General features: G+C 55.7%; 51 protein-coding genes and 1 tRNA gene (1 of these 52 only partly in view). 24 read left to right on the top strand and 28 right to left on the bottom strand.

Going from position 1 to position 49,762, the window contains the following annotated elements:
• Window positions 1-379 precede the first annotated feature (379 nt).
• Window positions 380-994 carry a protein-methionine-sulfoxide reductase heme-binding subunit MsrQ gene (gene msrQ / locus ACR3EP_RS16130; protein WP_170552596.1) on the bottom strand — a complete coding sequence of 205 codons (615 nt, stop codon included), beginning with the start codon at window positions 992-994 and terminating at the stop codon, window positions 380-382.
• Window positions 995-998: 4 nt separating this feature from the next.
• Complete coding sequence (msrP, locus tag ACR3EP_RS16125; RefSeq protein ID WP_480638660.1) at window positions 999-1,901, bottom strand: protein-methionine-sulfoxide reductase catalytic subunit MsrP; 903 nt, start codon at window positions 1,899-1,901, stop codon at window positions 999-1,001.
• A gap of 306 nt (window positions 1,902-2,207) precedes the next feature.
• Here msrP and ACR3EP_RS16120 point away from each other — a divergent pair, with 306 nt between their 5' ends.
• Window positions 2,208-3,113, top strand: a complete 906-nt coding sequence (locus ACR3EP_RS16120) for an alpha/beta hydrolase (protein WP_480638659.1) — start codon at window positions 2,208-2,210, stop codon at window positions 3,111-3,113.
• Between the two features lie 52 nt (window positions 3,114-3,165).
• On the opposite strand, the gene clpB is transcribed toward ACR3EP_RS16120, so the two are convergent.
• Together clpB and ACR3EP_RS16110 are read right to left on the bottom strand one after the other, a co-directional pair.
• Entirely contained in the window at window positions 3,166-5,784 is a 2,619-nt protein-coding gene (gene clpB, locus ACR3EP_RS16115; RefSeq protein WP_170399974.1) for an ATP-dependent chaperone ClpB, read from the bottom strand.
• A 129-nt stretch (window positions 5,785-5,913) separates the two neighbouring features.
• Entirely contained in the window at window positions 5,914-6,234 is a 321-nt protein-coding gene (locus ACR3EP_RS16110) for a hypothetical protein (RefSeq protein WP_170352007.1), read from the bottom strand.
• Window positions 6,235-6,384: 150 nt separating this feature from the next.
• Between ACR3EP_RS16110 and pyrF the strand changes: the two genes are divergently transcribed.
• Together pyrF and ACR3EP_RS16100 are read left to right on the top strand one after the other, a co-directional pair.
• Window positions 6,385-7,089: an orotidine-5'-phosphate decarboxylase gene (pyrF, locus tag ACR3EP_RS16105; protein WP_170361982.1), complete on the top strand. Its 705-nt coding sequence runs from the start codon at window positions 6,385-6,387 to the stop codon at window positions 7,087-7,089.
• A gap of 358 nt (window positions 7,090-7,447) precedes the next feature.
• Window positions 7,448-8,701 carry a DNA polymerase IV gene (locus ACR3EP_RS16100; protein ID WP_480638658.1) on the top strand — a complete coding sequence of 418 codons (1,254 nt, stop codon included), beginning with the start codon at window positions 7,448-7,450 and terminating at the stop codon, window positions 8,699-8,701.
• 2 nt (window positions 8,702-8,703) lie between these two features.
• Here the strand turns inward: ACR3EP_RS16100 and ACR3EP_RS16095 are convergent, their stop codons facing one another.
• Window positions 8,704-9,564, bottom strand: a complete 861-nt coding sequence (locus tag ACR3EP_RS16095) for an N-formylglutamate amidohydrolase (RefSeq protein ID WP_480638657.1) — start codon at window positions 9,562-9,564, stop codon at window positions 8,704-8,706.
• A gap of 148 nt (window positions 9,565-9,712) precedes the next feature.
• On the opposite strand from ACR3EP_RS16095, the gene ACR3EP_RS16090 reads away from it, so the two are divergent.
• From ACR3EP_RS16090 to ACR3EP_RS16055, 8 genes are all read left to right on the top strand, one after another.
• A tRNA-Val gene (locus ACR3EP_RS16090) sits at window positions 9,713-9,787 on the top strand.
• 91 nt (window positions 9,788-9,878) lie between these two features.
• Window positions 9,879-10,004 carry a type B 50S ribosomal protein L36 gene (gene ykgO, locus ACR3EP_RS16085; RefSeq protein ID WP_008755722.1) on the top strand — a complete coding sequence of 42 codons (126 nt, stop codon included), beginning with the start codon at window positions 9,879-9,881 and terminating at the stop codon, window positions 10,002-10,004.
• 183 nt (window positions 10,005-10,187) lie between these two features.
• Window positions 10,188-10,565 (top strand): hypothetical protein, encoded by a 378-nt coding sequence (locus ACR3EP_RS16080; RefSeq protein WP_170352011.1) that lies wholly within the window; start codon window positions 10,188-10,190, stop codon window positions 10,563-10,565.
• On the top strand, window positions 10,555-11,070 hold the full coding sequence (locus ACR3EP_RS16075; protein WP_226689756.1) for a hypothetical protein: 516 nt from the start codon (window positions 10,555-10,557) through the stop codon (window positions 11,068-11,070). The genes ACR3EP_RS16080 and ACR3EP_RS16075 overlap by 11 nt, the downstream gene beginning before the upstream one ends.
• A gap of 29 nt (window positions 11,071-11,099) precedes the next feature.
• Entirely contained in the window at window positions 11,100-11,663 is a 564-nt protein-coding gene (locus ACR3EP_RS16070) for a hypothetical protein (RefSeq protein WP_170352013.1), read from the top strand.
• 141 nt (window positions 11,664-11,804) lie between these two features.
• Window positions 11,805-12,821 (top strand): Fe(3+) ABC transporter substrate-binding protein, encoded by a 1,017-nt coding sequence (locus tag ACR3EP_RS16065; RefSeq protein ID WP_170414881.1) that lies wholly within the window; start codon window positions 11,805-11,807, stop codon window positions 12,819-12,821.
• A gap of 119 nt (window positions 12,822-12,940) precedes the next feature.
• The gene (locus tag ACR3EP_RS16060) at window positions 12,941-13,495 is read left to right on the top strand and encodes a helix-turn-helix domain-containing protein (protein WP_480638656.1); all 555 of its coding nucleotides are present in this window, start codon (window positions 12,941-12,943) and stop codon (window positions 13,493-13,495) included.
• Window positions 13,492-14,010 carry a GNAT family N-acetyltransferase gene (locus ACR3EP_RS16055; RefSeq protein WP_170552584.1) on the top strand — a complete coding sequence of 173 codons (519 nt, stop codon included), beginning with the start codon at window positions 13,492-13,494 and terminating at the stop codon, window positions 14,008-14,010. The genes ACR3EP_RS16060 and ACR3EP_RS16055 overlap by 4 nt, the downstream gene beginning before the upstream one ends.
• 14 nt (window positions 14,011-14,024) lie before the next feature.
• Here the strand turns inward: ACR3EP_RS16055 and ACR3EP_RS16050 are convergent, their stop codons facing one another.
• From ACR3EP_RS16050 to ACR3EP_RS16030, 5 genes are all read right to left on the bottom strand, one after another.
• Window positions 14,025-15,269: a molybdopterin molybdotransferase MoeA gene (locus tag ACR3EP_RS16050; RefSeq protein ID WP_480638655.1), complete on the bottom strand. Its 1,245-nt coding sequence runs from the start codon at window positions 15,267-15,269 to the stop codon at window positions 14,025-14,027.
• Window positions 15,270-15,540: 271 nt separating this feature from the next.
• Complete coding sequence (gene nadC, locus ACR3EP_RS16045; RefSeq protein WP_480638654.1) at window positions 15,541-16,389, bottom strand: carboxylating nicotinate-nucleotide diphosphorylase; 849 nt, start codon at window positions 16,387-16,389, stop codon at window positions 15,541-15,543.
• Window positions 16,386-17,951, bottom strand: coding sequence for an L-aspartate oxidase (locus tag ACR3EP_RS16040; RefSeq protein ID WP_480638653.1), 1,566 nt, complete (start codon window positions 17,949-17,951; stop codon window positions 16,386-16,388). Before ACR3EP_RS16040 ends, nadC begins: the two co-directional genes overlap by 4 nt.
• Window positions 17,952-17,959: 8 nt before the next feature.
• Window positions 17,960-19,012: a quinolinate synthase NadA gene (gene nadA, locus ACR3EP_RS16035; protein WP_480638652.1), complete on the bottom strand. Its 1,053-nt coding sequence runs from the start codon at window positions 19,010-19,012 to the stop codon at window positions 17,960-17,962.
• A 155-nt stretch (window positions 19,013-19,167) separates the two neighbouring features.
• A complete protein-coding gene (locus ACR3EP_RS16030) occupies window positions 19,168-20,076 on the bottom strand; it encodes a LysR family transcriptional regulator (protein WP_480638651.1) in 909 nt (302 codons plus the stop codon).
• A gap of 100 nt (window positions 20,077-20,176) precedes the next feature.
• Between ACR3EP_RS16030 and ACR3EP_RS16025 the strand changes: the two genes are divergently transcribed.
• The 5 genes from ACR3EP_RS16025 (at window position 20,177) to ACR3EP_RS16005 (ending at window position 25,536) form a co-directional block, all read left to right on the top strand.
• Entirely contained in the window at window positions 20,177-21,385 is a 1,209-nt protein-coding gene (locus tag ACR3EP_RS16025; protein WP_480638650.1) for an oxidoreductase, read from the top strand.
• A 216-nt stretch (window positions 21,386-21,601) separates the two neighbouring features.
• On the top strand, window positions 21,602-21,991 hold the full coding sequence (gene speD, locus ACR3EP_RS16020; protein WP_480638649.1) for an adenosylmethionine decarboxylase: 390 nt from the start codon (window positions 21,602-21,604) through the stop codon (window positions 21,989-21,991).
• A 106-nt stretch (window positions 21,992-22,097) separates the two neighbouring features.
• Window positions 22,098-23,291 (top strand): GNAT family N-acetyltransferase, encoded by a 1,194-nt coding sequence (locus tag ACR3EP_RS16015; RefSeq protein ID WP_480638648.1) that lies wholly within the window; start codon window positions 22,098-22,100, stop codon window positions 23,289-23,291.
• Window positions 23,292-23,320: 29 nt separating this feature from the next.
• Window positions 23,321-23,908: a hypothetical protein gene (locus ACR3EP_RS16010; protein WP_170399946.1), complete on the top strand. Its 588-nt coding sequence runs from the start codon at window positions 23,321-23,323 to the stop codon at window positions 23,906-23,908.
• Window positions 23,909-23,985: 77 nt separating this feature from the next.
• The gene (locus tag ACR3EP_RS16005; protein WP_425082487.1) at window positions 23,986-25,536 is read left to right on the top strand and encodes a polyamine aminopropyltransferase; all 1,551 of its coding nucleotides are present in this window, start codon (window positions 23,986-23,988) and stop codon (window positions 25,534-25,536) included.
• Window positions 25,537-25,785: 249 nt separating this feature from the next.
• On the opposite strand, the gene otnC is transcribed toward ACR3EP_RS16005, so the two are convergent.
• From otnC to ACR3EP_RS15970, 7 genes are read right to left on the bottom strand one after another with little or no spacing between them, the layout of a single operon-like run.
• Window positions 25,786-26,427 (bottom strand): 3-oxo-tetronate 4-phosphate decarboxylase, encoded by a 642-nt coding sequence (otnC, locus tag ACR3EP_RS16000; RefSeq protein ID WP_480638647.1) that lies wholly within the window; start codon window positions 26,425-26,427, stop codon window positions 25,786-25,788.
• Entirely contained in the window at window positions 26,424-27,701 is a 1,278-nt protein-coding gene (gene otnK / locus ACR3EP_RS15995; RefSeq protein ID WP_480638646.1) for a 3-oxo-tetronate kinase, read from the bottom strand. The genes otnC and otnK overlap by 4 nt, the downstream gene beginning before the upstream one ends.
• On the bottom strand, window positions 27,698-28,495 hold the full coding sequence (locus ACR3EP_RS15990) for an N-acyl homoserine lactonase family protein (protein ID WP_480638645.1): 798 nt from the start codon (window positions 28,493-28,495) through the stop codon (window positions 27,698-27,700). Before ACR3EP_RS15990 ends, otnK begins: the two co-directional genes overlap by 4 nt.
• Window positions 28,492-28,779 (bottom strand): putative quinol monooxygenase, encoded by a 288-nt coding sequence (locus ACR3EP_RS15985; protein ID WP_480638644.1) that lies wholly within the window; start codon window positions 28,777-28,779, stop codon window positions 28,492-28,494. The genes ACR3EP_RS15990 and ACR3EP_RS15985 overlap by 4 nt, the downstream gene beginning before the upstream one ends.
• On the bottom strand, window positions 28,779-30,290 hold the full coding sequence (locus ACR3EP_RS15980; protein WP_480638643.1) for a tripartite tricarboxylate transporter permease: 1,512 nt from the start codon (window positions 30,288-30,290) through the stop codon (window positions 28,779-28,781). The genes ACR3EP_RS15985 and ACR3EP_RS15980 overlap by 1 nt, the downstream gene beginning before the upstream one ends.
• 4 nt (window positions 30,291-30,294) lie before the next feature.
• Entirely contained in the window at window positions 30,295-31,044 is a 750-nt protein-coding gene (locus tag ACR3EP_RS15975; protein ID WP_480638642.1) for a hypothetical protein, read from the bottom strand.
• A gap of 57 nt (window positions 31,045-31,101) precedes the next feature.
• Window positions 31,102-32,109, bottom strand: coding sequence for a Bug family tripartite tricarboxylate transporter substrate binding protein (locus tag ACR3EP_RS15970; RefSeq protein WP_480638641.1), 1,008 nt, complete (start codon window positions 32,107-32,109; stop codon window positions 31,102-31,104).
• A 135-nt stretch (window positions 32,110-32,244) separates the two neighbouring features.
• Here ACR3EP_RS15970 and ACR3EP_RS15965 point away from each other — a divergent pair, with 135 nt between their 5' ends.
• From ACR3EP_RS15965 to ACR3EP_RS15940, 6 genes are all read left to right on the top strand, one after another.
• Window positions 32,245-33,333 (top strand): isocitrate/isopropylmalate dehydrogenase family protein, encoded by a 1,089-nt coding sequence (locus ACR3EP_RS15965; RefSeq protein ID WP_480638640.1) that lies wholly within the window; start codon window positions 32,245-32,247, stop codon window positions 33,331-33,333.
• The gene (locus ACR3EP_RS15960; RefSeq protein ID WP_480638639.1) at window positions 33,330-34,361 is read left to right on the top strand and encodes a Gfo/Idh/MocA family protein; all 1,032 of its coding nucleotides are present in this window, start codon (window positions 33,330-33,332) and stop codon (window positions 34,359-34,361) included. Before ACR3EP_RS15965 ends, ACR3EP_RS15960 begins: the two co-directional genes overlap by 4 nt.
• Window positions 34,358-35,035 carry a GntR family transcriptional regulator gene (locus tag ACR3EP_RS15955; protein WP_480638638.1) on the top strand — a complete coding sequence of 226 codons (678 nt, stop codon included), beginning with the start codon at window positions 34,358-34,360 and terminating at the stop codon, window positions 35,033-35,035. The genes ACR3EP_RS15960 and ACR3EP_RS15955 overlap by 4 nt, the downstream gene beginning before the upstream one ends.
• A 215-nt stretch (window positions 35,036-35,250) precedes the next feature.
• The gene (locus tag ACR3EP_RS15950) at window positions 35,251-36,351 is read left to right on the top strand and encodes an Acg family FMN-binding oxidoreductase (RefSeq protein ID WP_480638637.1); all 1,101 of its coding nucleotides are present in this window, start codon (window positions 35,251-35,253) and stop codon (window positions 36,349-36,351) included.
• Window positions 36,341-36,790 carry a MarR family winged helix-turn-helix transcriptional regulator gene (locus ACR3EP_RS15945; protein WP_480638636.1) on the top strand — a complete coding sequence of 150 codons (450 nt, stop codon included), beginning with the start codon at window positions 36,341-36,343 and terminating at the stop codon, window positions 36,788-36,790. Before ACR3EP_RS15950 ends, ACR3EP_RS15945 begins: the two co-directional genes overlap by 11 nt.
• A gap of 338 nt (window positions 36,791-37,128) precedes the next feature.
• A complete protein-coding gene (locus ACR3EP_RS15940; RefSeq protein WP_480638635.1) occupies window positions 37,129-38,661 on the top strand; it encodes a phospholipase D family protein in 1,533 nt (510 codons plus the stop codon).
• A gap of 103 nt (window positions 38,662-38,764) precedes the next feature.
• Here the strand turns inward: ACR3EP_RS15940 and ACR3EP_RS15935 are convergent, their stop codons facing one another.
• The 7 genes from ACR3EP_RS15935 to ACR3EP_RS15905 all read right to left on the bottom strand — a co-directional run bounded on the left by ACR3EP_RS15935 (window position 38,765) and on the right by ACR3EP_RS15905 (window position 42,674).
• A complete protein-coding gene (locus ACR3EP_RS15935) occupies window positions 38,765-39,265 on the bottom strand; it encodes a CIA30 family protein (protein WP_480638634.1) in 501 nt (166 codons plus the stop codon).
• Window positions 39,266-39,330: 65 nt separating this feature from the next.
• A complete protein-coding gene (locus ACR3EP_RS15930) occupies window positions 39,331-39,783 on the bottom strand; it encodes a TspO/MBR family protein (RefSeq protein WP_480638633.1) in 453 nt (150 codons plus the stop codon).
• Between the two features lie 13 nt (window positions 39,784-39,796).
• Window positions 39,797-40,300: an aggregation factor core gene (locus tag ACR3EP_RS15925; RefSeq protein ID WP_480638632.1), complete on the bottom strand. Its 504-nt coding sequence runs from the start codon at window positions 40,298-40,300 to the stop codon at window positions 39,797-39,799.
• A 134-nt stretch (window positions 40,301-40,434) separates the two neighbouring features.
• Window positions 40,435-40,818 (bottom strand): nuclear transport factor 2 family protein, encoded by a 384-nt coding sequence (locus tag ACR3EP_RS15920; protein WP_170352040.1) that lies wholly within the window; start codon window positions 40,816-40,818, stop codon window positions 40,435-40,437.
• 145 nt (window positions 40,819-40,963) lie between these two features.
• Complete coding sequence (locus ACR3EP_RS15915; RefSeq protein WP_170352041.1) at window positions 40,964-41,344, bottom strand: VOC family protein; 381 nt, start codon at window positions 41,342-41,344, stop codon at window positions 40,964-40,966.
• Window positions 41,341-42,357 carry a zinc-binding alcohol dehydrogenase family protein gene (locus ACR3EP_RS15910; RefSeq protein ID WP_480638631.1) on the bottom strand — a complete coding sequence of 339 codons (1,017 nt, stop codon included), beginning with the start codon at window positions 42,355-42,357 and terminating at the stop codon, window positions 41,341-41,343. Before ACR3EP_RS15910 ends, ACR3EP_RS15915 begins: the two co-directional genes overlap by 4 nt.
• Window positions 42,358-42,383: 26 nt before the next feature.
• Window positions 42,384-42,674, bottom strand: a complete 291-nt coding sequence (locus ACR3EP_RS15905) for a putative quinol monooxygenase (protein ID WP_170352043.1) — start codon at window positions 42,672-42,674, stop codon at window positions 42,384-42,386.
• 104 nt (window positions 42,675-42,778) lie between these two features.
• Here ACR3EP_RS15905 and ACR3EP_RS15900 point away from each other — a divergent pair, with 104 nt between their 5' ends.
• Window positions 42,779-43,666 (top strand): LysR family transcriptional regulator, encoded by an 888-nt coding sequence (locus ACR3EP_RS15900; RefSeq protein WP_480638630.1) that lies wholly within the window; start codon window positions 42,779-42,781, stop codon window positions 43,664-43,666.
• A 32-nt stretch (window positions 43,667-43,698) separates the two neighbouring features.
• On the opposite strand, the gene ACR3EP_RS15895 is transcribed toward ACR3EP_RS15900, so the two are convergent.
• The 4 genes from ACR3EP_RS15895 to ACR3EP_RS15880 form a co-directional block, all read right to left on the bottom strand.
• On the bottom strand, window positions 43,699-44,604 hold the full coding sequence (locus tag ACR3EP_RS15895) for a haloalkane dehalogenase (protein ID WP_480638629.1): 906 nt from the start codon (window positions 44,602-44,604) through the stop codon (window positions 43,699-43,701).
• A gap of 254 nt (window positions 44,605-44,858) precedes the next feature.
• Window positions 44,859-46,748 (bottom strand): SLC13 family permease, encoded by a 1,890-nt coding sequence (locus tag ACR3EP_RS15890; RefSeq protein ID WP_480638628.1) that lies wholly within the window; start codon window positions 46,746-46,748, stop codon window positions 44,859-44,861.
• Between the two features lie 340 nt (window positions 46,749-47,088).
• Window positions 47,089-48,195, bottom strand: coding sequence for an alkene reductase (locus ACR3EP_RS15885; RefSeq protein ID WP_480638627.1), 1,107 nt, complete (start codon window positions 48,193-48,195; stop codon window positions 47,089-47,091).
• Between the two features lie 122 nt (window positions 48,196-48,317).
• Entirely contained in the window at window positions 48,318-48,914 is a 597-nt protein-coding gene (locus ACR3EP_RS15880) for a TetR/AcrR family transcriptional regulator (protein ID WP_170352048.1), read from the bottom strand.
• Between the two features lie 569 nt (window positions 48,915-49,483).
• Between ACR3EP_RS15880 and ACR3EP_RS15875 the strand changes: the two genes are divergently transcribed.
• Window positions 49,484-49,762, top strand: partial view of a hypothetical protein gene (locus ACR3EP_RS15875; protein ID WP_170414957.1) — the 5' portion only. It continues 141 nt past the right edge of the window; the window shows 279 of its 420 coding nt (coding positions 1-279); its start codon is at window positions 49,484-49,486; its stop codon lies beyond the right edge, outside the window.

The raw sequence follows: 49,762 nt of genomic DNA, 5'->3' as shown, positions 1-49,762 counted from the left end.
TCCATCAATGTCAAAGAACAGAACACCAAGAGCCAAAAACCAGACCGTTGCGCCAATAACCTCAGCGCGCCCGCCTAAATCCTTCCTCAAGATGCCCCCGGTCTCTCCCGAGCGTCTCAACCGTCTTTCCAGTCCGTCAGGCCGTCTCTCCGACCCGTCAGCACCGCCTCAGCAGCGCCGGTGAAGGGGGTTCTAAGGTTTACCCAAACAACCCGCAAGTGGAAAATTCAACAAACTCGCAAAAAACCGCAGATTTAAATTTTACCCATATAAATCATAAGTTTAAATAACGTCACACTCCACTAACCCCGCAACACGCAGCGCATCCCACCTCGAATCTCAGCTTTTGAACAGGGTTACCCATAGACTCAGCGCCGAGTCAGATGGAATCGGCCTGACGCGACCGAGTCAGCACACCGGATATAGGCAAACGCAGTAGCAACAGGCCGACGATTGCAGACAAATAGACCAGCGGTTCAATCTGGAAGCCCTTGGCCAACATGACGTAGTGCAGCCCACCGAGAACCGCCGCGGGAAACACCAGGCGCTGCAAGCTGCGCCATCGCGGACCCAATTTCCGCACCGACAGATTGTTCGACGTCACCGCCAACGGCAGCATCAAGACAAAAGCGGCCATGCCGACCGTTATATAAGGGCGCTTAACGATATCCGCCCAAATCTGGCTGGGCACCTGCACATCCAACACAAGCCACACCAACAGATGCAGCGTGACATACGCAAAGGTCAGAACCCCAAGGGCGCGGCGGAACTTCAGCAGGTTCAGGCCGATGAATCGCCGCAGTGGAGAAATCGCCAGCACACCAATCAGAAGCTGTAACGCCAACTCTCCGTAACGATGCTCCAACGCCTCGATCGGGTTTACGCCCAATCCGCCTGTCAGCCCCTGGTAAAACAACCAGGGCGCTGGAAGCGCCCCAATCAGGTAGACCGCCCAAGCGGGAATACGGCGTAATATATGATTCACCTGCTGCATAGACTTAATAGTATTGCGAAAGATCCATGCCTTCGTACAGCCCGGCGACCTCGTTCTCATAGCCGTTGAACATCAGGGTTGGGATACGCTTGGCAAAGAGACCGCCGCCGATTTCACGTTCCGAGGCTTGCGACCAGCGCGGATGGTTCACGTTCGGGTTCACGTTACTATAGAAGCCATACTCACGTGGCGCCGACATGTTCCAGCTGGTGGGTGGCTCTTCTTCTTTCAGAGTGATCCGCACGATCGACTTGATCGACTTGAAGCCGTATTTCCACGGCACCACCAAACGCAGCGGCGCACCATTCTGGTTTGGGATCGGCCGATCATAAATACCCGTCGCCATGATGGTCAGCGGATGCATCGCCTCATCCAAGCGCAGACCCTCGCGGTAAGGCCACTCCAGAATCGGGTAGCGCACGCCCGGCATCTCATCGGGGATCAAGGCGGTTTCAAAGGCCACGTATTTGGCCCCTTCCTGAACACCTGCCATGTTCAGAAGATCAGCCAGTTCGAACCCGTTCCATGGGATCACCATCGACCAGGCCTCGACACACCGGAAACGATAGATGCGTTCTTCGACCGTCATCTCGGACATGATATCCTTAAAGTCATAGTCGCCCGGATTGTCGACCAGACCGTCGATCTTAACACTCCATGGTTCGGTGGTCAGCGCACCGGCATATTTGGCAGGATCATCCTTGCCGGTCCCGAATTCATAAAAGTTGTTATAAGACGTGATCTCTTCCCAGGTGTTCGGCTCCAGCGCTTCTTGCGCCGCCGCGCCGCGCGCCATCCCCGCCAGTCCGACACCTGCCAGCCCGGCCATAACCTGACGCCGGTTCAAAAACGCCGCCCTTGGGGTGACGTCCGCATGTGTCAATGTATTGGTCCAGCGATGCGCCATGTATGTCTCCGTTGTCAAAACACCTCGGGTATGAGGTAGATCGCTGATAGCACAGTGCCAAGGTAATGAGCGTCACGATTGAGCGACGAGATTGTAACGTAGTCGCCTGTAGGCGTGGACTTCAGAACGTTCCCAACCAAGCTAAGCTTTGCAATTCAGGCCCGGAACGTGCAGGCTTTGCAATGGATCGACAGACGTAGTGCGGTGTTTTTGAGGAAACCGTCAAAGCATACCTGCATCCATTAGATCCCTTGCACCTGCTGACATTGCGATATCAATGGTATGAACCACAGAAAAAACAAACCTATGCCCGCCCCCGCCGCAATCAGTGCCAAGGCTGCATCTTATGCCGAACAAGCCGCAATTCGGGATCTAACGCAGCCTCTTCCCGAAATGCGGGCAATGTTGCGAGAGGATTACACAGACAGTTGTACCGCAGCCGTAGAAATGTCCGGCGTTGCACTGTCCGATGAAACAATTGGCGGTGTGCGTTGCATGGTTATCACTCCTGCCGAACCGCGCCCTGGCCGCAGGTTGGTCTATCTGTTCGGCGGCGGCTTTACCCTTGGCAGCCCGTTTGAGGATTTGCCAATCTCAGCCTGGCTGGCCGCCAAGACCGGCGCGGTTGTGATTGCACCGGACTATCCCCTGGCCCCCGAAGCGCCATACCCGGCGGCCCTTGATGCCTGCACCGCAGTCATCTCGTCTGTACTGGCCGAAACGCCTGGGGCTTGCCTGTGCGGTGAATCTGCCGGGGGAAATCTTGCATTGGCAGCAGTCCATAGATCGCGCGCAAATGGCGCTCCGTTGCCAAAGGCACTGGCCCTGCTTTCACCTTTTGTCGACCTGCAGAACAACGGGGACAGCGGACTGGCAGATCGCGACCCGTTTCTAAATCAGTCTGAAATCGACTTTTTCCGTGACTGTTATGTTGGCAAAGACGTCGACCTGACAACCCCCGACGTATCTCCGATTTACGGCCTCTTCGACGCAGACTTTCCACCCGTCTTTCTGACTTCGGGAACCCGCGATCATTTGTTGAGCGGTTGCGTGCGTCTGGATCGCCTGCTGCGACAGGCCGGCGCCGACTGCACCCTGCGTGTATGGGAGGGCATGTGGCACGTGTTCGAGTTTTACCCGGAGATACCCGAAGCCGATGCCTCGCTGACGGAAATCGCTGTTTTTCTGAATGGGCATTTTGCCAAGGTGTAAAAAAAAAAAAGACCCGCCAGTTTGGCGGGTCTTTCTGGTTTCCAATCTCAGATCAATGCACCACGGCATCGTCCGGGCGGGGTCGATCTGACGTGCCCAGCCTGTCACCGATGATCAGACCTTCGGCTCCGGTGGTCACCGGGACAGTCTCGCCGTCCTTGATCTCACCGGCCAGCAGGGCTTCGGCCAATGGGTTCTGAAGCGCGCGCTGAATCACGCGTTTCAGCGGACGCGCACCAAAGACCGGATCATAGCCTTCGTTCGCCAGCCATTCCTTGGCACCATCGTCCAGTGCCAGCTCGATCTTGCGGGCGGCCAGACGTTTCTGCAGGCGTGCCATCTGAATATCAACGATGCCATCCATATCGGCCCGCTTGAGCCGGTCAAAGATGATCGTTTCGTCCAGACGATTCAGGAATTCCGGCCGGAAATGCGCCCGGACCGCATCCATCACGTCGCGTTTGGCCTGCGCACTGTCCGCACCTTCGGGCAACTGGCTGAGCGCCTGAGAGCCGAGGTTCGACGTCAGAATGATCAGCGTCTGCTTGAAGTCCACGGTGCGGCCCTGACCATCGGTCAACACACCATCGTCCAGAACCTGCAGCAGTACATTGAACACATCCGGATGCGCCTTTTCGACCTCGTCAAACAGCACGACCTGATAGGGCCGACGCCGCACGGCTTCGGTCAGCACACCGCCTTCATCATAACCGACATAGCCCGGAGGGGCACCGATCAGACGGGCAACCGCGTGTTTCTCCATGAACTCGGACATGTCGATGCGCACCATCGCGTTGTCGTCATCGAACAGGAAGTTCGCCACGGCCTTGGTCAATTCGGTCTTACCCACGCCAGTCGGTCCGAGGAACAGGAACGAACCCAGCGGGCGACCCTCATCATTCAGGCCAGCACGTGCACGGCGCACGGCGTTGGCCACGGCAGTCACCGCCGCATCCTGACCGATCACGCGGGAATGCAGATCGTCTTCCATCCGCAGCAGCTTCTCGCGCTCACCTTCCAGCATTTTCGAAGTCGGGATACCCGTCCAGCGTTCGACCACCGAAGCGATCTGTTCCGGACGCACCGTTTCCTCGGCCATCATGGCGTTGCTTTCGGCGTTTTCGGCCTCGGTCAGCTTTTTCTCAAGCTCGGGGATGACGCCGTAGGACAGTTCACCCGCCTTGGCGAGGTTGCCTTCGCGCTTAGCGATCTCCAGATCGGCCCGCGCCTTGTCGAGCTGCTCCTTCAGATCACGCGCACCTGCCAGCTTATCGCGTTCGGCCTGCCACTGGGCGGTCATCTCGGCGGATTTCTCCTGCAGGTCGGCCAGATCCTTTTGCAAGGTTTCCAGACGATCCTTGGAGGCTGCGTCATCCTCAAGCTTCAGCGCTTCTTCCTCGATCTGCATCTGCAGGATCTGACGATCAAGTTGATCGAGTTCTTCTGGCTTGGAGTCTACCTCCATCCGCAGACGCGACGCCGCCTCATCGACCAAATCGATAGCTTTGTCAGGCAGGAACCGGTCGGTGATATAGCGATGCGACAGGGTCGCCGCCGATACCAGCGCCGAGTCCGAGATGCGCACACCGTGGTGCAGCTCATACTTCTCTTTAATACCGCGCAGGATGCTGATCGTGTCCTCGACCGTCGGCTCCTGCACCATCACTGGCTGGAACCGTCGCGCAAGGGCCGCGTCTTTTTCGACGTATTTGCGGTACTCGTCCAGCGTGGTTGCACCGATACAATGCAGCTCACCCCGTGCAAGCGCGGGCTTGATCAGGTTGGCGGCATCCATCGCGCCGTCGGATTTACCTGCACCGACCAATGTGTGCATCTCGTCGATGAACAGGATAATCTCACCGGCGGCCTCGGTGACCTCGGTCAGAACAGCCTTGAGGCGTTCTTCGAATTCACCGCGGTACTTCGCACCGGCGATCAGCGCGCCCATGTCCAGCGCCAGCAGTTTCTTGTCCTTCAGCGATTCCGGCACATCACCATTGATGATGCGCAGGGCCATACCTTCGGCAATCGCGGTCTTACCGACGCCGGGTTCCCCGATCAGAACCGGATTGTTCTTGGTACGACGCGACAGAACCTGCATCGAGCGACGGATTTCCTCATCCCGTCCGATGATCGGGTCGATCTTGCCCTCGGCCGCAGCCTCGGTCAGGTCGCGCGCATATTTTTTTAGCGCGTCATAACCTTCCTCCGCCGACGCGCTGTCAGCGGTGCGACCCTTGCGGATATCATTGATCGCCTCGTTCAGTTTCTGCGCGGACACAGCGCCGGCATCCAAAGCGTCCTTGGCTTTGGATTTCACCATGCACAGTGCCATCAACACGCGTTCGACCGGCACAAAGCTGTCGCCCGCTTTGGTGGCAATCTTGGCGGCCTCGTCCAACACCTTGGCGGTCTGGCCGTCCATGTAAATCTGGCTTGCGTCGCCGCTGACCTTCGGGATTTTGGCCATCGCAGCATCCAGCGCCTCGACCACGCGGTTCGGCGCGCCACCTGCACGTGTGATCAGGTTGCTGGCCAGCCCCTGATCGTCATCCATCAATGCTTTCAAAATATGTGTGGGCTCCAACCTCTGGTGCCCCTCGCGCAGCGCAATCGTCTGCGCCGCCTGCACGAACCCCCGTGCCCGCTCGGTGAACTTGTTCAAGTCCATAGCATTCTCCTTTATCTCAAGCGCCCTGAATGTGATGCGCCCGCTTGGCGGCACGCGTCGGTCTGGGCCTCACATTCAATCTGGGAAATATCTTTGACGGTTCAAGAGGCTAAGCCGCAGATTCCGCACTTAACGGCGCGGTACGGAATAGACTGTATACCCTCCGGTTTTTGCGACTTGCCGTGCATTATACATGTCGACCAATGATTGCGCCGCATCGCTGCCTGAGGGGCAGGACACAAGATCAGCCGCGTCATCCAGAAAATCGACGGTAAAGGCCGTTTCGCCGGTTAACTGGCAATCATCGTCGGTCGAACGATAGCCGCGCACAAGGCGCAGGTCCTGATTGGTCGGGGATCTGATGACCGTATCTGCGGCCTCTGGCTGCAATGGCATTTGCTGACAGCCAACCAAAGACAAAACAAACCCCACACCCGCAAACTGTTTCATGAGTCCCCCATCTTAAATGTTCTTTGTAGTGGGAGGACCATAGCACACTCAGTCATGAGGAATGCGATTTCGATCAAACATCGGTCCTGCATGGACACAATGCGCGGAACCCGTTAGGACGCAGACGTTTGCCAAAAAGGAGCTTGCCCCATGTCCGATGACCGCCTGATCGTTGCCCTTGATGTTCCAAACGCCTTGCAAGGTCTGGCCATGGCCGAGCGGCTGGGCGATGCCGTATCTTTCTACAAGATCGGGCTGGGTATGCTGACCGGGGGCGGGCTGGCCCTGGCTAATGAGCTGAAACAGGATCACGGCAAGCGCATTTTTCTGGACATGAAGCTGTTCGACATCGGCAACACAGTGGAAAACGCTGTGCGCGGGTTAGCACAGTTCGATCTGGATTTCCTGACCGTGCATGGTGATCCCCATGTGGTACGCGCCGCGAAAGAGGGTGCCTCGGGCAAGGACCTCAAAATCCTCGCCGTGACCATCCTGACCTCGCTGAACCGCGACGATCTGGATGCCAGCCTGCTGAAAGAGGGCAACGTGCAGGAACTGGTGGTCGAACGTGCGGCACGCGCGCTAGAGGCCGGGGCCGATGGCGTCATCGCCAGCCCACAAGAGGCCGCGCTGATCCGCGCCCTGCCCCAGGCCGAAGGTCGTCTGATCGTTACTCCAGGTGTCCGACCAGCAGGCGCAGCATTGGGCGATCAGAAACGTGTGGCCACCCCGGCCAGTGCAATCAGCGACGGTGCCGATCACATCGTTGTTGGCCGCCCGATCTATCAGGCACAGGACCCAAAAGCCGCAGCCCAGGCGGTTCTTGCTGAGTTAAATTCCTTGACACATCACTGACAAGTGCCACCAAATCAGCGAATTTCCGCGCAGAAACGGCTTACAACCGGTTGACCTGACGTCACTTTCCGGCCCAACCGTGCCAAATCGCCGCTGTGCCCCAAAACACACATGAAAAATACGAGTTTCTCATGTGTGACCTCGGTCCTATCGAAATTGGCGGTTTTGCGCGATTCTAGGGGTGTGATACTCCCCGCGGACCCTCTCTTCCTGAGGTCCGTCACCTCCCCCCGCCACTTCGCGGGGGGTCTTCTTTCGGACATGACCCTGCTTTCAGTAATCGCTGGCATTTCGTGCCACAGCTGGGGCTGGTATAAGGAAACCACTAATTGAATCGCATGAAAGGCGGGAAGATTTCATGCCCGGTCTCTGCCGAGATTGCCTGACCACATTGACCGACGAACAGCGCTGCACTGCCTGCGGCAGCCCGCGGATCAAGGCGCATCCCGAGCTGTTTGATCTGTCCATCGCACATATGGATTGCGATGCCTTCTATGCTTCGGTCGAAAAGCGGGACAATCCCGAGTTGGCCGACAAGCCGGTAATCATCGGCGGCGGCAAACGCGGTGTGGTGTCGACCGCTTGTTATGTGGCGCGCATTCGCGGGGTGCGGTCGGCCATGCCGATGTTCAAAGCCTTGCAACTGTGCCCCGAGGCGGTGGTGATCAAGCCGCGCATGTCGGTCTATGCCGAAGTGTCGCGCGAGATTCGCAAGATGATGGACGAACTGACCCCGGTGGTCGAACCGCTGTCGCTGGACGAGGCGTTCATGGACCTGTCCGGCACGCAGCGCCTGCATGGCGCGCCGCCTGCCGTTATGCTGGCGCGGCTGGTTGGGCGGATGAAGGATGAGTTGGGCGTGACCGGCTCTATCGGGCTGTCGCACAACAAGTTTCTGGCCAAGGTCGCCTCGGACCTCGACAAGCCGCGCGGATTTTCGGTGATCGGAAAGGCGGAAACGGCAGAGTTCCTGTACGACAAACCCGTGCGGTTGATCTGGGGCATCGGCCCTGCCGCGCAGGAATCGCTGGATCGCGCGGGTATCCGCAGTTTTTCCGACCTGCTGCGGTGGGACCAAGAGGCGCTGACCGCACGTTTCGGATCAATGGGTTACCGGCTGTGGCATCTGGCGCGCGGGCGGGACAAGCGACGCGTCTCGGCCCATGAGCCGATGAAATCCATCAGCAACGAAACAACCTTTTTCGAAGACACCGCCAGCCTGGACATTCTGGACGGGCACATCTGGCGTCTGTCCGAAAAGGTGGCGGACAGGGCCAAGGCCAAAGGGTTGGCCGGGCGGGTTGTCACCCTGAAACTCAAACGCGCCAATCACAAGATCATCACGCGGCGATTGTCCCTGCGCGATGCCACCCAGATTGCCGACCGCCTTTATCGCACGGCCCGTGGCCTGTTCGATCAGGTTGGTGATCAGGGGCCATTTCGCTTGCTGGGCGTTGGCCTGTCTGATTTGTGCCCCGAGGCGCAGGCAGATATCTCGGGCGATTTGCTGGATCCCGGAGCAACTCAGCGATCACAGGCCGAACGCGCCACCGACGAGATTCGGCGCCGTTTTGGCAATGATGCAATTGTGAAAGGCCGCGCGCTGCGCTGAGCTTACTCGGCCGCCAGGCGAACCGGATCATCGCCAATGCTGGCGATTTCCTGAATGATGTCGCGCAGAATTTCTTGAAAAAGGGCGAAATTCTCATTCGGCACGATGTTGGCCTCGTCCATATAAAGCGCCCGGTCAACTTCAATCTGCACCGCATGTTGCTGACGGGCGGGGCGGCCATAGGTCTGGGTCACATACGCCCCGGCAAAGGGCGCGTTGCGTGCCACGTTCAGCCCGGCGGACACAAAGGCCGCTTCGATCCGATCCACAACCTCGATCGAGGCTGACGCGCCAAACCTGTCCCCCAGCACCACATCTGGTCGCTTGGATTTTGCGTTGCTGGCCATGGCGACCGCCTCATGCGGCATCGAGTGGCAATCGATCAATATCGCCTGGCCGAAGACGTCGAGCGATTCGGCCAACAAGGATTTGAGACGTGCATGATAGGGCCGCCAGCAGGTGTCGATGCGTAGGCGCGCCTCATCCATCGTCAGCTTGCCGTGATAAATCGCGCGCCCATTGGCCACCACGCGGGGAATCACCCCCAACCCGGATGCCACCCGGGGGTTATGCCCGGAACGTCGCGCCCCTTGGACCAGTGCCGGATCCAGTTCCTCGGCACTGCGGTTCAGATCCAGATACGCCCGTGGCAACACTGCCGAGATCAACGGCGCGCCAAAGTCAGCAGCCGCGGAAAACAGCTGATCTACAAAGGCATCTTCCGAGGATCGAATCACATTTTCACTTAGAACCGTGCGGTTCAACAGCGTTTGAGGGTAACTCCGACCACTATGAGGAGAAGAAAACACCACGCATGACGTGCGTCTGGCGGGCATGTCCAATACATAGGGGGCGTTCGGCATGGTGACTCCTTGTTCGCATTGAACATAGACCGGAAAATAGTTCTACCAAACCCCTTGAACCCCTTTGCGACTCCTTTTATAGACCCCGCTACCGGCGCGGGGTTCCGCGCCCCATTTCGTTATGGGGTAGGACAACGCAACGGGACGTGGGCGGTTAGCTCAGCGGTAGAGCACTTCGTTGACATCGAAGGGGTCACAAGTTCGATCCTTGTACCGCCCACCATGATTTCACTGTTCCGGGCTTCCGGGGCACCCGACTAACCCAGGCGCTGGCCACGTCCTTGATGAAGGCGCCGCAGATTGGAGACAGACCAATGAAGGTCAAGAACTCGCTCCGCTCGCTCAAGAACCGGCACCGTGATTGCCGTATTGTGCGTCGCAAAGGCCGCGTCTACGTGATCAACAAGACGCAGCGCAAGTTCAAAGCTCGTCAGGGCTAATAACTGCACATAACCACTTAAAGAAACCGCGCCTTCGAGCGCGGTTTTTTGTTTTCCAACTATGCGTTTCTTGCCTGCGCTCAGCCCCGTACAGGGCTTGGCAAGTTTGATTTTGATATTTCGCGTTGTGATAGAGCGTTCTCGTGTTAACGTTCTCCGGATTTTCGATGACGGGAGGTCAACTTGGCCGACGGTGAAATACTCGGAACGACCCTGACCGATATGGTCGCGGATATTGGCAGGAGCGTGGCGCAAGCCGCCGAGCAACTAAGCCTCGACCAGTTGAACGCCCTAAAGAACTACCCGCAGGAGCTTCGCGACATGGGCATCCCACCGGTTTTCTATCACATGCAGGATGTCGATGTGGAATTGAAAGTCGTAATGGAGATGAGCACTAAGACGGAAGAAGGCAAGCGGCCCGCAATCATCTCGATCTTCATGGGACCGAAGTTGACCCAGACCGATACGGTCGACACCAAAAGTGCATCGACCATGCGCATGCGCTTTGCTCCGGGCCCAGTAGATGACAACAGGTCACCAGAGGACACCGATGGCACGTAAGACAGTTAAGGCCCCCAAGAGGCCACCTATTGATGTACGCGTCACCGAATTGCCCGAAGCCTTTGCGACACTGTTGCAGTCACTTGCTGACCGTCTTACCGCAATGGAGCAGCGCGAGACCACTTTGCTTCAAACAATTTCGGACCTGCAGAATCGGATTGACGATCTGGAAGAAGGCGGCGGCGGCATGCTGATGGGCACGGGGTCTCCGGTAACAAACCCGTTGGCCCAGGGTCGGTCAGAAATGAATTCGGGCGACGAAGACACTCAGGTTGTCGACGCTCAGGAATTTTCACAGGCACTGGGCGAACAGATTCTCGCCGGTTCAGACGGAAGCAGCGAGTTTACCATCGACAATGTAAAGGTCGAGGCCGTGGTCGGGCTGGGCCAAGATGGCAATAGGGCACAGATCGCAACCAACGCCAAGAAACAGGCGGTCAGCCAGAACGCATCGAAAGTTACGTTTTCGGTCCGAAGGCGGTCAAAAACGCAAATCATCGAGTAAACACAAATTTTTCAAAAGGAGTTTGAACAATGAGTATCGGGCAAGAACTGCTGAACGTTCCCTTTGCAGAAATGGTTCAAAAGCTGGCACTTTCGGTCGCTGAATCACAAAGCGAACTGGATCGTCATTCGACCGACATGGCTAAATATATGGCCGACCAAAAAATCCTGCTTCCCGATCTCTCCAATCCCGACGGCCCCGCCAAAGAATTCAGCCTCGTGTCGATGGGATTTCTCCCTGCATTCTATGCGGTACAGGAGGCCGAGATAGAGGTCAAAATGGCGATCTCGATGACCAAACAGACCGAAAAATCAGGTAGCGCTTCAGTGAAAGGTGGCTGGGGGCCCGTGGCGGCCCAGGTCAACGCCAGCTATTCCTCGCGCTATGCCTATAGCCAGGAAGGTGCAAGTAGGTTGACCATCAAACTTGCCCCGGCCGATCCGCCGGTCATGCTGCAAAAATACATGGAAGCTGTAACTCAGGCCATGCTGACCAAGGAACCGGTACTCAGCGACGATCCGGAACCCGAGCCGGCGCCGTCACCCGCACCACCGCAACCGGAAGGAAGACAGAGTAAACAGCGTCGATCCTGACAGCAAGTGCGCAGCAGGAAAGGCGAGCGACATTTTGACCAACTAAATTTGTCAGATTTCCTTGCATCCCCCTCAGAATCGTTTAATTGACCAAATCAGTCGGGTTAATACCCGCCACGATTTTCAATGTTGGGACAAATGATGCTGAAATCCTCTACCTGCGTTGCCGCCGCTCTGATGGCTTTGGTTGCAACCTCTGCCGCCGCCGAAGGTGAACTGAACCTGTACTCTTCACGCCACTACGACACCGACGAACGTCTCTATTCTGATTTCGAAGAGGCGACCGGCATCACCATCAACCGTATCGAAGGCAAGGCCGACGAACTGATTGCACGGATGGAAGCTGAAGGCGCCAACTCGCCCGCGGACATCCTGTTGACCGTAGACACCTCGCGTCTGGCGCGGGCCAAAGACGCGGGCATTTTGCAATCGATCGACAGCGCTGTTCTCGAAGAGCGTATCCCCGCCAATCTGCAAGACAATGACAACCAATGGTTCGGCTTTTCGCAGCGTGGCCGCATTATCTTTTTCGACAAAGAAAACGTAGCCAACCCGCCGGCCACCTACGCCGATCTGGCGAAACCTGAATACAAGGGTCTGGTCTGCATCCGCTCGTCCAGCAACACATATAACCAGACGCTTCTGGCATCGATCATCACCCACGAAGGACCTGAGGCCGCCAAAGCCTGGGCCGAAGGCATCGTCGCCAACATGGCGCGCGATCCGCAGGGCGGCGACACCGACCAGCTGCGTGGCATCGTTTCGGGCGAATGTGATATCGCCGTGTCGAACACCTATTACTTTGCCCGCGCCATCCGCAAAGATGTCAAAGGCGTTTCGTCGGAAATCGACTCAATCGGCTGGGTGTTCCCTAACAACGACAGCACTGGCGCGCATATGAACCTGTCCGGGGCCGGTGTCGCCGCGAATGCACCGAACAAGGACAATGCGGTCCTGTTCCTGGAATACCTGGCCAGCGACTCGGCCCAGCAGTATTTCTCGGCCGGCAATGACGAGTTCCCGGCGGTGAACGGCGTCGCACTTGCGGACTCGGTCAAGTCACTGGGTGAGTTCAAGGCAGATGAAGTGAACCTGTCCGAGGTCGCAAAGAACCTTCCTGAAGCGCAAAAAATCTTCAACGAGGCTGGCTGGAAATAACCCAGCGCACGGGATCTTAACACTTTGAAGGGCGCAGAAATTTCTGCGCCCTTTTTTATTGCGTATTACATATTTTTGGAGAATAATCTCTATAATGAACGATATTCTCACATATGAACATGCTGGATGATCTCTCGATCCGCCTCGCCAACCGTCTGAACGAACTGCGCCGGAGCCATGGGTGGTCACTGGACCAACTGGCAGAACACAGCGGCATCAGCCGCGCCACGCTTTCGCGGATGGAAAAGGGCGATGTCAGCCCGACCGCTGAAACGCTGGGGCGGCTCTGTGCAGCTTATGGCCTGCCGATGTCGCGTCTGCTGATGATGGTCGAAGACAGTTTCGACCCTCACGTACCGTTCGAACGGCAACCCGAATGGCGCGACCCGGAAACCGGATTTACCCGTCGATCGGTATCTCCGCCCGCCACTGGGCTTAGCGGAGAGGTGCTGGAAGGTCACCTGCCCCCCGATGCGATAATCACGTACGATGCGCCACCAAAGCCTGGGCAAGAACATCACCTGATCATGTTGGACGGCGCGCTGAAACTGACCGTAGACGGCGTTGCCCATGATTTGAATGGCGGCGATTGCCTGCGCTATCACCTAGCGGGTCCCACGCGGTTTGAAACAACGCCCGCGCGTGGGGCACGGTACCTATTGGTGCTGATATGATTACACGCATCGACGATTGCAGCTTTGACACCGCCTTGGACGACCTGACCGATATCCTGCACGCTTGTGTACAGGACGGGGCCAGTATCGGGTTCATCCTGCCCTTTTCATCGGATCAGGCCCGCGCCTATTGGCAAGACCGGGTGCGGCCCAACGTACAGACCGGCACGCTGGACCTGTTCGTCTTTCGTGAAAACGAACGCATTGTGGGCACGGTGCAATTGATCCCCGCGACGATGCCCAACCAGCCACACCGGGCCGATGTGGCAAAACTGCTGGTTCACCCCAGCGCCAGACGCCGGGGTTTGGGGCGGGTCTTGATGGCGGCGCTTCAGGACCGGGCTATCCAGCTGGGCCGTACCTTGCTGGTGCTTGACACACGCAGTACAGACCCGTCACGCATCCTGTATCAAAGCCTAGGCTTTCAGATCGCCGGAGAGATCCCGGACTATTGCCGCAATCCGCTTGAGGACCGGCTAGAGCCTACGACCTATATGTACAAAAACCTAAGTTGATCCGGGCATCTGTTTCAAAAACGAAGAAACGGCAACTTATGACCTTGTGGCAGCGTTTCGGTCTCCGCAGGGATGACTGCAAGACCATCCGCCTGTGCCAGCGTCGCAACCCGGCCGCTATATGAAGGTGCCATCAAACGCAGCCGTGGAACGCCGTCGGAAGTCGTGCCATTGATCATGACCGGACGGTATTCCTGACGCCCAGCGTGGCGCTGCAGCGGTTCGGCCAGCACCGCCTGTTCCGGGGTTGGCGGCGTAGGACGCAGACCAGCCCGACGCGCCATCATGTGCGACCCGATGATCTGCCATGTCACAAAGGCCGAAACCGGATTGCCCGGCAGCCCGACATAAAGCGCGTCGCCGCGCCGACCGAACATGATCGGCTTACCCGGTTTCATGGCCACCTTCATCACGTCGATCTGGCCGCCAATGGTTTCAAACAGGCGCGGCATGTGATCTTCATCCCCCACCGAAACACCACCCGTTGTGACAATGAGATCGGCATCATCGCAGGCCTGCCGCAACACCTGCTCCAGCCGCTCGGGGTCATCTGCGACCGGGCCTATATCCATCAGATCAATCCACGGCTTGTTCAGCAAAGCCCGCAGCATATAGCGGTTCGAGTTGTAAATCTGGCCCGGGCCCAGCGGTTCACCGGGTTGTTGCAGCTCATTACCGGTGGAAAAAAGGGTGACCTTCAGCTTCCGGAATACATTCACATCGCCATACCCGGCCGAAGCCAGTGCTGCAGCTTCGCGCGCGGTGATCTCGCATCCTTGCGACAGGATCGGGGCACCCGCCTTCAAGTCCTCCCCCGCGCGGCGGATATGTTGGCCAGGTTTGGGACGGCGGGTAAATCGGATACCTCCGGTGGTGGCCTCGCAATCCTCCTGCATCAGCACGGCGTCAAAATCGGCGGGCACCGGGGCACCGGTAAAAATGCGCAAGGCCGCACCCGCTGGCGTACCATGGGCACCGCTGTCCCCGGCGGCGATGCGTCCCGCCACCGGCAGGTTGAACACGGGCCCTTTGCCCAGATCAGTCGTGCGGACGGCAAAGCCATCCATGGCGGAATTGTCGAAGGCGGGCATGTCCACCTTGCTGGTGCAATCCTCAGCCAACACCCGACCCGTCGCATCGATCAGGGACACGGTTTCGGTCTCGGCAATCGGATCGGCAACGGCCAGTCCGCGAGCCAAAGCCTCTGTCACCGTCAGATACATCCGAGCGTGCTGGTCGCAACCACATCCATCAGCCATTTGAGCCCTCCAACCGGTCAAACACCTCTTCCAACCCAGCGCGTTCAACGCGAGCCTCTTCTTAGTTGGAGCTTGGGCCGCCGAAAGCCATCACACCCCCAAACTGTCCATGAGCACGGCAATCAGGATTGCACAGCCCAGCCAGCGATATGCCCCCAATGAACAACACTGGCGCAGAGCCGTCATTGACATAGGTCACGATCACTATTCGCGGGCGGTCAGAGGGAATGGCACCGGAGCGGCCTCCATCCGCGAGAGGGTTTGAGTTGGTTCAGAAATCCAGCCCGATATCGATGGTGCGATAGGAATGAGTCAGCGCCCCGGATGAAATGTAATCCACGCCGGTTGCCGCCACGGCGGCCACGGTGTCGCGGCTTATATTGCCCGATGCCTCGGTCACGATCCGGCCGTCGACCAGTACCACCGCCTGTTTCAATGTCTCGGGTGGCATGTTGTCCAGCAACACGACATCGGCCCCGCCGACCTCCAGCACTTCGGCCAGTTGGTCCAGCGTGTCCACTTCGATCTCGACCTTCATCATGTGCGAGGCGCGGGCCTTGGTAGCCTCAAGCACGGCGCGTACCCCACCGGCAGCGGCGATGTGGTTGTCCTTGATCAGGATCGCATCGGACAGGGAAAAGCGGTGATTGAACCCGCCACCATGCAGAACCGCTTGTTTTTCGACAATACGCAGGCCGGGCGTGGTCTTGCGGGTGCAGGTGATGCGAGCATTGGCGCCTTTGGTCTCGGCCACCAGCGCCGCCGTCGCGGTCGCCACCCCGGCCATGCGCCCGGCATAGTTCAGCGCCACCCGCTCACCCGACAGGATCGAAGCGGCGCTGCCCTCAATTTCCATCAACGTATCACCTTTTGTGCAGCGTTGGCCGTCGGCGATGTGGGTGGTGACACGCAGCGTCGGGTCGACCAGACGGAACGCCAGCGCCGCCACCTGCATACCCGAGACCACCGCATCCTCGCGCGCGTTCAGCCGGGCAGAATAGGTGGCATCTGCAGGGATTACGGTCAGGGTGGTAACGTCGCCATTGGCACCCAAATCCTCCATCAGCGCGGACCGTACCATCGGTTCAAGGATCAAGTCGGGCAAAGCCGGGTAATTCATACTGTGTCCTTTGTAATACGGTCCCGCAGGGCAAGCGCCTCGCTCAGCGTCAGGGCCGAGCGCTGGCCGGGTCCGGGGGTAAGATCAGGGAAATCGGAACGGAAATGGGCACCGCGACTTTCTTCGCGCAGCAGCGCGGCAGCCGCGATCAGGGTGGCGGTGGCGGTCATGTTCAGAAACAGGTCAGAAACCGCATGCCGGGATTCCAACGCACCGATTTTCGTCAACGCTTGGCGCAGACCGGTACCCTCGCGCACCACACCCACATGTTCGGTCATGGTTTCGCGCAGGGCGGCCACGTCCCGTTCATTGATCGGCTCACCACCGGCGGCAAAACAAATGTCCACCTCAGCCGCGTCCTGCGCACTCACAACGGTTGCAATGTCGCGCGCGCAAGAGCGGGCAAACACCAGCGCCTCAAGCAACCCGTTCGACGCCAGCCGGTTCGCCCCATGCAGCCCAGTCGAGGCTGCCTCGCCACACACCCACAACCCTGTTAATGAGCTACGCCCGGCCAGATCGGTCTCAACCCCGCCCATGTGATAATGCGCCGAAGCGGTCACGGGGATGGGGTCGATCGCAGGATCGACACCGTTGCGCAAACAGGCCTCGGTGACCGAGGGGAATTGCCTAGCCATCTCGGCCCCGATGGCCTGGCGCGTGTCCAATGCAGGGCGTTTGCCCGCCTGCGCCTGCAGGTAAACGGCGCGCGCAACCGTGTCGCGGGGGGCCAGTTCAGCGTCAGGGTGGATGTCGGGCATAAACCGGTGGCCGGCGCTGTCGATCAGGATGGCACCGTCGCCCCGAAGCGCCTCGGTTGCCAATGGCGTCGGGTCTTCGCCCACGTCGATGGCGGTGGGATGAAACTGTACAAATTCGGCATCTGCAATGCGCGCACCTGCGCGAGCAGCCATGCCGATCCCCTGCCCGCGGATACGTGCAGGATTGGTGGTTTGGGCATAAAGGCCCGAGGATCCCCCCGTGGCCAGAACATGCGCTGATCCGCGCAGCAGCACCGGCGGCGCATCGGCGGCATTGGCGCGGGTCAGGTAAACGCCGGTCACTTGTGTACCGTCGCTTTCCAGCCCGACGGCCTGCGCGCCCTCGATCACTTGAATCGACGGCGTTCGGCGCACCTCCTCGATCAGAGCACGCATGATCTCGGTTCCGGCCTGATCGCCCTTGACGCGGACCACGCGGGCTGCGGAATGCGCGGCCTCGCGCGATTGCACGAACCCACCGTCGGCGGTGCGATCAAACCCGGTGCCCAGGTCGGACAGATCATAAATATGTTCCGGCGCGGCATTGGTGACGAACTCGGCCACCTCGCGCAGGACCGACCCGGCCCCGGCGCGCATGGTGTCGTCCGCGTGCGCTTCGGGGCTGTCCGTTCGCGCCATGGCCGCCGCAACGCCGCCTTGTGCCCAGGCCGAGCTTGCACCCGATCCCAGCGGTTCAGGCGAAATCATCACCACAGGGCAAGGGGCCAGCTTCAGGGCCGCATAGACTGCCGCCAGCCCGGCGCCGATGATGACCACACGCGGCGTCTCAACGCTCTGCATGTCGCGGATCAAATACCCAGCTGGCGTGACAAGTCGATCATGCGTTGCACCGACAGGCGGGCCTTGTCCGCCACTTCGGCGTCAACCTCGACCTGCCCGGTCATGGTATCAAGCGCGAACAGCACCTTCTCCAGCGTGATCTTCTTCATGTAGGGGCACATGTTGCAAGGGCCCACAAACTCGACCTCGGGCAGTTCGTCGGCGATGTTTGAAGCCATCGAACATTCGGTGATCAGCAGCGCCTTTTCCGGTTTTTCATCGGTGACGTATTTGATGATACCGCTGGTGGAGCCCGAGAAATCTGCTTCGGCCACAACGTCCGGCGGGCATTCAGGGTGCGCAATCAGGCGAGTGCCCGGATTCCATTCCCGGAAATCGCGCAAATCCTGCGGGCTGTATTGTTCATGCACGATGCACGACCCTTCCCACCAGACCACATTTTTCTGCGGCACATCGCGTGCCACGTTCTGCGCCAGATACTGATCCGGCGTCATGATGACCGTGTGGCTGTCTTGCGCCGCAACAATCTGGGCGGCATTCGACGAAGTACAACAAATATCTGACGCCGCTTTGACCTCGGCCGTGGTGTTCACATACGAAACAACCGGCGCGCCTGGATACCGGCGACGCATTTCCTCGATCCCTTCGGCGGTGATCGATTCCGCCAGCGAGCATCCCGCCTCCATATCCGGCATCAGGACCGTCTTGTCCGGGCTGAGGATCTTGGATGTCTCGGCCATGAAATGCACACCGCATTGCACAATCACATCCGCCTCGACCTCGGTCGCTTTGATCGCCAGTTGCAGGCTGTCACCGCCGAAATCCGAAATGCCATGGTAAATTTCGGGCGTCATGTAGTTATGGCCCAGAATGACCGCGTTGCGCTCGACCTTCAGGTCGTTGATCGCCTTGACATAGGGCGCATAGATCGCCCAATCGACGGGCGAGACCACGCGGGACATGCGGTCATAGATATCGCTCATGCTTGCGGCAAGCTCGGGCGATGGGGTCAGATCATATTTTTCGGAGAGATGCGCACGCTGCGCCGGTAGGTCGAACACGGGACTGTTTTTCTGCCTGATGGATTCGTGACGCACTTAATATGGGGTTTATCGTGGATTTACCACCACTCTTAAAAGAAGAATGTTCCAATATTCCCAGCTCTGGCGGAACTATCTTATCAATTCAGGCGCAACAGACCTTCTCGGCCCGCACCTCAAGCATCTCGGGGGCTGGTCTTGCCCGAGAAATGGTCGGCCACAAAGTCAATCAAGGCCCGCACGCGCCGCGGTAAAAATGGCATTTCTGGGCGTAAAATAAAGATCCCACCACCGGCATTCGGTTCAGCATGATCGGGCAAAACCGAGGTCAAGCGACCAGTGCGCAAGTCATTCGAGACAAGAAACTCCGGCAGCCAAGCAATGCCGCGCCCGGCGCAACACGCCGCACGGAGCGCTTCGAGGCTGTTACATGAAAACCCAGGCCCAAGACGCGGTATGGGACCCGCTGCTCCCGTGAATCCCCAATCCGACAGGTGTTTTTCCGGACCCAGGCGTAGACATTTATGCGCGGTCAACTCCTGTGGTTGCTGCGGAACGCCGTGCCGCTCAAAATAGGTGGGCGCTGCACATGGTATCCGCCGATTGTTCATTAGTTTCCGCGACACAAGCGATGAGTCCGGCAAAACGCCGCTGCGGATCGCGATATCAAAACCTTCTCCGACCAGATCAACAACCTTGTCTGTCAACAGCATGTCAATCTCAACCTCGGGGTTGAGATCCATGAATTCAATGACCAGAGGGACCACGTGTCGCTGACCAAAAGCCGCCGAGCTTGTCAGGCGGATCGTGCCATGCAGGCTGTCGGCACCATCGGCAATGTCCTCTTCCAGTGCCGTCAGGCGGGCGAGAATCTCGCGCGCTTCCTCTACATATCGCTGTCCCGCCTTGGTCAAGGTCATGCGCCGAGTCGAGCGTATGAGAAGCGGCACCCGCAACCTCTGCTCTAGCTGATACACCCGCTTGCCGACGGCCGACGGGGTGTATCCCAATGCGCGGGCCGCAGCCGAGAAACTGCCGCGATCAACCACGGCCAGAAGAATTTCCAGTTCAGCCTTTTGTGCCATTTGATCCAAAAAATATCAAAAATTAATCCCAATCACTACATTATCAAAAGAGATTGTCCAAATTATCTAAGGTGGAGATCAAAAACCAAGGAGAACCACCTTGCGCGCCGCCTCGAACATCTCTCTCTTCACGCCGCTTACACTGCCGAACGGGCGTGTTTTGAAGCACAGGATCATCAAATCGGCCATGTCGGATTCACTGGCTGACGGTCGGGGCAACCCAACCGCTGCACAGATGCGTCTGTATGAACGTTGGGCAACAGGGGGTGTGGCCGCGTTAATTATCGGCGAGGTGCAAGGCGATCCTCATTTCCCCGAAAAGCCTGGTAATTTGGTGCTTGATGAACAAGCTGACTTGGCGGCCTTCAGCGATCTAGCCCGGCGCGGGTCGGCTGACGGCGCACAGCTTTGGCTGCAACTCGGCCATGCCGGGGCGTTGGCCCATTTACCGATCAGCCAGCCCAGAGGCCCAAGTGCGATAGACTTCCCAGACTTTCGCAGCGAAGCCATGTCTTTGCCCGAAATCAGAGCAATCCCGGATCAATTTGCCCGCACTGCCCATCTTGCAGCCAAACTTGGTTTTGGGGGCGTCCAGATTCATGCCGCGCATGGGTTTCTTCTGAGCCAATTTCTCTCACCCCTCTTCAACCGCCGGACGGATGCCTATGGCGGCGCAATCCACGCGCGGATGCGCCTGCTGATCGAAACGGTCGAGGCCGTTCGCGCGGCAGTGCCCCGCAATTTTACAGTTTCCGTCAAACTCAACGCCACCGATCAGCTGGACGGCGGCCTTACAGAACAAGACGCGCTGAAGGTAGTTGCAGGGCTTGAAGGCAAAGGTGTTGATCTATTGGACATCAGCGGCGGAACTTATTTCCCGGGCGCTCCGTCCAGTTCCGATCGTACGTCCAAAGGCCCCTATTTCCTCGACTTCGTTCGTGCGGCGCGCGGTCTAACCGCGATCCCGCTTATGGCCACCGGAGGATTCAAGCGCCGTGACGAGGCAGAAGCTGCAATTATGGCGGGGGATGTGGATGCGGTGGGTATCGCACGGGGCTTTGTTCTTGATCCCGCTTTGCCCCGGACGTGGCAGGCGCGACAACACGAGGTCCCCTTCCCCCGCTTCACTACCCTTCCACCCGGAGGGATGACCGCGTGGTATACCATGCGCATGACGGATATCGGGTCGGATCTGGAAGGATCGGTGGATCGCGGTATTGCCCAGGCCATCACCGAATATGAAAACCGCGACGCACAGCGCGCAAGGATCTGGCAGAACCGGTTTAATTCCAGGTCAAAGCAAACCTGAGACAGCCGATCAGCAGGTTATGTGAAATTGCGCCCAAAAGCACCACAACCGGACCAGTCGCGGTCTTGATTTAATTTCAGCACAAATCCCTCATGAGTTGTGTTTTTTTGCCACAGCCCAGCAACCCAATTCAGATAAACCTGAGTTGAGATTGACTACCAAGATCAGAGGGATAGTCAGGATACAGAATTTTTGGATTTGAGGTTTCGATTTCATATGGATGGGTTCTCATCTTCTCTGGGCCTACACCTTATAGCAGATTTTTTCGATGCAAGCGCACTTTACGATCCTTCCCCAGCAGGAGAGACCCTGAAACGCGCGGCAATTGCTGCCAATGCTCAGGTTCTTGGGATCAACATGCGCGATTTCGGACAACGGGCAGGTTTCACAGGCATGGCACTTTTGGCCGAGTCGCACATCTCGGTCCACACCTGGCCCGAACACGGATATGCCGCCATCGATATCTTTATGTGCGGTGACGCAGAACCACAGCGCAGCTTAGAGGTTTTGAAGTCCTATTTCCGCCCCCAGCGCGTCGATGTGCAATCCATCAAGCGCGGTCTGATCGGACAGAGCAGACACCGGCTTGCGGCGGCGGGCTGCTAAAGGGCGGATGAAGGAACTGCGCAGATGCCCGGTCACGATAAGTCTCATACTATGCGCGATAATCGTTTATGCGCTGTGGGGTCCGGTTCGGCATTCCGGACCCATTGTGACGCTGCCCGATCATCTTTTGTTTTCGATCCGACATGGCAACCTGAACCATCTGACGCTCAATTGCCTGCTTATCCTTGTTGGCGGCAGCCTCAGCGAACCGCAATTGGGCAGCGCCCGAACCGCAGGGCTTGTTATCCTTTGCGCCGTTGCCGGAACGACAACAGAATTCGCATTGGCCGGACCCGGCTTTGTGGGGCTGTCCAGTGTCGCCTATGGCTTGGTTTCCTATGGAGTGATTGCCACAAGCACACCGGGGCGACGCAGTTGGATGCTGGCGCTGATTGTCTTTGTCCTTATCGCCGAGCTGTTGTTTCTGCGCCCTCAGATCGCCGTTTTCACCCACAGCACATCCGCCTTGACCGGAGGAGGACTCGCCATGTTTAGCGCCCTGTTCGGCTCAAAAGGGCCAACCCTTAAACCCATGGAATGGCAGCATGTATCCCCGGCTGTCCAAATCATCTCCCAAACCGACGAAGTTGATGCCGACGAAGCCGAAAACAAGTTCGTGCATGAAGGAACGGACAACATGTTCGTCCTGCAGGACCGCGGCGAGGTGCTGGGGCTGATCGGTTATTGCCTCGACGAAGATGCGCCGGACATCGCCTGGCTGTCCTGGACTTATCTGGATCAGGCGCATGCGGGCAAGGGGCTGGGAAGCCAGATGCTGAACGACCTGCTTGGCAAACTGGCCCAGATGCATGTCCGCAAGATTTTCATCGAAACCAGCGACTATGAAGAGTTTGGCAAAAAGCTCTATGCCGCGGCGCATAAACTGTATGAGGAATTCGGAGCCGAAGTCGAACTGACGGTACCCGGGTATCACGGCCCACGCGAAGCCAAGATCATCTATGGATTGGACAATCCCGAAGCGCCCGACATACAGGCGGCAGAGCCATCGCCAACCACTGGCCTGAGCTTCACCGACATTCACAAAGCCGCCGAAACGGACGACGTTGCCGGCCTGCGCTGGTGCGAAACCAGCAGCGGGCTGAGCGGGCTGGATCAACAGCTTTCGTTGGCGCGCGCGCAAAGTTATCGCATGGCCGTTCTGGCCATCCCGTCCGACCTGTCCAACGCCAACGCAACAGAACTGCAGGCCAATGGCCTGAAAAAATGCGGCGAGCTCAAAGAGTTCTACGGCAAAGACCTGCATCAGGTCTGGTGGAGCAGCAACCTTGGCGAAACCTGAATCACAGTCTCAAATCAATAGGAGAAGTTATGTTTGGAAACATTAAGACGATAGCCATTGTTGGCGTTGTGGGCTTTGTGGCCTATTCGATGTTTTTTAGCTCGAAGTCCGAGCAAACCGCCGATCTCGGGCAGGTTCTGGACCGGACAGAATTCGCGATCAACCAGTATCAGGAATACCTGGAAGCCAACAGCATCGCCGAAGCATCTGACGAGCAGGTGGATGAGTTCACCGGATATCTGGCTCAGGTCATGAACTCGGACCCGCGCTTTTATGACGAACCGCTGGGCATGGAGGTTCTGTCTGACGCCAAATTCTCGGGTTTTGTCGATCCGAACGCAAATGGCACGCGCGACTCGAGCGAGGGTGAGATTTTCACAATCGAGATTGACGAGGCCAACAACCGCCTGATCGCCACCGACACCACCGGCCAATCCGCGGGCTTGCGGTTCTCGGGGGCGGGATTCCTGGCGGGGGCTCTGATCGGCAACCTGATCAGCCGCCAACGCTCGGCCGGCATTACCGCGTCCAGCTTCAACAACCGGTCAGTGACACCGCGCAACAGCTACTCGGCCCCGCGCAGCGCCCGCTCGGGCGGTTTGCGCGCCGGTAAATAAGACGCCGCGACTACACCAAACCCCACTCAGACCCGGCGCGTTATCAGTGCCGGGTCTTCCCGTTTTCGGATTTTGAAATGACTGATACTCTGACACCGCGTTACACGGCGCTGCCCCGGCGGCAGGCGATGGTTCTTCTTGGCGCAATCCTTGTTGTTGCCCTTTGTGGCATTGTCTACGAATTGATCATCGGTACGGTGTCCAGCTATCTGCTGGGAAACTCGGTCTATCAGTTCTCACTTACGATCGGGTTTTTCATGTTTGCCATGGGCGTGGGGTCCTATGTGTCCCGTTTTTTCCACGGCAACCTGATCCAGACGTTCATCTGGGTTGAGCTGATCCTGGCGCTGATCGGTGGTCTGTGCAGCGTGTCGCTGTTCATGCTTTTTCCTTATGCGCCCTGGTTTTACACCGTGGGTATGTTCACCTTCATCTCGGCCATCGGATTTCTGGTCGGGTTGGAAATACCGCTGCTGATGCGCGTATTGTCGGAAAGCAGTACAACGCGGGAATCCATCGCTGATGTGCTGTCACTAGACTATATCGGTGCGCTTGGGGGATCGGTTCTGTTTCCCATTCTGTTGCTGCCGTCGCTTGGGCTGATTTCATCCTCTTTCGCTATCGGTCTGACCAATGCCATGGTTGGCCTGCTCAGCGTCCTGTGTCTGCGCGACCAACTGGATGCGCCCAAACGGATGCTGGCCTGTGCCATTGGTACCATAGTTTTGTTGTTCGCCCTGACCCTGGTGGCCGGGCGCATCACTGCATTTGCGCAAGATCATCTATATTTTGATCGCATCGTCTGGCGCAAACAATCGCAGTATCAGTCGTTGGTCGTTACCAATACTTGGCAAAAAAACGACGTGCGCCTGTACATTGATGGCCATCTGCAATTCGCTGAAACCGACGAATACCGCTATCACGAAGCGTTGGTCCACCCCGCCTTGTCCTGGGGGGATAGCACCCCAAAGTCGGTTCTGGTGCTTGGCGGTGGTGACGGTCTGGCCGTACGTGAAATCCTGAAACACCCCAGCGTTGAGCGTATCGATCTGGTCGATCTTGACCCAGCGATGACCGACCTGGGGCGCAATCTGGCCCCCGTCGCACGTCTGAATGACAACAGCATGGAGGCGTCCATACTAAACGTTCACAACACCGACGCTTTCAACTATGTCAAATCCACCGATCAGATCTATGATCGGATCATCATCGACTTTCCTGACCCCCATAGTGAGGCGCTGTCAAAACTGTATTCGGTCGAGTTCTACGCCATGGTTCAGGGCATTCTGTCCCAAAACGGCGTTCTGGTGACACAAAGCAGCTCACCTTTCTTTTCCCCCCATACCTATTGGACGATATCGGAAACCCTGTCCGAGATGTTCCCGCAGGTGGTGAACTATCAGATGTCGATCCCTTCTTTCGGGGTTTGGGGTTACAACCTTGCGACCAATGAACCCGCGTCTACGCTGGGGGATTTGCCCGAGGGTCTGAGGTTTGTAACGCCAGAGGTTTTTTTGGCCGCGCAGGTGTTTCCCAGCGACATGTTGCCCAGACGCGAGCTTGCAGTGAATTCCATCTTTGACCCCGGCATCTATCAGGAATACGCCCGCGACGTGTCCGGCTATTGAGCCTGGACGCCAATTGAATGTCGTCCACTTCTCAGATCAGGTCTAACAAGCGGGAACTGTCGAAAAAGGTCTGCATCGTCAGAGATTCTGAACTAACCCAGAGACAGTAGGTGCTCTTCTAACGCTGCATTACCGCCAATGATTTCATTGAAAAAAATCTTGAAGCTCGACCATATTTCTGCGCGATATTTGCTCATAGCTCTGCACGATTTGCCCAAAAGTCTGCGCACTCCACTTTTCGGTGCCGGATTAAATCATTCCGAAAGTCTCTTTGAGTTCTGCGACTTGAGCTACATCCAGCAACCGGGTTGGCAGGCCCCGCAAAGCCACTAGTAGCTTGGCTGTTTCTTCTAACTCTTCTGCTGCACAGACCGCTGAGAAGAGATCCTTTCCCGAGACGACGGGACCGTGATTGGCCAACAGAACCGCACTATACTTGCCGCTCAGTTCGCGGATCAAGCAACCGGATTTCGGGTCGCCTGGTTTGATGTATGGAACCAGTTTGACCGTGCCGACGCGCATCACCACGTACGGCGTAAGCGGCGGAATACAGTCATTGGGATCGGTGTCTTCCAGACACGACAGAGCAGTGGCCCAGGTCGAGTGCAGATGAACCACGGCGCCCGCTTCCGGCCGCGTGTCATAGAAGGCTTGATGCAGAAAAACCTCTTTGGTCGGCTTGTCGCCGGAAACGTGGTTGCCATCCAAACTAATCTTGGCGATGCGCTCGGGGTCGATATCGCCCAAAGTGGAATTCGTTGGCGTCATGAGGATCCCGTCATGTAAACGCGCGGAGACATTGCCCGCCGTGCCGACGGAAAAACCACGCGCAAACAGCGATGCACACAGTTCCGACATCTGCCGTCGCAGTGTCTGTTCTTCAGAACTCATTTACCGGACTCCATTATTCTGAGGGCCTTCGCGAAAAAGTCCGGAGCGCCGAAGTTTCCAGACTTTAGAGCCAGCGCAATGGGTTCAGTCTTTCCAACGCTCAAGACTGGCACGCCCGGGTCGATCTCTGGCCCAATTGACATGGCCGGTGAACCCAAAGCCTCAGAGACGGCCTTGGCAACAGCGCCTGACGTCTCTCCTCCGGCCACGACAAGGCGCTTATAACCCGTTTGGACAAGTTCTCGTGCTGTTTCCGCAAAGAGATTGTCCAGCCTGTCCGCGACTGCTTCTTGACCGAATTGACTTTGGATTGCGCGCACCTCTTCCGGGCTTCCTGATGAGTAAGCGAGAGGGGACTCTCCTGAATGCGTTTCAAAGAAATCCAGAAGCGTTTGCGTGGTCACATCCCCGGACATAACACCCGGAACATCGATGGCGAACGTCGGATTGGATTCCGCATGAACATCGATCTGCCCGTGTGTCGTACCTGAACATGACCCTGCAAGGATAGCGGCAGGCCCAGAGATACCTGTGAACACAATGCCACCTCTTTTGGACGAAGCTTTTCTGACGAAGTTTCTGGGTAGACCCAATGCGATCCCGGATCCCCCGGTAATCAGCTGGGCATCCATCAGTGCCTCGCCCCAGGCCAGCAAATCCTCGTCCGAAATCGCATCACCGATTACAAAGCGTTCGTCTGCGATCTGCAACGCATCAGCAATCGCCTCTGGCCCTTGCTTCACGGTGCCAACTGGAACCAACCCAACCGCCTCTTTGGCCTGGTGCTGCAACCAACGCCTGATGTTCGCATCCGTCATCGGAGTAAGAGGGTGATTTTCCATCCCAGACTCGTGCAATAGCTTGCCGAGTACAAAAAGATGGCCGTGATAGATGGTACGCCCCGTGGTGGGAAAGGCCGGACAGAAAACCACCTTCTGCGCGTCCAGTTCGTTGGCAAGCGCTTCCGCGACCGGGCCGATGTTTCCTTCATTAGTGGAATCGAATGTCGAGCAGTATTTAAAAATGAACTGCTGGCATCCTTGATCCTTAAGCCACCGCAGAGCTTGCAAGCTGTCCGCTACGGCTTCCTCAATAGGTGCGGTGCGGCTCTTAAGTGAGACCACACCCGCTTCGATCTCTTTGTCGGCTGGGGTAGTTGGAATACCCGGAAACTGAGCCGTTCGTAATCCACCTTCCGGCTCAACACCTTTCGCCAAGGTGTTTGCGACATCACTTGCACCAGTAAAATCGTCCGCTATGACACCGATTTTCATAATTCAATGTCCCGCGTCGGCCCTGGATCCAGCCTATGGATATGCGGTGCCGCGCCCACGGGAAATACCTCACGCACAAGTGGATCATGGCCGGGCACGATAAGCCTAGAATGCGAAGCCAACCTCTCAAGTGTCTCGAAACCATCCATCATGTCTTGCAGGTCGACGACGATAGGAAAGGCTTTGCGTGCCATGAAATTCTCGTAATAGTGCGAGGCGTCAGAGGCGAGTACCATCCACCCGGCCGCCGTTCTTACGCGAACGCATTGCAACCCGCGCGAATGCCCTCCGATGCAGTGCACCGTTACCCCATCTGCAATCTCGGCTTCTCCATCGTAGAACACGACCTTGCCTGAATAGAGACGCTTTACGACCTCGCAGACATGGCCAGCCGTGAAAGGCGCACGCAGGTGATCCTGGCACATGCATGGACCTGTGGCGAAGGCCATTTCCGCCGACTGCATGTGCAATTTCGCGTTAGGGAACAAATGCAGCCCCCCTGCATGGTCATAATGAAGGTGGGTCACGATGACCTCAGTCACCGCTTCTGGCATAATGTCTAAAGGGCTTAGAGCCTCGCGAGGGTCCATCGCGATGGGACGACCACGTGCGGCGGCCTCATCGGAGTCATAACCGGTATCGACCAGAACGACTTTGTTACCGCGTTTGAGCACCCAAACGAAATAATCCATCGCGTGAGGAGCGTCATGATTATCATCGACAATGAAGCTATCGGCTCGCGTCCGGGCGTTGCGATCCGCGTATTTCACGGCATGGATTTCCCAATCGTTCATCGGATGACCTCGGAATACTGGTGAACTACCTTGGTGGCGATCATATCAGCCACTGCCGCATCGAAGGACTGAAAATGCGCGCTTTCTAGGTGGGCAGAGAACGCCGCGCTGTCCTCATAAACCTCATAAAGAAAAACTGTCTCGGGATCGTCGCCGAGGCACACGTCAAACTGTTGGCATCCGGGTTCTTCACGCAACGAGGTTGAAGCGTTTTTGACCATCAGCGGTAGAAAAGTGTCTCTCGTACCGGGTTTGAGAGTGAAAGTGACAGTGACTACAAACATCAGACAGAAAGTCCTTTCAGGCGTGAGAAAGCGCGCTTTGCAACGGGCAGCTGGCTGAGGATCAGACCAATGTTGAGCACCAGCAGAATGGCCGCACCGGGTCGTGAAAAGAAGACCGAAGGATCCCCATCCGACAGGAACAATGACCGGCGGAAGGTTTCGTCAAACAGGCTGCCCAGAATAACGCCTATCACCAACGGCGCGATTGGGTACTTCATCAGGTTCATGAAGTAGGCAACGGCGCCGACGCCAAGCATCAGGTAGAGATCATTGATACCACCACCGACGCTGAAAGACCCAATTGTTGTCAGAACCATAACGACGGGTAAGAAGATGGTCTGCGGGATGGCAAGTATTTTGATGAATACCCGAGCGGTGAACAGGCCCATCAAGAACATTGTCAGGGAGGCCAGCACTAAAATTGCAACCACGCGCAAAATGATCTCGGGGTCTATCGTGGGGCCTGGGATCACGTTGTTGATCTTGAAGGCCCCCATCAAAGCCGCGGCGGGTGGCGAACCGGGAATGCCCAACACTAAAAGCGGGATTAGCGCACCACCAATACAGGCGTTGTTTGCAGTCTCGGAGCACAGCAGACCTTCCAATGATCCTTTTCCAAACTTGTCGCCCTCGGCAGATACGGTCTTGCCAACACCGTAGCTGACCCAACCGGCGACATCTTCGCCGACGCCAGGAAGCGCTCCTACCCCAGTTCCAATCACTCCTGACCGGCCAATGGTGGGCAGGTAGCGTCGGATGGAGCGTAGGTTCGGAAGGATTCGGCCCTTTAGGGCTACAACTTTCCCAGCCTCAACGTGCCTCAAACCGTCGATAATTTGGGGGATGGCAAAGGCACCCATCAAAACTGGCACGACCTGAAATCCGCTCATCAGGTAAGACCAGCCGAAGGTATAGCGCGGCTCAGACAACAGAGGGTCAAGTCCCACCATGGACATCGCAAGCCCGATCAGACCGGCGATCCATCCCTTGATCACCAGGTCTTCGCTCATCAAAGTGCCCGAAAGCAGAATGCCGAAAAGGGCCAGCAGTGCTTTCTCTGGGCTTGCGATGTTCTTTGAAACCAAAAGCAGCGCCCAGACAAAAATCAAAAGCGTGATGGTCCCGATAACTGTGCCAATGAAACTGGCCATTGTGGTCAGCCCAAGTGCTTCACCCCCTCGACCCGCTTTAGCCAGTGGGTAGCCATCCATGGCTGTCGCCGCGCTGGCTGCTGTGCCCGGAATGTTCAGCAGAATAGACGGGTAAGAGCCGCCGTAAATCGCGCCGACATAGGCCCCGAGCAAAGCGATGAGCGAATAGTCCAGCGGGATTTTGTTGCCGAAGAAACCCGTCAAGATCGTCACTGCCAGGGTTGCCGTAAGGCCGGGCAATGCGCCGAATGTGATGCCCAGGAATACGGAAGCGATCAAATAGAGATAGGTCAGCGGGTCTACTGCCAAGCCCACGAAGGCGGCCCCAAATCCAGCCAGTTGCGAAAGGATAAAGTCCATCCGGTCAATCTTTCCAAATCGGACGAAGCGTCACGTAGTAGTGGTATTCGATTTGCTTGAAGATCAGCCCGCCGCGCGCGGGCACGTTCTGCCGGAAAACAAAGGCCATCGCGCAAACAAGGATGAGCGGGGCAAGTATTGCCACCAATGGAACGAACCGCAAAACGCGTTCAGAAGCCGCTTTGGTCAACACCACTAGTGTTAACGCGACCCACAAGGCCAGTGTGAACCAATCATCACCGTGCGCATTCCAATCCGCCTGAGCAGGAAACACGGCGAACGCAAACAAACCGGCGACGACAACTGCGATACAAGCCACCAAAGCACGCCGCGCGTGACCGCCGTAGTAGCCGTAAGTCAAAGCTGTAATCAGCAAGCCAGAACACAGAATGAAGTCCACTCTTGGAACCAACCCAACGACATATGCAAGAAGGATCAGGCCGATTGTTGAAGCTCGATAGGCTTCCGACCTATCCCATCCGATCCCCAAAGCACTGAGCGCGTTTTGGGCTCCACCTGAGCGGATCGAAATAGCTAGCAAGACGAAGGACAAGCCAAGCAATCCCCCGAAGATGAACAGCGGCACAATTGCAGCCGAGTTGTACCAATCCGATCCACTTACACCTGCGCGGTTTTCACCCCAAAGAGGGATGTCCAACGTCTTCCAAAGGAAAAAGGTGGAAATTGCTATCAGACCAATCGAGGCCCAGAAATCGCGCGCCCGCATGATCAGTGTATCGTCAGGTTTGTCCATTGCCTGCCTCTTGTCGGAAAGGGCGCGATCAGGCGCGCCCTTTCAAAAGTGATCGGATTATGGCTTCTCGATACCCAGCGACGCCGGATCGACGGTCGCTGCACCCAGATCTTGCAAGGTATAGGCAAAGGTAGCTTCGAGGTTCGCAAACAGCTCTTGAGCCTCTTCGCCGTGTTGACCACCGACATCATAATTGTTTGCAGAGGCCCATTCAGCGACGGTATCGGACGCAATCGCTTGTTCGAAGGCATCACCAAGCGCTGCCTTTACGTCGTTCCCGGCTGAACTGTGAACTGCAAACCCGATGGCCTGTTTGAGCGGTAAATACTGATCGAGACCGTCATAAATGCCAAAGGCAGAAGGCACTGTTGCCCCTGCAATCTGCGCATCTTCGGGCGTCAGCATCGCGAGCGGCTTCAACTGGCCGCCTTCGATCAGCGGAGCTTGTTCAGCCAGTGAGGTCACAACCAACGCGACTTCACCCGCTATCGCTGCCTCCTGCCCAGGCGCTGAGCCTTTGTAGGGAACAAACTTGAACTCAGTCCCTGACCCTTTTTCGATGGCCAGAAGATTCAAATGGTGGATCGAACCCGCGCCGGAAGCCGCCGCTGGAATAGTGCCAGGAGCAGCTTTTGCAGCGTCGACCAGTTCTTCCAGAGTATTGTAAGGGCTGTCCGCTGGAACCGAGATCAGATCGGGTGATCCGCCAACAATAAACGGATACCAAAAGTCAAATTTCTTATCCCAACCACCCTGCACAGCAGCGGTGACGTTCGATTCAGACAGACCAACCAATGTGTAGCCATCGTCTGGTTGGTTCATGACGTAGACCATACCGTTAGAGCCTGCGACCCCACCTGTTTGATTGATCACATTGATCGAAACCGGAAGGTGTTTTTCCATCTCGGCCATGATCATTCGGTTGATCGTGTCAGTGCCACCACCGGCCCCCCAGACCACAGCTGTGGTGATATCACGATAGGGATAATCCTGCGCGGCAGCTGCACTTGCAATCCCGGTCGCCATCACGGCTGCGGCCGCCAACCGCCCTAGCTTCAGTTTCATTTCCAAGTCCTCCCAAACATCTTTGCGTTTATTATTGCATTTATTTGCGTATACATTAAAGAATGCGTTGTCAACGGACTGTAGTGAAAGCTGCTATCGCGCTATGAATGCGAAACAGGAAGGAAGCGGGCTAAGATGAAGAAAAGTTATGATGTGGCAGTGTTCCACGGGGACGGAATCGGCCCGGAAATTATGGCCCCTACGCTTGAAATTCTGCACCAGCTCTCGCGCGGCAGTCCTTCCTACGAACTGGTGTTTACAGACGCTCCGGCAGGCGCAGGCCACTACGCCAAAACTGGAGAATCGTTTCCGGCTGGGTCACTCGAAACTGCACGCAACGCCGACGCGATTCTGCTATCTGCAATGGGCTTGCCGGATGTTCGATACCCTGACGGAACCGAGATTTCACCGCAGATTGATTTGCGAAAGCAACTGGGACTCTTCGCTGGTGTACGGCCAGTAAAGGTAAGCAGCGGACAAATGACCCCCTTGGCGCTGCCCTCTGGAAAAGAGATCGACTTTGTCTTGATCCGTGAAAGCACCGAAGGATTGTTTTTCACGCAAGGAACGGGAGAAGTCTTAGAAGATGAGGCGCGCGAAACTCTTCTGATCACCCGCGATGTATCCGAAAAACTATTCCGGTTTGCGTTTGATTTGGCCAAAAACCGGAAAGCATCCGGACGCGGGCCAGGACGGGTTACTTGCGTCGATAAAGCCAATGTATTCAGGGCCTTTGCGTTCTTCAGATCGATGTTTGACGCTGAGGCGGCCAACCATCCGGATTTGCAGGCAGACCATGCCTATGTTGATGCTACCGCCCTCTGGATGGTCCAGAAGCCTTGGGAATTTGATGTCTTGGTGACTGAGAACATGTTCGGAGATATTCTCTCTGACCTTGGCGCGGGTCTCATGGGTGGTCTAGGGCTGGCGCCATCAGCGGATATCGGCTTGAATCACGCTGTATTCCAACCCTGCCATGGTTCCGCTCCGGACATTGCCGGACAGGGTATTGCCAACCCTTTTGCGATGATCCTGTCCGCAGCAATGATGCTTGAATGGTTGGGGTTGACCCATGATCATCCAGACCTGTCCAACGACGGCGAACGGTTGAGCGAAGCCGTGGAAAAGGTGACTGCGAACGGACAGAACCTGACGTGTGACCTAGGTGGCACGGCCGGAACGCAGGACGCAGCCTCGTCGGTATTGGAAGCATTGCGGGCATGAATACTCAACAAGCCATCAGGGTCGCGTGTGTGGGTGCGGGGTACTTCAGCAGGTTCCACTACGAAAGCTGGTCCCGAATGCCCGGAGCGGTTCCGATTGCATCCTGCAACCGTGATATCAACAAGGCGAAGGAAACAGGACTGGCCGCTTACGATGATCTGTCAAAAATGCTGGAGGCGGAAGAACCGGATCTCGTGGACATCATCCTTCCACCTGTTGCGCAGGCCGCCGCCATCCGAACGGCACTGCGGTTTGGTATCAAGTGGCTGATCTGCCAAAAACCTTTCTGCATGTCATTGGATGAAGCTAAGAAGATCGTTTCCGAGGCTGAAGCACTAGGCGCAACTATTGTCGTGCATGAGAATTTTCGCTTTCAGCCCTGGTATCGTGCGATCAAGGTAGCGATGACCGAGGGTCGAATTGGAACACCTCTACAAGCGACTTTCCGGCTTCGGCCCGGCGACGGACAGGGACCACGCGCCTACCTTGACCGGCAGCCGTACTTTCAGGACATGCCACGTTTTCTGGTGCATGAAACAGCGGTTCACTGGGTAGACACATTCCGATTTTTGTTCGATGCGCCCAGCGCAGTTTATGCGGACTTGCGCCAAGTTAACCCCGTTATCGCGGGCGAGGATGCAGGTTACATCTTGTTTGACCACCCCAACGGTTTGAAAGCTCTGTTCGATGGGAACCGATGCCTTGACCACAGCGCCGAAAACCTGCGTCAGACCATGGGCGAAGCTCTCGTCGAAGGAACGGAAGGATCACTGGTTCTTAACGGCGACGGTTCAGTAGAACTCCGCGTTTTTGGAAAACAGGAGCGGCAGCAGGTTTTACCTCCGAGCGATCATGATGGGTTTGGAGGCGACTGCGTCCACGCCTTGCAAAGTCACGTCGTTTCAGGCCTTGTAAAGGGCACGCCGCTGGAAAACACGGCTCGAGACTATTTGGACGTGATCCGCATCGAAGAGAACATCTATCTCTCGGCTGCGGAGGGACGAAAGATCAACCTGGAGACGCCGTGAAGGGTCAAGACGCAAAAACTCTTTCCAATACGCAACGCGCCGTTAGGGATTTGCGACAGATGATCCTTTCCGGCGAACTTGCGGCCGGAACTGACCATCTGGAATCGGAACTCGCGGAAACCCTTGGTATGTCCCGCACCCCGATACGGGAAGCCGCGCTGATGTTGGAAAGTAAGGGGTTGCTAGAAATGCGGCCCCGCAAGGGCGTGCGGATACTACCTGTTTCATCAGATGATATGCGTGAAATTTACGACATACTGACGGAACTCGAGAGCCTCGCAGCGCAGCGCGCTGCCGAAGCGGGTTATTCAGAAGATGAACTGGCGGTACTTGCTGGATCAATTGCAAAGATGGACCAAGCCATCGAAGCCGGAGACCTTGAAGCCTGGGCCGAGGCCGACGAGTTGTTTCATCAGGAGCTCGTTCGGTTGGGCGGCAACAAACGTGTCGAAGCGATTGTCGCCATGATGAGCGACCAGGTGCGTCGCGCGCGCGCAACGACGTTGTTCATCAGGCCCCTGCCCGTCAAATCCAATGAAGATCACCGGGTTGTTTTTCAAGCGATTAGTGAAGGTCGTCCAGATGCCGCCCGCGAACGTCATCGAGAACACAGGCTGCAAGCGCAGGCTATGCTATGCGGGATACTCGAAAAGCATCGGCTCAACAGCCTCTGATCTTCTCGTGTCCGGTCGTTAATCAACTAAAATAACTGCCAATTTTCGACATCAAAGGCGCTCCGAATACTTGTCGCCCACGGCAGTCCACGGTTGCGTCCGGCTGTTCTGATTTTCTTTTTTCAAATCACTCAACCAATCACTGCATCGTTTGGGGTTGATGTGGTACGAATTCGTATTAAATTAGTACGATATCGCACTATTGGAGAGTCAAGATGCCAAACCGAAGACGTTTTCTCAAGATTCTAGGCGGAGGCACAATACTGGCGGCAACCGGTGCGATTGCGTTCCTCGCTACACGCACGCCGCATGACGCGCTGGCTCCGTGGACGCCAAAACCGTATGACGACCCACGCAAAGCCGCTTTGTCCTACGCAATTCTCGCCCCCAATCCACACAACTTGCAACCTTGGCTGGTCGAGTTGGTTGGGCAAGACAGGGTGCGCATCCACCGTGATACAGATCGCGAGCTTCCGGAGACCGATCCTTACCACCGCCAGCTCTATATTGGCCTCGGCGCCTTTGTTGAGACGATGGTCCTGGCGGCAGGTGCTCTCGGGTTCGATACCGAGGTCAAGTTACTGCCAGATGGGGATGACGGGCCCATCGCAGAAGCAGTGTTTGTGCCGGGCGGGACATCCGATCCACTATCAGATCAAATCCTCAACCGACATTCAAACAAAGAACCGTACACTGAACAGCGGCTGTCCGAGGCGGAAGTGTCGGCCCTTGAAAACTACGCCACTCTGATTACCAGTGAAGATTTGGTGGCCCGTATTCGAGACCTCACGACACGCGCCTTTGAAATCGAAATGCGAACGCCGCAGACCCTGAAAGAATCCGTCGACCTGATGCGGATCGGGAAAGCAGAAATCATTGCCAACCCAGACGGGATTGAATTGCGCGATCCCATGCTGGAAACGCTGCGACTTACCGGCCTATTGGACAATGAGACCCTGATGAACGTTGACCACCCAGGCACTCAGTCACACATGCAAGGCTACTTCGCAATGCTGGACGCGACGCCGCAATACGCAGTCCTCACGACAGCCACAAATACGCGAAGCGATCAACTCAATGCCGGGCGTCGATTGATGCGTTTTTACCTGAAGACAACCGAAATGGGCCTGGGCGTTCATCCGGTCAGTCAGGCGCTTCAGGAATATCCCGAGATGGCCGATGAATACGCTCTGGCGCATGAGCTTCTTGCGCCAACAGGGCACACAGTGCAAATGTTGCTGCGTTTGGGGTATGGACCCGAACCAATTGCCACACCCCGCTGGCCGCTGGAGACACGAATTCTGAATGAAGCCTGAGGATGAGACCAACGAAGTCTACCGGTTCTTCACCGAGGTCGGGATCATCAATCAGTTGATCTCGACCAAGCTTGAAGCGTTCTTACCTGGTCGAATGACAGCGACTCAATTTGGAATTTTGGGCCATCTGGTACGGCGTCCCGAGGGTGAAACCCCACTGCAACTCTCGAACGCGTTTCAGGTGCCCAAAACTTCGATGACGCATATGCTCGCCAGCCTTGAAAATAACACCTTGATCACTCTTGAGACCAACCCAGATGACAAGCGTTCTAAAATTGCCCGGTCGACGCCGCAAGGCGCTGAGTTTTTGAAAGCTTGTATGGAGCGGATGTCGGAAGCCCTGGATCCTGTTTTGTACGAACTCGGATTCGATCCATTTCGCAACTCGCTGCCGAATCTGACGCTCATACGCGAAGCTTTGGACAGCGAACGGGACTAAGTAGAGCCAGCGCCGCCCAAAGCACGACCTCAAACGATCAGAACACCATGCTATCTGCGCCTAGGAGCAGCGACGGCGATCCTCGAGGCAAGATGGGCATGTCGTCAAATATTGCAATCCACGCGTCACCATCAAATACCACGAGTGGTTGGTTAAATTCCCACCTATTGGGGAACTGCCAGAGTTCGTTCGAACTAGCGCGCCGTCACAGTCGCCAATCGAAAAAGTAGGATGTGCGAAATCAACACCAAAAACGAAACAACCTCAGGCTACATAGAACAAACTTGCAATCGCGTGCTCCGACGTAGTCACCTAGGATACGGGGATGGAGGAAGCTGATGACGCGATGGAAGTTTGTGGTTTGTGTTTGGTGTGCGCTGACTCTTGTTGCTTGCGCTCCAAAAACTCGCACCTATGAAAAGACGGTATCGGCCTCGCTTCCGGCAAACTCGCGCACAGCTCTTAGTCAGGCAGCCAACCGGCTTGGCGATCCCAAAGACGGTCGGTCGGGGGTCAAGCTGATCAGTGACGGCGAAGAAGCGCTTGTTTCACGTTTGCTGTTAGCGGCTGCGGCTGAGCAAACGATAGACGCGCAATACTACCTTCTGCACAACGACCCAACGGGCCACCTTTTTGCAGCCAGTCTTTTGCAGGCGGCAGATCGGGGTGTTCGCATCCGATTGCTACTGGATGACATGGATACGTCCAGTTATGACGCGATGACGGCCGCGTTGGACAATCACAAAAATATTGAGATCAGGTTGTTCAATCCATTTTGGCGAGATCAAAGCCTGTTGATCGCGGGGCTGACGGACTTCAAACGCATCAATCGCAGAATGCACAACAAGTCAATGACGGCAGACAACGTGTTCACGATTGTGGGTGGGAGAAACATCGGTGCCGAGTACTTCCTCGCGCGGGAAGAAATGAACTACGCTGATCTGGATGTGCTGGCCGCAGGCCCCGTAGTACGCGAGGTGTCGCGAAGCTTTGACTCATACTGGAACAGCGAATTCGCCGTTCCAGCTCGGGTAGTCGTTGGAGAACCACAGGAATTTGACCTTGGTGATGCGCGAAGCAGGTTGAACGAACTGGTCGAGGAAGCGAAGCAGACGCAGTATGGCGCGGCCCTCAGAAAGTCGGCACAAGAGAACTTCGCAGATGGAGCCCTGTCATTGGATTGGCTGCCTGCGAAGCTTTACGCTGATCCTCCGTCGAAAGCCGCCGGTCTCGAGAACGCAGGTCCCATTCTGGCATCTCAGTTGCTTCCGTACTTTGAGAATGCCAGCAGTGAGGTGACCATCGTCTCCGCCTATTTCGTGCCGCGCAACAACGGTGTGAATTGGTTGACCGAACTGGAAAGCCGCGGCGTCGACGTAAAGGTTGTAACCAATTCACTTGCATCTAACGACGTCGCACCCGTTTACGCACACTATGCTAAAAAACGCCGAGCACTTTTACGCGGTGGAGTAGAACTCTACGAACTGCGCCCCGACGCCTATCAGGTCCAACGTCGGGGTATTAACTGGGCTCAATCTCGATCAGGCCTACACTCCAAGGCATTTGCAGTTGATGACCGATACTTGTTCGTAGGGTCGTTCAACTGGGACCCGCGGTCTGTCAACATCAACACCGAAATGGGAATTCTGATTGACTCACCAGCATTGACCTCACGGACTATGGGTGCCTTGGACGACGCGCTGCCCGCATACACATATAACGTGACGCTCGAGAAAGCTGGTCAACTTAAATGGACGACAAGAGACGATGATGGCAACGTTCTTGAGTACCAATCCGAGCCGACGGGATCGGCCTGGGATCACATAGTTGCTGGATTTCTAAGTATTCTACCAATTGGTTCACAGCTTTAGGTTTGTTGACAAGTAATCTGGCCGCGTGTCGCTCTTCTCGGACACGCGTCTACAGCGAATGGGAAGCACCCTGACGTATTTCGGGCCATCGTCCAGGCGACCTTCAGTAGAAACCAATCTCGCTGACATCTACGTTGGCCTCATGATCGCGCCCGAAGGCTACAACCCCAACTGAGGTTATTGCGTCCGCAACGGGAATAGCGCGCAACATGGCACCTGAAGCTTTGAAGCCTGACAGAGGCAAATAGACTTCGGCCCACTCGTCAGAAGTTGCGAACTCGGCCTGATAGTATTGCCATGGAAGCACGGTGCCACTTGTCCTGAGGTGGACGAAGTATTGTTCGCCGTTGCCCCGGACCAATAGCCTGACACCTGATACACCCGTATCTGGCCGATCAGGCAACTTGCGTCGGAACTGGATGAAGCCGCCGTTGTTTTCTGTACTGACGGTTCCGGTCAACCGCGCGAATGCAACATTACCTTCCGAACGAAACTGCACCTGCCCTGAAGAAACTCCTCCCATGACAGTGTCCGCAACGTAGTCCCAACGCATCTCCGGAGACTTGGAGAAGTCTTCTGCAAGATTTTCATCAGCCTGGGCCATTGTGCATCCGACTATAGCAAGACCTGAAACAAGCCCAATGAAAATGGCACGCATATTGTTCCTTCTCAGTTCAGTATCGCAATGGAAAGGTTCAGCGCCGTGGCAAATGCGACCCATGCCAAGTACGGTAGGAAGGCCAGTGCCGAAACCCGATCTGACTTTCTGACCCGAGCGATGAACATGACGATCACGATCAGCAACGCGACAATGACTACAAGAGCAAACCACGGCAGTTGCAGTACGAAAAAGGTTGGGGACCACAAAAAGTTCAGACCCATCTGCGCCCACCACAGCTTCATTGCGATCGAACTTCGGTCTGTTTCAAACTGACGCCAACCCGTCAAAGCAATCAAGACATAGAGCACCGTCCAAACTGGGCCAAAAACCCAATTTGGTGGGTTGAAGGCGGGCTTAGAAAGCTGCGCATACCAATCGCCGGGTGCGGTCAATATCCCGATCAGGATGCCGCCTCCCATCACGAGGGCAAGAAATGCTATGCGGACCATCCAGTTCGACATTGTAAGGCAGCTTTCAGCAGTCCTTGGTCGCTACGTTGACAACTGCGTCGGAAGAGAAGGTTGCAGTAATGGTCTCAACTGCGTCGGCATATGACACTGTTGCGCCTTCGATCTCGGACTCGGTTACGGTGATTTCGCGTTGCCCGATTGTATCATCAACATCAATGGTAAAGGCGAGTTTGTCCCCAGCCGCGAGGGCGGCGATCTCAAGTTCAATTGTATTTTGCCCGTCCACCACCAAAGGAAGTTGCCGCAGTGCATCAACACCCTCAACGATTTCAAGCGGCTGGAATACCTCTACGCCTGCGCCATTTTCGGTGACATCGAAAATCAGGCGTCCGGTAGATTGCGACAAGTCAATTTTGAGGGTTGAGGCTTCTACTTCGCACGTTCCGACATTCGTCAGAACAAAACGGTCCTTTGGTGCACCTTCTATGAAGCGAATTTGAACTCCGGCGTGAAGCGAGGTAGCTGCGAAAAGTACGAGGCACACCGCAATAATTCTGGTCGGAAGCATTTTTGTCTCCTTTCGACGGTTCCTGACAAATACGCTCTGGCGGCTTTCTTGGATCAGACTTATGCCCTTTGACTATCGTGGTTCAGCCGACAGGACCTTTCAATGTTCCATGCTCCGCTGTCAGAACAGTTAAGTCAAAACATGCCGTTTTCATTCTCGCTGTTTGCCGGAACCTCCTGAAGAACGTCCCAGTGCTCGACAACCTTCCCATCGACATCCAGGCGAAAAATATCGATCCCTGCGTACTCGAGACCATCGGGCCAGATTTGGTGGCAATGCAAAACAACGTGGTCGTCTTCAGCAAAGGCACGTTTGATATCCACACGCTTTCCCGGGTATTCGGCAGCCATACGCTCGAAGTACTCGACAAAGGCTTGCTTGCCGTCGCCAACATGCGGGTTGTGCTGCGTATAGGTTTCCCCAACAAAGATCTCTATGGCCTCGGCAGGTCGACACTCGTTGAACATCATTTCGTAGAAAGCGATGACGTTTTTCTTGTTTGTTTTGAGGTCCGGCATACTGATCTCCAAATCGACATTTGCACCGCCCAAAAAATGTTGGCCCACGCAAGTCTTGGAAGCAACCCGGCAAGGACCTCAATCCCTAATCGGCAAGAAGTTACCGGCTTGATTTTGCGTTGCGACTATTTCGCGGGTTAGCCACTTATTCAGTTTCTTCAAAGTCTATGTGAATGTGATTTCCATCAGGATCGGCCACATGGATTTGGATCATTCGGGATCCCGGGACTTCGGATTTGCGATACTGGATCTGACACGAGATCAGTTTTTCTTCGAATGCTCTCAACCCTGTGGCTGAGAGCGCAAAATGCTCGAGCTTGAGCTTCACTTCGGAGCCGACATTAGGCGTTCCTTCGTGACCCACAAGGTGAACCACGGCGTGATCACCCGCATACAACCAAGCTCCGGGAAACGGAAAATCAGGGCGGGCCCCGAGTTTTAAACCCAAGACCTCTTCATACCAAGTAACCATCTCAGGCAACTTAGTCGTCACGATATTCACATGATCCAGCCGCTCAATTCTCATCTAAAACCCTCAAGCACGAGCTTTCCTTTGGCCTTGCCGCTTTCAAGGATAGTATGCGCTTTCTTTAAGTTTGTAGCATTGATCCTACCAAGTGTATCGGTCGCTGTGGATCTGATCTTTCCGTCATCTATCAACCCGGCGACCTGATTCAGGATTTCGCTTTGACGGTTCATATCTCCAGTCCCAAAAAGCGACCGAGTGTACATGAACTCCCAATGCAATGAGATCGATTTAGGTTTGAATGGCGCGATGTCGAAGGTTTCAGGATCATCAATCAACCCAAAGCGACCTTGAGGTGTCATCACCTCTCCAGCTTGGGAAGCATAAAGCTGGGAATGGTTTGTCGAATAAATGAAATCCACGCTGTCGATACCGAGAGCCTCGAGTTGTGAGCCAAAAGGTTCCGCATGGTTGATGACATGGTGTGCACCCAGCTCTCGAACCCAGTCTTGTGTCTCGGGTCGGGACGCCGTCGCTATCACTGTCAATTCAGTAAGAGCCCGGGCCAATTGAATGGTGATCGACCCGACACCGCCTGCGCCACCAATAACCAACAACGTATTGGTCCCGCCGGAAACGGCATCTTGAACTCGCAAGCGGTCGAACAGCATCTCAAAGGCAGTAAGTGTCGTTAGCGGCATCGCCGCAGCTGCTTTTGCAGATATGGACTTTGGCGCTGACCCGACGATACGTTCATCTACCAGATGAAACTCAGCATTGGTCCCCGATCTGTTTATTGCCCCGGCGTACCAAACTGTATCTCCCGAACTGAAAGTCTCAACCGTTTCACCAACTGCTTCGACGATCCCTACTGCGTCCCACCCCAGAATATCAGGTATTGGACCTACAGGAGCACGTTTTTGACGAATTTTCGTATCAACTGGGTTCACTGACACGGCCTGCACCTTCACCAACAAGTCGTGCTCTTTCGGCGTCGGTTTGTCGGCCTCAAAGTCGATTAAGGCGTCCGCCCGATCAATCGACCCTGTCTCAAGGTATCCCACGGCTTTCATAACGTGCTCCTTTGTCCGGTTCTCAATCAACCGATGACTGTCATCTCATTCAACGTGAATTCTGCAACGGCGCCCTCTGTTGCTTCCAGGTAAGCCGCAAGGTGCTGAGCACCCATGTGGGTTTGCCAAAGCTCTCGGCTTTGCCAGTTTTCGTAGAACACGAAATGAGCCGGGTTGTCGTTGTCCTGGTGCAGGTCATAGTTAATGCAACCTTCTTCGGCACGGGTTATGTCGATGAGCTTGATCAGCTCGGCCTTTACGAGGTCAGTCTTGTCGGGGTTAGCTTTGATGTTGGCGACGATTGTCAACTTGGCCATTGGAATAGGTCCCTTGTGTATTTGCGCGATGCGTTAGATTTACGCCGCAGTCTTTTCGGGATAAACGGAGTATAATCGAACATATAATCCGGAAATACCGTTTAATGCATTTAGACAATCTTCGCTTGTTTCTGACCATAGCCGAGAAAGGCAGTCTTGTGGCCGCGGCGCGCGACACAGGGATGTCGAGCACGACAGTGTCCGAGCGGCTCGCGGCTCTCGAGGCACATTACGGAGTGGTTTTGTTCAACCGCACCACCCGTTCCATTAGCCTGACCGAAGAAGGCCGGACACTAGCTAACGGAGCAAGAAGCATACTCAGTGAGGTTGCGGACCTGGATACACTTGTTCGGCACGGTGCCGAAACTCTGTCTGGTCCAATTCGCATAAGCGCGCCGATTGACTTGGGACGGAGCATTGTTTCCAAGGTTATTGCCGAATTCACCGAAGAGAACCCAGCCGTCTCAATCGAACTGTCCCTCTCGGACGGCTATGTCGACCTTGTGGGCCAGGGTTTCGACCTCGCCGTTCGCTTTGGCAACATCACAGACAGCTCGCTCAGGTTGCGAAATCTAGGAAGCTACCAACGTTTCGTATGTGCGTCCCCAAGTTATCTGGCCTCATTCGGAACGCCCGAAAAACCAGAAGATCTATTAATCCACAACTGCTTGGTCATGAGGTTTGGCGACATGATCGACAACGTTTGGGAGTTTGGATCAGGGCCAAATGCCCAGCGCGTATCGGTAAAGGGAAATCGAATAGTCAATGATGGTTCACTCATCCGCGATTGGGCGATTGCAGGCCATGGGGTCGTACTGAAGTCCGAGCTGGATGTCGGCGATGATGTTCGATCTGGCCGACTTATTTCTGTCTTGCGCGACTTCCTCCCACCACCGAAACCTTTGCAAATGATGTTTCCGCCTAGCCGAGCCCAACCACGTCGCATAACGGCCTTGGCCGAGCACTTGCGTCGCAAATTTGGTGTGAATTGAGGCCACAGGGGAAGAAACTAGACTGATACCAGCTAGGTTTTCTTAATGAGTTTCAAAGTCGCCTGTGCTAGCTCTCTGCCAGCATCTTCTTGAATGAAATGCCCGGCTTTAGGCACAACGGTATGGTTTTGACCAACTGCCCCAGGGATCGACTTTTGGAACAGTTTGTCTACCCCCGCCATGACCCTATCATCTTCTCCAAAAACGGTAAGAAACGGGGTGTTGAGGGTCTTGAGGGTGTCCCATGCGGTTCGGTTCGCTTCTGAAGCTGGATTGTCAGGCGAGTCGGGCACCAACAATGGAAACTCTCGAGCGCCTGCCAGATAGCGCGCATCCGGGAACGGTGCGTTATAGGCTGCGACTTCTTCATCTGAAATTTTAGATGTTGTGCCGCCGAATACAATACGGCCCGAGTTAAATTCAGGCACAGACTGTGAGTATTCCAGCCATGAAAGAAATGCGTCGCCCAAGGGCACGTCACCGGTGGGCAGAGCCGTGTTCGCCACAACCACACGGGAGAAACGCTCGGGCATACTCGCAACCAGCCGCAAGCCTATGAGTCCGCCCCAGTCTTGGCAAACCAATGTGATGCTCGTTAGGTCAACTTTCCGCAACCACTCGGACATCCAGTCTACATGGCGTTGGTACGTGTAATCGAACCGCTCAGCTGGCTTGTCCGACCGTCCGAACCCAATCAAATCAGGCGCCAGAACTCGGTGGCCCGCATCTTTGAATAATGGGATCATGTGCCGATACAGGAAGCACCAGGTTGGCTCTCCATGCATCAACAATACTGTCGGTGCCTGTGTCGGCCCCTCGTCCAAATAGTGCATTCGGAGACGACCGCCTTCGGTATCATCCACATCAAGATAGTTCGGGCCGAATGCGAAATCTGGCAACCCGTCAAACCGATGGTCAGGTGTTCGAAGGAACTTCATTGTGAACTCTCCAATATGCCGACGGTATTGGCCAAGCAACAGTGATCGATAAAACAAAAACGGTCCAGTACCAGGGTATGTCGGCGTCAGGTTTGCATTTGTTCGCCGCCCTTCTTCTCTTGCTCGCAGCGAAGTTCCATTTGTATAGATCTCGGATCTGCTGCTCCAACAAAAGGATTGGTCTCAAAGACCTCATCTTGCCAGTTCTTTTGAGCTGAAGCAGAGTTCAGCAATGCGGATCGCCAAGAAGCGCATCAGAAGAAGAGCGCAAGTCCGGTCATTGAGACAACCAAGAAAAGCAGAGTCATAATTCCGCCCGAGCGAACAAAATCGACCACCCGATAGCCTGCTGGTCCCATGATCAACGCGTTCACCTGGTGTGTTGGGATCAAAAATGAGTTGGACGTTGAAATTGCCACGGTGAGAGCGAAGACGGCTGGGTTTCCACCTGCTGATACCGCAATAGAAACGGCCAGTGGAACCAGCAGAACAGTTGCGCCTACGTTGGACATCACCAGCGTGAACGCTGTTGCCAAAACGGCGATTCCTGCTTGCAAAGACCAGAGCGGCCACCCTTTAATGAGGGCCAACACATGCGCTGCAATCCAATCCGCAGTGCCGGTGTTCTGAACCGCCTGGCCCAACGGGATCAGCGAAGCGAGCAGAAAAACTGTGCTCCAACTGATCGACTCGTAGGCTTCATCAATCGAGAGCACCCGGCTCAAAACCATCCCAATAGCGCCAATTAATAGGCACAATGACAAGCGCAGATCAGAGAACAAAATTAAGCTCAACGCTATTAGAAAGAAGGCCAGCGCCCATCCGACCTTGTGTGGCCGTAACTCTTCCTGGGGAAAGTCCGAAGTTACAACGACGAAATCCCTGTCAGACTTCAGTCGTGTCAGACGGTCCCACTGCACGTGCACCACACACGTATCACCAGCCTGCAAAGGGACTTGCCCGATATGCGTGGCTGAATGATCCTCGGTTTCTACATGGCTTAGTGTTTCTTCGCCGCGCTGAATGGCCAACAGAGACAAACCATGTGTCTGACGGAGGCGCAGATCAATCGGAGTCTGGCCAATGACCGATGAACCGGGCGGAATAACAACCTCTGCCACCCCTGATTGAGTCGCCGCGAAATCATCTGCAAAGACATCTAGTTGGGGTAGTATCTCCAAGCCGTAAGGCTCAGCGAACTGATGCTCAACCACCCGACGTAGGCCAAGCACTGCGAGCCGCGCCGGGGCTTCGATCTTTGTATCAGCCATCGGCGCGATGACCTTGTGGCCGCGATAGGATGTACCAAGAATGTAAATATTATGGGCGACCATGACATCCGCGAGCGTTTGTCCAATCAAGATCGAGCCTTCTGGAACACGAATCTCGAACATATCGGCCCTAAGCCCATAGGTGTTTTCTACATAGGTCTGCATGGACCGAGCTGAGCTTGCGTCTTCTCCACGCTCTCGCTGCGCTGGAAGGACCCAACGACCAAAGAGCACAAAGTAAAGCACCCCTGTCAGCACCAGCATCACACCGATAGGCGTGACTGAAAACAACCCAAATGTCTCCATTTGTTGGTCAGCCGGAAGGGATGAATTTGCCGAAACGATCAAGTCATTCAACAGGATGAGGGGCGACGACCCGACCAATGTGATCGTACCACCCAGAATCGCGCAAAACCCCATGGGCATCAGCAACCTACTCATCGGGATTTCCGTACGTGCTGAGATGCGGCTCACAACAGGCAGAAAAAGCGCGGCAGCTCCGACGTTCTGCATGAAAGAGCTGATGACACCAACCGTTGTTGAAATTATGGGGATTATCCGGGCCTCTGTCGTGCCACCATTCTTAAGGATCAAGGCCGCGACCTTTGACATAAGTCCAGTCTTATCAAGCCCAGCCCCAATAACCATCACTGCGATGATGGACATCACAGCGTTGGAGGAGAAACCTTCAAAGAGCTTGGATATATCGGCTAGATTACCTAGCCCCGGTAGATAGCTCAGTGCGCCAAGCAGTACCATTACAAGAATTGCTGAAACATCGATCCGTATAATCTCGGTAACAAAAAGTAAGACCGTAAAAGACAATAGACTCAGTACGGCTATCATTTCGTATGTCAGTGTTGGTAATTCCATATCGTACTCCCAACCTAACGTTACCTGACCAGCAGCAAATACGAAGAACCAACTCTGCGCGGCAGATAAGTCCAAAATCTATCACGTCGGCTCACGCAGCTCGTTTTCTCGGACGTGGTATCTGCTGAAACCTGGATTTCGCCAACTGAAAGAGACGCTGATGATAAACTCAAAAGCCTCTCTTAATCCCCGCAATCGGAGGGAAGCAGTCCATTCGTAGACTTGTGACAGAACCCCGCTTCAAGAAAGGGTATTGCCGTAACCTCGAAGTGAGCGCGTCCAAACCGGCGCGCTCACTCTATTTGGTATTGCCTGTTACCAAGGAGTTAAGAGTGATGCTTCACTCTGCGGCAACCGCTTCCTCTTCTAGTGCTGGGTAGTCGGTGTATCCTTTTTCGTTACCGCCGTAGAGGGTAGTTGCATCCAGCTCATTCAGCGAGGCGTCTTTCTCCAGCCGACTGACAAGATCCGGGTTGGAAATGAACGGTCGGCCAAAAGCCACCAAATCGACGGCACCGGTCTCAACCGCTTCGACCGCCATTTCCCGGTCATAAGCGTTGTTGCCCATTTTCGCACCGTCAAACAACTCATAGAGCGCCTTCAGATCGCCACCTTCCGGAATATCGCGCGGGCCGCCGGTCTGTCCTTCCACGAGATGGAGATAGGCCAACCCATAGCTATTCAACAATTTGATGGCATGGGAGAACGTCGCCTGCGGGTCGCTGTCGGAGATGTTGTTGGCGTCCGAGAACGGGCTGAGGCGAACACCAACGCGGTCGGCGCCCCACACGTCGACAACCACGTCCATGACTTCCTTCAGGAATCGCGCTCTGTTCTCGACAGGACCGCCGTATTCGTCTTCACGCCTGTTGGACTCGTCCCGCAGGAACTGATCGATCAGATATCCATTGGCTGCGTGGACCTCGACACCGTCGAAACCAGCCTCTTTGGCGTTTTCCGCGGCCCTCCGGTAGTCGGAAACAATGTTCGCAATTTCTTCGATGGCCAGAGCCCGCGGTTCAGATGTTTCAACAAACTGCTCACCATCAAACGTCTTGGCCTTGGCTCCAATTGCGGATGGTGCAACAGGGGCGCCACCATCCTGCTGCAAGCTGTAATGCGAAATCCGGCCCACATGCCAAAGCTGGATTGCAATCTTCCCGTCCTTGGCATGGACGGCCTCAGTCACTTTTTTCCAGCCGTCGACCTGCGCTTCGGAATAAATGCCGGGCGTCCAGGCATAGCCCTTGCCTTGGGGCGAGATTTGCGAAGCCTCCGTGATGATCAGACCTGCCCCCGCCCGCTGGGCGTAGTACTTGGCCTGCAATTCATGGACACTGTCATCCTCGGCTCTTGCCCGGTTGCGGGTCAATGGCGCCATGACAATGCGGTTTTTCAGCTCGATTGCACCAGCTTTGATGCCGGAGAACAGTTTTTCATCAGCCATTGCTGTTTCCTTCTTTGGTAAACTTCGTTCAGATATTATTGGACCAATCAGTCCAATATTAGGGTCACTGTCTTTTGATTGAGTTTGTTTTAGGTTTCATTTCCTTATGGTGGCGGGAGGCCTTATGGCGAAATCACCAACCGGGCTTGTTTCAGGGTTTGCGATATCTGCTCAGCGGGAACGCCCGCCTTGCGCAAGGCTAGTGTTCCGATTGCAAGGGACGCAAAGGCGCGTGCCTTGTCGAGGGCCTGTCCCGGATCCGAAGGCTCAAGCGTTCTCGCAATAATCTCGTCAATATTCTCCAAATGCTGCCGCCCGAGAGCCGCCACTTCATCATCATGAGGAGCAAGTTCCGTCAGGCAGTTGATAAGCATGCAGCCATCACGACCGCCTTGCGGGTTCGCCAAAGCTTCCATTATCGCACCAACAGGGTCATCTCCGCCCGCGTCAGCAACGTCACGCAGCGCTTTCAAACCACGCCTTGAATAGTGGCTGAGGGCTTTGTGAAACAAAGCCTGCTTGTTGCCGAACGCTCCATAGAAGCTGGACCGACTCAAACCCATGGCCTTGGTCAGATCATCCACGGACGCGGTCTCGTAGCCCTTGTGCCAGAATACACACAAGGCTTTTTCCAATGCCTCAGCTTCGTCAAAGGCACGAGGTCTACCTGGACCTGCGGATGATTTGATGTCGCCATTTGGGAGAGTTTTTTTGCTCATGCGGATGATTTGGAATGATTGGTCCAGAAATTCAAGGTGGCGGTAGGAAATTTTTGGAATGGTCAGTCCGTATTGTGATCAGAGAAAGGAATTTAGGTCGGTAGAAATACAAAACCTCCCCATCCCGGTTGGTGTCACGCTAATCTTAGGATCAGGACTGTTTGTCTTTTTGCGGGAGTGTCAGACGAGGAGGATCGTGATCGTAGAAAAGAGAGCCCGCGCTCGGTACTAGTTTCCAACACTGGACTGAGTGACTGGCGGCTTTGTCCAACGCGCTGATCTTGATCACTCACAAACCAGAGATTGGTTCGGTAGATTCATGACCAATGCCCTCATCTTGTGAGGATTACTACTCCAATGAGTAACAAAGCCAGGAATTCAGAACTGGTTTTACGAGCATCAGAACGGCGGGTCATCGTAAGCAAACCAACAATAATTTCAGCGCGCTAGGCAAAAAAACGAGGGCAGCTGAAGTTTAATTTGCCCAATGTGAACTTCTTAACTTTGGTTAGAACGGTTTTTTGGCAGTATCGTTTCATGAGTTGTTAGTGAGTTCAGTGAGTGAGTAGATGTATTTGCATAATTTCGAGGGGCATTGTTGCGCGGTCAATGACATCCGGATGGATGATTTTGCGCGTGAGTATCCGTTGCTGGACGATGTAGGCGTGCACGCACAATGGCAGAAGGGCTCCTGGCAGATCACGCGGATAGCCGACATCTGGACACGAACCGGGAAGGTGCTTTCTTTACCTTACAAAGGAGCCAACGCCTATCCATCTTTCCAGTTTGCTCAGGATGGAACCCCGCTTCCTTTGATGGAAAAAGTGTTGAAAGCCCTGCCACGTGAA

This window comes from Ruegeria sp. BB10, from assembly GCF_056535725.1.
This window is presented reverse-complemented; position numbering and strand designations above follow the sequence as displayed.

Coding starts and splice junctions, on each gene's coding strand:
- ACR3EP_RS15900 (WP_480638630.1), top strand. CDS start 42,779: ATGCATTTAGACAATCTTCGCTTGTTTCTGACCATAGCCGAGAAAGGC.
- ACR3EP_RS15970 (WP_480638641.1), bottom strand. CDS start 32,109: ATGAAACTGAAGCTAGGGCGGTTGGCGGCCGCAGCCGTGATGGCGACC.
- ACR3EP_RS15960 (WP_480638639.1), top strand. CDS start 33,330: ATGAATACTCAACAAGCCATCAGGGTCGCGTGTGTGGGTGCGGGGTAC.
- ACR3EP_RS16055 (WP_170552584.1), top strand. CDS start 13,492: ATGATTACACGCATCGACGATTGCAGCTTTGACACCGCCTTGGACGAC.
- ACR3EP_RS16050 (WP_480638655.1), bottom strand. CDS start 15,269: ATGGCTGATGGATGTGGTTGCGACCAGCACGCTCGGATGTATCTGACG.
- ACR3EP_RS16060 (WP_480638656.1), top strand. CDS start 12,941: ATGCTGGATGATCTCTCGATCCGCCTCGCCAACCGTCTGAACGAACTG.
- ACR3EP_RS15880 (WP_170352048.1), bottom strand. CDS start 48,914: ATGAGCAAAAAAACTCTCCCAAATGGCGACATCAAATCATCCGCAGGT.
- ACR3EP_RS15885 (WP_480638627.1), bottom strand. CDS start 48,195: ATGGCTGATGAAAAACTGTTCTCCGGCATCAAAGCTGGTGCAATCGAG.
- ACR3EP_RS16030 (WP_480638651.1), bottom strand. CDS start 20,076: ATGGCACAAAAGGCTGAACTGGAAATTCTTCTGGCCGTGGTTGATCGC.
- ACR3EP_RS16040 (WP_480638653.1), bottom strand. CDS start 17,951: ATGCAGAGCGTTGAGACGCCGCGTGTGGTCATCATCGGCGCCGGGCTG.
- ACR3EP_RS15935 (WP_480638634.1), bottom strand. CDS start 39,265: ATGGCCCAGGCTGATGAAAATCTTGCAGAAGACTTCTCCAAGTCTCCG.
- ACR3EP_RS16100 (WP_480638658.1), top strand. CDS start 7,448: ATGCCCGGTCTCTGCCGAGATTGCCTGACCACATTGACCGACGAACAG.
- ACR3EP_RS15920 (WP_170352040.1), bottom strand. CDS start 40,818: ATGCCGGACCTCAAAACAAACAAGAAAAACGTCATCGCTTTCTACGAA.
- ACR3EP_RS15930 (WP_480638633.1), bottom strand. CDS start 39,783: ATGTCGAACTGGATGGTCCGCATAGCATTTCTTGCCCTCGTGATGGGA.
- speD (WP_480638649.1), top strand. CDS start 21,602: ATGGATGGGTTCTCATCTTCTCTGGGCCTACACCTTATAGCAGATTTT.
- ykgO (WP_008755722.1), top strand. CDS start 9,879: ATGAAGGTCAAGAACTCGCTCCGCTCGCTCAAGAACCGGCACCGTGAT.
- ACR3EP_RS16110 (WP_170352007.1), bottom strand. CDS start 6,234: ATGAAACAGTTTGCGGGTGTGGGGTTTGTTTTGTCTTTGGTTGGCTGT.
- ACR3EP_RS15945 (WP_480638636.1), top strand. CDS start 36,341: ATGAAGCCTGAGGATGAGACCAACGAAGTCTACCGGTTCTTCACCGAG.
- ACR3EP_RS15905 (WP_170352043.1), bottom strand. CDS start 42,674: ATGGCCAAGTTGACAATCGTCGCCAACATCAAAGCTAACCCCGACAAG.
- ACR3EP_RS16005 (WP_425082487.1), top strand. CDS start 23,986: ATGACTGATACTCTGACACCGCGTTACACGGCGCTGCCCCGGCGGCAG.
- ACR3EP_RS16075 (WP_226689756.1), top strand. CDS start 10,555: ATGGCACGTAAGACAGTTAAGGCCCCCAAGAGGCCACCTATTGATGTA.
- msrP (WP_480638660.1), bottom strand. CDS start 1,901: ATGGCGCATCGCTGGACCAATACATTGACACATGCGGACGTCACCCCA.
- ACR3EP_RS15890 (WP_480638628.1), bottom strand. CDS start 46,748: ATGGAATTACCAACACTGACATACGAAATGATAGCCGTACTGAGTCTA.
- ACR3EP_RS16070 (WP_170352013.1), top strand. CDS start 11,100: ATGAGTATCGGGCAAGAACTGCTGAACGTTCCCTTTGCAGAAATGGTT.
- msrQ (WP_170552596.1), bottom strand. CDS start 994: ATGCAGCAGGTGAATCATATATTACGCCGTATTCCCGCTTGGGCGGTC.
- clpB (WP_170399974.1), bottom strand. CDS start 5,784: ATGGACTTGAACAAGTTCACCGAGCGGGCACGGGGGTTCGTGCAGGCG.
- ACR3EP_RS15910 (WP_480638631.1), bottom strand. CDS start 42,357: ATGAAAGCCGTGGGATACCTTGAGACAGGGTCGATTGATCGGGCGGAC.
- ACR3EP_RS16095 (WP_480638657.1), bottom strand. CDS start 9,564: ATGCCGAACGCCCCCTATGTATTGGACATGCCCGCCAGACGCACGTCA.
- ACR3EP_RS15980 (WP_480638643.1), bottom strand. CDS start 30,290: ATGGACTTTATCCTTTCGCAACTGGCTGGATTTGGGGCCGCCTTCGTG.
- nadC (WP_480638654.1), bottom strand. CDS start 16,389: ATGAATTACCCGGCTTTGCCCGACTTGATCCTTGAACCGATGGTACGG.
- otnK (WP_480638646.1), bottom strand. CDS start 27,701: ATGAAAATCGGTGTCATAGCGGACGATTTTACTGGTGCAAGTGATGTC.
- ACR3EP_RS15950 (WP_480638637.1), top strand. CDS start 35,251: ATGCCAAACCGAAGACGTTTTCTCAAGATTCTAGGCGGAGGCACAATA.
- ACR3EP_RS15975 (WP_480638642.1), bottom strand. CDS start 31,044: ATGGACAAACCTGACGATACACTGATCATGCGGGCGCGCGATTTCTGG.
- ACR3EP_RS16120 (WP_480638659.1), top strand. CDS start 2,208: ATGCCCGCCCCCGCCGCAATCAGTGCCAAGGCTGCATCTTATGCCGAA.
- ACR3EP_RS15895 (WP_480638629.1), bottom strand. CDS start 44,604: ATGAAGTTCCTTCGAACACCTGACCATCGGTTTGACGGGTTGCCAGAT.
- ACR3EP_RS15940 (WP_480638635.1), top strand. CDS start 37,129: ATGACGCGATGGAAGTTTGTGGTTTGTGTTTGGTGTGCGCTGACTCTT.
- ACR3EP_RS15925 (WP_480638632.1), bottom strand. CDS start 40,300: ATGCTTCCGACCAGAATTATTGCGGTGTGCCTCGTACTTTTCGCAGCT.
- otnC (WP_480638647.1), bottom strand. CDS start 26,427: ATGAGTTCTGAAGAACAGACACTGCGACGGCAGATGTCGGAACTGTGT.
- ACR3EP_RS16010 (WP_170399946.1), top strand. CDS start 23,321: ATGTTTGGAAACATTAAGACGATAGCCATTGTTGGCGTTGTGGGCTTT.
- ACR3EP_RS15990 (WP_480638645.1), bottom strand. CDS start 28,495: ATGAACGATTGGGAAATCCATGCCGTGAAATACGCGGATCGCAACGCC.
- pyrF (WP_170361982.1), top strand. CDS start 6,385: ATGTCCGATGACCGCCTGATCGTTGCCCTTGATGTTCCAAACGCCTTG.
- ACR3EP_RS15985 (WP_480638644.1), bottom strand. CDS start 28,779: ATGTTTGTAGTCACTGTCACTTTCACTCTCAAACCCGGTACGAGAGAC.
- ACR3EP_RS15915 (WP_170352041.1), bottom strand. CDS start 41,344: ATGAGAATTGAGCGGCTGGATCATGTGAATATCGTGACGACTAAGTTG.
- ACR3EP_RS15965 (WP_480638640.1), top strand. CDS start 32,245: ATGAAGAAAAGTTATGATGTGGCAGTGTTCCACGGGGACGGAATCGGC.
- ACR3EP_RS16065 (WP_170414881.1), top strand. CDS start 11,805: ATGCTGAAATCCTCTACCTGCGTTGCCGCCGCTCTGATGGCTTTGGTT.